Raw genomic sequence first — 56,199 nt, forward strand, 5'->3', positions numbered from 1 at the left:
TGAGCTTTATCAACCAAAGGGTATGGCTGACCTGCAGCAGTCCGGGCGTGGACGACTTGAAGGTGCTTGACGGGTATGCGATCAACTCAGGGGAAGCGGCGGCGGGGCTGGTGAATAAGGATGTGGCCCGCGGTTGGTTATCGACCGTGCAGGACAATGGTTCGATTACGGTTAGTTGTGACGTGACGTTGGATGGCAGTACGGAAAGGGGAGGGCAGGTTTTTCCGTTGACGACTTATTCCGCAAAAAATTTGCCAACCGGAGAAAACTTTGACGAAGTGGCAGAAGTGACAGTTATTCGATATGGAGAATCTTTAGAGATAAAAGGCATGAAAATCAGCGTGATAGGTGGAGCAGCTGATGGCTTACTCGCGATCAGGGATACTGCGTTTTATACCCCGGGCAAAATTGAGAATAAAATTTTATCGAACTCAAACGCTCCTGTAGTTTACAAGCTTGAGTTTAAAGCATCTTATACAAGGGTGTCTTTTTGGTATGTAGCCGCCGACGAGTACAATTCTGCTACCAGCTATGATGAGCACGACCGCCCCCTAGAAACTAAATATATAGCTCCTCCGCGTAGTGTGCAGCAGGTCGTTTTTAGCCGCCCGGGCATACGAAGTATAGTAGTAGCAAATGCAAATAGGGATTCTTTTGAAATGGATACCTTTGAATTCGTGATTTAGTCACTCATTCAGATTAATGATCCACTGAATATTCAAGAACGATCTATTTAATTAACTTTGGGAGAGGGCTTGTTTTCGAGAGGGGCATGTCAATTAGCTTATTTTTAATTGCAAAATTAAAAATGAGTTGGTTGTCTCCCTGCAATCGAGGTCCTTCTCCCAGACTTCGAAAAAGCGGGACAGCTTTACTTAGTCCTAGAGTCGAAAAAAGCACTCGCCATCAGTCTGACGCAAACAGCACTGCGGGTGGTGATTTGCCCCGATAGCGGTGGATCAGTCTAGATGAGCTAACTGACACGCCACCATCGGGGGCAAGCTCCCTCCCACCTTTAACCTGTGCCGCCTGATCGACATGCATTGTTAAAGGCCAGCAATCCCTATCCCTTTAATTTGCAGGACGTTTCCTAGACAATCCCACGGCCTTGCGCCTACTTGTTCCACTGGCTAGCCTTCGCTCCGTCGCTGCCTATCAGCGATCGGGTGTGGAAACCTGGGAATTCAGTGGGCGCCAAGCGCCAGCTCCATCAGACAGTTGTCGGCATGACTTGGCCTTCAGACCGTTTTATGGCGGCTGTACGTGGGCAGGCTTCGGTCTGGCCGGGTCCTACTGTCCGGTTTTCCACCCTGCGTACAGCTGCCACCCTATTGTCGTGTGGAAACGACACCAGGCTGGCTCCTTTTTCAGTAGGAGCTTCACTTATGAACAAAATCGTCCCAGACCCACCCCGTTTCACCCTCGACCGCGACATTCTCGACCGCGCCCTGCGTCATTACCTGCAACCCGACTCACCGCCATCCTTCACCGTGCACCACGACCTCAGCTTCGAAGACGCCCTCGCCCAGCTCTGCGACCTGCTGCGCTGCGCCGCCGCCACCGCATCCGACACCACCCAGGGCTTGAGCGGCGAGCAGCGCCATATGGCCGGTGCCACGCAGCACTTGATCGACATGGCCAGCACCCTGGCCGACCGCGCGCTGGAGTGCCTGCACGCTGGGTGATAGCGCAAATGGGCTGGCTCCCAATAGCGGGTGTCAGCCCATTCACCCTGCGTCTGCGCGCCGCATAGCCAACACTTCCCACCTCCTACCAGCGGTCGGAACTGCGATTTCTAATAGTCAGTAGCTCCCCGCCAAGCTCCCCTCCCATTCGAACGCATTCCAATGCCGATCAGGGGCTGTAGTAGCCGACCGCAACCATGTAATGCCCGCTCTTGCGGATATACGCATGTTTGTTCTCGACCTTGTCGGTGATCGGGTTTTTCCAGCGGTATTTGTATTCGCCCTGGTCCTGCTCCGTCATCAGTTTGAGTATCGGCTCGCCCACCGGTTTGCCGTCGGGGTCCTTGATCTTGCTGAAGTCGGTGTTGATCAACCGCAGCGTGGTGCCATGGGCCACGTAGCGCTGGGTATTGAGGTCCACCACGAACACGTACAGGTCATCCTGCAGAAAGCCGCCCTGCAGTGAGTTGATCGCCTTGAGCGTACCGGCTTCGTCCTTGACCAACGCATTCACCGCTTTGTTGCGCAGCGCCCGGGCCTGTTCCGGGGTGGCCCGTGGCAGGTAGTAACCCACCGCCAGGATGCGCTCGCCCACGCGCTGGTAAAACACATGCTTGTGCTCGACCTTGCCGTCGTTCCAGTTCTGCCAGCGATAGTCGGCCTGCTGCATGCCCTGGCCCTCGGGCACCTTGAGCGCTTGCTCGAATGACTCGCGCAGGTCCGGCCCGAGCACCTCGGATACGTCGCGGCCGATCAACGCGGAGGAGGGGCCGCCACTGGCCAGCAAGACACCCTGGGTGTCGACCACGAACACATAGCGGTCATGGTCGACAAACTCCCCCTGGCGGCTGAAGGCGGCAAAGGCCTTGTCGCCATTGCTCTGGTAATAAACCAGGGCTTTTTCCAGCAGCGCCTTCGCGGCCTGGGCATCGTCATCCTGAGCGGTATCGGCATGCACCTGGCTGAATCCCAACAGCAGCAGCCAGGTCATTCTCAGCAGTCCCTTCATGAACCCATCCTCGTTCTTGTTGATGTGAGCACAGCGTAGACGCCTATGGCTCAGGGCGCCTCCAGCCATTGATTGACGATGCCGTCGTACACGCCGGTGGCCACGCTCAGGTGCAACCACTGGTCCACATAGCTTTTCCACGCCACGTCGTCCCGGGGCAGCAGAAAGGCTTTTTCGCTGTACTGCATTTGCTTGTCCGGGTTGACCGCGCACAGCCCCGGCTTGAGCTTTTGCTGGAAGCGCGCCTCGCTGGCATCGGTGATCATCACGTCGGCCTTGCCCGCCAGCAACTCGTCGAAAATCGTCACGTTGTCGTGCAGGCGAATCTGCGCTTTGCCCAAGTGCGTACGGGCGAACACTTCGTTGGTACCGCCTGCCGGTTCGATCACTCGTACCTGGGGCTGGTTGATCTGTTCGACGCTCTGGTAGCGCTGCACGTCGGCGCAGCGAACCAGCGGGATCTTGCCGTCGACACCAAGGGACTGACTGAAAAAGGCCTTTTTCTGACGCTCCAGCGACACCGAAATGCCCCCCACCGCGATATCGCAGCGCTGGGCCAGGAAGTCCGGCATCAGGGTTTTCCACGTGGTAGGCACCCATTGGATCCTGGCGTTGAGGCTTTTGGCCAGGGACTCGGCCATGGCAATGTCGATGCCTTCATAGCGGCCATCGGCGCGCAGCGAGGTGTAGGGCTTGTAGTCGCCGGTGGTGCACACGCTGAGGGTGCCACGCTGCAACACCTCATCGAGGCGCGACGCACCGGTGTCGGCCAGGGCCGACGTGGCCAGGCTCGCCAGTACACAGAGGGCTAAAGGAGCTTTCATGCGGTCGAGTCCTTGGGGTGAGGGCGGGTGGCCATTATTTCCAGCGCGGGGCAGGGTGGCAAGGCGTGACGATTGTTTAGCCGGGCTGCAACCACACTCCGTCAAGCGTGAATTTAACCGGCGGTCGCCGCGTGTGAGGCTGGCGCGCATCCCACCAGTGTGATTGCCCATGGCCGCTTCCCCCGACGCTCACCTCGCGACACTGCCGTCCGCGCTGGCGTTCTGGGCGCTGTTCCACTGCCGTCACGCGCGTCCGCCGGATACCGCTCTCCTACGTTGATTGACCCATTGGATGACGCACACCTGTGCGCATCTGCCCGGCGGCGCCCGCGCGCCTGCCTGACGTACCCGTATGAGAGCCCCCATGAGTATTTTTGCCAGCCTGCACGAAGCCCAGTCCTTTCTTGAACACAACCCGGACATTGAACTGTTCGAGCTGTTTATCCTCGACAACAACGGCGTGCCACGCGGCAAGCTGCTGCACCGCGATGAACTGCTGGCGGTGTACGCAAGCGGCCGCCCGCTGCCCAGCACCATTCTGGGCCTGACCATCAACGGCGATGACGTGGAAAATTCCGGCCTGGTCTGGGACGTGGGCGATATCGACTGCCGCGCCTACCCGATCAGCGGCAGCTTGCAACGCATGCCGTGGCGGTTGATCCCCACCGCGGCGGTGCAGGTGAGCATGCACCCCCGCGAAGGCCTGCCCGCCACCGTGGCGGACCCGCGCCAGCTGCTGGCCAAGGTGGTGGACGCGCTCAAGGCCGACGGCTATTACCCGGTGATGGCGGCCGAGCTGGAGTTCTACCTGCTTGACCAGACACCCGACAGCCACGGCCGCCCGCAACCGGCGCGCGACCAGGACGGCGGCCGTCCGCGCGCGACCCAAGTCTATGGCCTGCGCGAACTGGAGCAGATCGAACCGTTTCTGGCCGACCTTTACAGTGCCTGCAAGCTGCAAGGCATCCCGGCGCGTACGGCGATTTCCGAGTACGCCCCCGGCCAGGTCGAAATCACCCTGGAGCACCGCGCCGATGCTCTGCAGGCCATGGACGAAGCCGTGCGCTACAAGCGTCTGGTCAAGGGTGTGGCCCACAAACACGGGATGACCGCCTGTTTTATGGCCAAACCGTTCGACGACCTGGCGGGCACCGGCCTGCACATGCATGTCAGCCTGGCGGATGCCGACGGCCACAACCTGTTCGCCAGCGACGCAGCCGATGGCACGCCGCTGCTGCGTCATGCGGTGGGCGGCATGCTCAGTACTTTGCTCGACGCGTTGCTGCTGTTTTGCCCCAACGCCAACTCGTATCGGCGCTTCCAGGCCAACAGCTACGCACCGCTGGCCGCCACCTGGGGGGTCGACAACCGCACCGTCAGCCTGCGCGTGCCGGGCGGGCCGGCGCCTTCGCGGCATATCGAACACCGCATCTGCGGTGCCGACGCCAACCCCTACCTGGCTGCCGCGGCGATCCTGGCCGGCATCCATCGGGGCCTGCGCGAGCAGCGCGACCCCGGCGCTCCGGTGCAAGGCAACGGCTACGCTCAGGCCAAAGAGCTGCTGCCCACCGACTGGCTCACCACCCTGCGCGCGCTGGAAGGCTCCCAATGGGCGCGCGAAGCGTTCGGCGAAGAATTTCTCGGCGTGTACCTGGCGGTCAAACGCGCCGAATACCGCCAGTTCATGGGCGAAGTCGGGGAGCAGGATTGGCGTTGGTACCTGCATCAGGCATGACGGGATTAACGGTAGAAAGTCTTCGACCTTTTTTTCACGTGGCGGCCGTTAAGCTGCCAATCAAGGTCGTTCACTACCGTTTCGCCCAGATGAGCCCATAGATGTCGTCACAACCACCATCCTCCATCGAGATCGAATACGCCGAACGCTGTGGCCGTGAACACGCCAGCGTCTGCGGTGACACGCGCCCGCCAGGGCTGCGTCGGCGCCTGGTGGCGTGGCGCGATGCCTGGCTGGTGCGCCAGGCATTGAAAGTGGCCGGCGAGCCGGGGCTGATCCTCGACCTGGCCTGTGGCTCGGGGCGCTTCTGGCCGGTGCTGGCCGAGCACGTCAACCGCGTGATTCTGGCGTCGGACAACTCCCAGGCCATGCTCGACCATGCCCGCACCCATCACCCGGCATCCTTGCTCAAGCGGGTCAAGACGTTCCAGGGCTCGGCGTTTTCCATCGGCCTGTCGGAAAACGCGGTGGACTGCATCTTCTGTCTGGAATTGTTTCGTCATGTACCCGACAGTGAAGGACGCCTGGCGCTGCTGCGCGAGTTTCATCGGGTCAGTCGCGACACCGTGATTATCTCGGTCAACTCCCGCACCGCGGTTGAGGGCGAGTTTCGCCAGGCGGGTTTCAAGGTGCTGCACCATCAGGAATTCGTACCGGGCTCCGCGGTATGGCGTGTCTATGTTCTGCGTAAGAGATGATAACTCCCGCCTGTCGGACTATTCTTCAATGCCTGTCTGAGTTTTCATGATCGGCTGTGCACTGCGGATGCTCGCAAGGCTCTTTCGCGATATATACTGCGCGCCATTCTTCAAGGGAGAGCCGTGTGGCCATCGATATTCACTGGATCTGCGACAACGATAGCCTCGGCCAGCATTGCGCCGAATGGCAGCAGTTGCCATTCGTCGCCCTCGACACCGAATTCATGCGGGTCGACACCTTCTATCCCATTGCCGGGCTGATCCAGATCGGTGACGGCGTACGCGCTTACCTGATCGATCCCCTGACCATCGACAATTGGCAACCCCTGGCTGCTTTGCTGGAAAACCCGGCGGTGATCAAGGTGGTGCATGCCTGCAGCGAAGACCTCGAAGTGCTGCTGCGCCTGACCGGCAGCCTGCCGGTGCCACTGTTCGACACCCAACTGGCGGCTGCGTACCTGAACCTCGGCTTCTCCATGGGCTACTCGCGCCTGGTCCAGGCCGTACTGGACATCGAGTTGCCCAAGGGCGAAACCCGCTCGGACTGGTTGCAACGCCCGTTGTCCGAGACCCAGATCAGCTACGCCGCCGAAGACGCGGTGCACCTGGCCGAAGTCTACGAACGCCTGCGTCCACGCCTGTCGGACGACAAATTCGCGTGGGTGCTGGAGGATGGCGCCGAACTGGTGGCCAACCTGCGCCGCGAAGTCGACCCCTACGAGGTGTACCGCGACGCCAAGCTGGCGTGGAAACTGTCCCGCGCGCAGTTGGCCGTATTGCGTGAGCTGTGCGCCTGGCGCGAGCAGCAGGCCCGTGCCCGGGACCTGCCGCGCAACCGCATCATCCGCGAACATTCGCTCTGGCCCCTGGCCAAGTCCCAGCCGGATAACCTCGCCGCCCTGGGCAAGATCGAAGACATGCACCCGCGCACCGTGCGCCAGGACGGGCAGTTCCTGCTGGACCTGATCAAGCGTGCTGGCAGTGTGCCCGCGGACCAATGGCCGCCGGCCGTGGCCGAGCCCTTGCCGGTGGATGCCGCCGCGCTGATCAAACAGCTGCGCGCCCTCGGCCAGGCCGAAGCCGAACGCCTGGACATGGCGCCGGAACTGATGCTGCGCAAGAAAACCCTCGAAGCCCTGGTTAAAAGTGGCTACCCCGATGGACCTTACCAATTGCCAGACTCGCTGCGTGGCTGGCGCCGCGAGTTGATGGGCCAGGCGCTGCTCGACAGCCTGGCCACTGCCGGAGAACAGCCTTGAAACGTATTTGCTCCATCTACCGCAGCTTGAAAAAAGACGGCATGTACCTCTATGTGCTCAAGAGCGATGCCCTTGAGCGCGTGCCCGAGCCCTTGATGGTGGCGTTCGGCAAACCGCACCTGGCCTTCGACATGGTCCTGACACCAGAGCGTAAGTTGTCGCGCGAGGACATCGCCGTGGTCCTGGAAAACCTCGATAAACAGGGCTACCACCTGCAAATGCCGCCGGCCGAGGACGAGTACATCGAACACTTGCCCGAAGAGCTGCTGCGTCGCAATGACCCGATGTGATCGGTAGGTGCCCTGTCCGGGGCACATTCTCATTGAAATCGTTTGAGTTGGCGGTGGCCGTAAGGATACGGGCGGCCGTCTGCACTGTTTTTGAAAGGTTTGAACCATGCGTGTTCTGATTGCTGAACAGGATCACCCGCTGTATGCCCGACTGCTCAGCGAAGCAGCGCCGGAGCTGGAAGTGCTGACCAGCGGCGACTCCGCCGAGCTGTCGCGCCTGGCCGCCGACTGCCCGGTGTGGCTGGGCCAGCCGGACCTGCTGGCGACCCTGCTGCGCCAGGGCCACCACCCGCAATGGCTGCAGTCGACCTGGGCCGGCATCACGCCGCTGCTGGCCGACGGCTTGCCACGCGACTATCGCCTGACCCGTGCGGTGGGGATTTTCGGCCAGGTGATGGCCGAGTTTGTGCTGACCTATATGCTCGGCCATGAGCGCGAGGTGCTGGCGCGCCTGGTCAGCCAGGTCGAGCGCAAGTGGGACAACCGCATGGGCCAGAGCCTGGCCGGACGCAAGGTGTTGATCGTCGGCACGGGGGATATCGGCCGGAGCGTCGCCCGATTCCTCGTGCCGTTTGGCGTCAAGCTGTACGGCATCGCCAGCACTGCGCGTGAGCAGGAGCCCTTTATAGAAGTGGCCGGGCCGGACCAACTGGGCCGGTTGGTGGGGGAGGTGGATTATGTGATCAACCTGTTGCCCAACACACCCAACACCCATGACCTGTACGACGCGGCGCTGTTCAAGCAGTTCAAGCCCACCGGCCTGTTCATCAACGTCGGGCGTGGCGTGGCGGTGGTCGATGCGGATCTGGTCGAGGCGTTGAAAGAAGGGCACCTGGCCGGTGCGGTGATCGACGTGTGCCGCCAGGAACCGCTGCCGCAGCGCCATCCGTTCTGGACCGCCTGGGGGTTGTTGTTGACTGGGCACAGCTCTGCGCCGACGTCGCCGCCGATGATGGTGGAGTTGTTTCTGGACAACGTACGCGCATACAAGGCAAAGCAAGCCTTGCGCGGTGAAGTGGATTTCGAGCGCGGTTACTGACCGCCGCACCCGGCCATCGGACGCGTTTTGATCTACGTTCGGTCGTGTACACAAAACCTGACAGTCCGGTTGGAACCGCCCTGGCGGGCCTGCCACCCAGTGATCGCAAAGGCGCAAGGTTGCGTCTTTTAAAGGATATCCACTGGATTAAGGACAGGTACTGTCATGACTACACCCACACCGCCTGCTGTTTATGTGCGCCACAGGGAGTATTTGCACTCCGCTATCGCCTCCGCTGACGAACCGTCTGAAACGCTTGCCACCCCTGTGCCCCGACCTATTTCGGCATTCAAGAACGCCTTGGGCGACCACTGCGACCGGCGAACCCTGAGTCGGCGGCTCCAGACCGTCATTCAGCAACTCCCGGGCCAGCTCGTGCCCGATGACACGTTAACCCCTGCCAAAGCCAGAGAAAGGATGGAGACCGCGCTCGCCTCGCTCTTGAGCAGCACAACGATGTATGTGTGCGAGGACGCCTCCTATCAACCACCCCAGCCGCTGCCGCCCAACCGTCTGGTCAGTCTTGATGCGTACCTTCAAGGCTGTGCGCTGCAGGTGCCCAAAACCCTGGAAGCGCTGGTCGAGCTGAAAAATGCGCTGTCCGCGCAAGCTCAGGCCCATCCGCTGGGGAACCTCGGCGGTGCCCTGTCCTGGCCGCGAGCGATGCCCGGTGAAGACCAGAACACCCTCGTCCACCTGCTGCACAGCAATGAAACCGGCTTACAAAGTCTGCCTTTGCCTGAGGGCGGGAAGGGGGCCTTGGGCTATCTGCTCAGTGGCAGCTCGGTGGTTGAGGCCGACCTCAAACACCCGATGGTCGCGATGGAGAAGCTGCTCGCCTCCCCCAAGGCGCGGGCTTTGGAGCAAGCCCTGCGGGCGCGGCTGGGCGGTATGCCTGCCGTGGGCTGTAACAGCGATTATGTGATGACGGCGATCCAGTTGGGCCTTGATCCGGAGTCTTTGGCGGCCCCCGCTCGCAATCACGTTGCCGGTTTTGACTTGGCGAGCAGCCAGTATTGGGGGCAACCGGCCTCAACGGTGGTTGAGGCGCTAGGCAAACATTTGATCGAGCAAGGCCGTGTCAGCGCGACGACCGCCCATTTAGGAGCCTATCTGCTGCTGGCCAAGGCTGCTCCTCACTACCTGGTCAAAGACATTCCCCAAAGCGTGACCTACGGTAGCGTCCTGTGGGCACAATTGACGATGGCCGTGGCCAGGATCGAGGTGCAGACACCCGGACGCACCCTCGCCATGGGGTACGCCGAGATTCTGCTGGCTGCCGAACAGCTCGATAGCGATGAAACGGTCAGCCAGCCTATCGATTACCAGGCGCTGAGGGATTGGGGCATCGCCAGTGGCTTTCTCGTCGGCGCGGAACAAGTGCCTTCGGCCAGCGATATGGAGCGCGTGCGAACAGCGTATAACCATCACCTGAGTTCGCTCAAAGACGCCAGTACGTTGCTGCAAACTGACATTCCCAGTCGCAAGGCGATGGCACTTACCCAGCTCAAGGCCGCGTTTCCCGACCTGGACAGCCACCTCTTTGAGGTGCGCACGCTCCACAAAGCACGCTTGAAGGAAGGTCGGCCAGGCCTGTATCCCGGCGAGCGCTCAATGCTGGACGTCGTCATGGAAGGCGGCGCGCTGGGGCCTGAAGATCATTGGATAAGCACTGACAAACGGCTACCCGTCCAAAGGTTCTGCGCGCTTTACGAGAAGGGTGGATTGGGGGTTGCCGCGCCCTTCCAGGCTTCATATGACGAGGCCCTGAGCGCACTGGAGGACGGTCAGCAACGCCTGGTTCGGCACCTGATCTCCACGTTGCCTTTGGAGGACCGCAGGAACCTGGAAGAGGGCAAGCTGGAATTCTTCCATACCAACCAATACACAATTGCCGGTGATCTACTCACCCCTCCCGCCCTGCATGTCAGAGGCCACACATTGGAGGTGAAGACCACCACCCGAGATGGCCCAAACCTCTACACCATCGACACGCGCAGAGGTGTCATCGAAAAAGAGAACTTCCTGCTACGCCGACGTACCGAGCCGTATACCACCCGCAAAATGGAACAGCGCGAGGCCAATATCCTCTCGCGAACGGCAGTGTTTGACCCCTATGACGGTAAGCGCGCCGCGCATTATGCGCAGCAACCGCAGGGGACGGGGCAGCCTGATAGTTTTAATTCCCCTCGCAGCCAGTTGATCGCCGATGTTTTCGTCAAATCACTGGACCTGAACAACGCCGATCTACTGCAGGAGGCCAGAGGGGTCACTTCGTATGATCAAGACCGCAGCCGAAACCACGCGATTTCCGAGTTCTTTCTGAACCTCATCCCTTTACGCTCGGCCATCGTCAACTTTCAAAACGGCAGTGTCGGGCAGGGCCTCTTCGACTTGGGCATGGATGTGGTCGGCCTGGTCACCCTGGGTGCCGGCAAGGCTGCGCAAGCGGGCAAGGCATTGGGTAAAACTCTGTCAACGGCGAGCAGGCTGGCCAAGGCCGCGCGGTTCGTCGGCGCGACTGTGGTTGAGGCGTTCAACCCCTTGAGCGGTCTGGGCGATCTGGCATTGGTCGGTGGCCGCTTGGCGTTGAGAGGTGGTCGTACTGTGGTGAATCACCTCAAGGGTGCCACCGGTAGCTATGACCTGCTCAAAATTGCCAGCAAGCAATACGGTGACGTGGCAACGGGCAGCTTCAAAGTGGCTGGTGAACGTGTTGAAGGCGCAGCGACGCTGCACAATGGCAAATGGTATGCCCTGGACGCGCAGGCCATGCGGCCTTATGGCCGTCCGCTCGAAGATTTTGTACCGGCTGCCCGCGCAGTGGAGGGCAAGGTGACCCTGTTGCCGAAGGCGCCGGACGCTGAGCTGAGTAATGCGTTGTTTGGCTCATTCAACGTGCCCGAAGCGAAGATCGCCGGGTGTCCACGCAACAGCCAGGGGGTGTATGTCGCCGCCGATGGCCACGTATCGCATATTCGCCACACCGACAGCACGGGCCGGACAGCTGTTTACGAAGTCCGACAGGTCACGCGCACCGAGGATGGCAGGGTGCAGGCGCGGGTTTATCACAACAATCGACAAACGTCGTTGCTGGTTGAGCATGTCCAGGGTGATCAATGGCAGCGACTGGGAGCCCGTGGGGGGAGTCCGGCTTCAGTGAAAGCGGACCTGGGACGTGAGATTGGGCGAGGTACCGAAGGCGTCGTCTATGAGAGTCTCGATGGGCGTAGTGCCTATAAGGACATGGGGGCTACGAGCTCCGACGTTCTGCCCGACTACACGAGGCATGAAACCCGAGCGCTGAACCAATATTACGGAGAGGGTTTTGCCACGGCGATTCTTGAGGATGGCCGCTCATATATCAAAATGCCGAAACTGGACGGCGTCAGCATGGCGAAAATTGAAAAGCGCAGTTTGCCCCCAGAGGTTCGAACCTTACTTGAGGACGCATTGAACGGGATGGAAGCCAAGGGCGTTTATCACCAGGATCTGCAGTTGAAGAACCTTTTATATTCCTCCAGAGACAACAAAATCTATCCGGTTGATATTCAGTCGCTACCGCCTGAACTGATGGTGCCGGGCGAGGCGCTTTATGAGATGGAAATCGCGGCGTATACGCGCAGCAAGAACGATCTCAAGAGACGCTTGAGTGAGCTGCTTGCCTAGTCGACAGGGGCAGAAAAGCCCGTGCACTTGAATGCGCCGCACATTCAAACGTGTGCCTGCCGGGGAGGGGCAGCGCTGACAAAGTATCACCTGGCCCATCCCCGACACGCTTAGCCTTAATGGCTGAAATCGCCCTCCGATACCAACTCGCTCAACGGTTTGCGCGGGCTGGGCGCTTCACGGCCTTGCAAGTACTCCGGCAAGGTCGCCTTGTCCCCCAGCTTGCCGATCGCCACCGCCGCATGCAGGGCATAGCCTTCTGGGATCTTCAACTCGTTGCGGGTCAGTTCCTGATCGAAGCCGGCCATGCCGTGGGTGTGCCAGCCACTGAGGCTGGCTTGCAGCGCCAGGTGGCCCCAGGCCGATCCGGTGTCGAACGTATGCCACAGTGCCGGGGTTTCTTCGCTGGCGCCGGGGGCGACAAAGTCGGTTTTCGAGGCAATGATCACTAAGGCCGAGGCGTGCTGTGCCCAGCTGCGGTTGAATTCGTTGAGCAGGCCCAGGAAGCGTTCCCAGTCCGGTGTGTCGCGGCGAGCGTAGAGAAAACGCCAGGGTTGCGAGTTGTAGGCCGACGGCGCCCAGCGTGCGGCTTCGAAGAAACTCAGCAGGGTTTCCTTCGAGATGTTTTCGCCGGTGAACGCGCGCGGCGACCAGCGGTCGGTGAACTGGGGATGGATCGGGTAGTCGGCAACGCGGGTCATAGGTGGTTCCTGATCGTCAATTCGATGCTCAAAGCTACTGCGCGCCCGCTAGACTGACAAGTCTTGCAACACCGCCAGTCGTAAGCGCTTGGCCGCGGACGGCCATCGCACTAGACTGGCGGCCCTTTTACCGACCGATACCCACGTAGAGCCATGGCCGCCAAAGTCGAACCTTTCTGGATACGCAAGACCCTCGAACAGCTCGACCAGGAGGAATGGGAGTCGCTGTGCGACGGCTGTGGCTTGTGCTGCCTGCAAAAACTTGAAGACGAAGACGACAACAGCGTTTATTACACGCGCATCGCCTGCAAGTTGCTGGACCTGAAAACCTGCCAGTGCACCGACTACCCCAATCGACGCGCGTCGGTGCCGGACTGCATCCAGCTCACCCCGGGCCAGGCCGACCAATTCAAATGGCTGCCGCCCACCTGCGGTTATCGCCTGGTGAGCGAACGCAAGGATTTGCCGCTGTGGCACCACCTGGTGTGCGGCGACCGCGACGCCGTGCATCACGAACGTATTTCCCAGTCCGGACGCATGCTCAGCGAAGGCAGCGTGCCCGAAGACGACTGGGAGGATTACCTGATCTTCCGCGCTGGCTGAGAGGAATGTGTATGAAGGTTGCAGCCAAGCTGGCGGCGGGCCTGATGGTGCTGGCCATCAGCAGTGCGGCGTGGAGCGCCCGGAAAGTCGACCTGGATTACCACGTCAAACTGTTGCCCCAGACCGAACAGGCCGAAGTCCGCGTGAGCCTGTCCCAAGGTTCGGCGGTGCGTAGCCTGGATTTCGACCTGGGCCACGACGGCACCTACAGCGATTTCAAGGCCGACGGGCAATGGAAAGTCACGGGCCACCGCGGCCTGTGGCAACCGAGCGCCGACAAGGCCAGCCTGACCTACCGGGTCCGCCTCACCCAGGCGCGTAAACCCGGTGTGTATGAAGCGCGCGTGACCCCAGGTTGGGCGATGTTCCGTGGTGAGGACCTGGTGCCCACCGCGCGGCTCGACCAGCAGGATGGCGTCGAGCTGGTCTCGCGCCTGATGTTCGAGTTGCCGGCCGGCTGGAAGAGCATCGAAACCGCCTGGCCGCGCATCGGCAAACACAAGTTCCGTGTCGACAACGTTTCGCGCCTGTTTGACCGTCCCACCGGCTGGATGCTTGCCGGCAACCTCGGCAGTCGCCGCGTGCGCCTGGGTGAAACCGAAGTCACGGTGGCATCGCCCAAAGCGCAGGGCATGCGGCGCATGGATGTGCTGACGTTGCTGACTTTCGTCTGGCCCCAGGTCGAAGCCGCCTTCCCGCGCCATCCGGCCAAGCTGCTGGTGGTTGGAGCCAGCGACCCGATGCGCCGCGGCGCGTTTTCAGCGCGCGATTCGATCTTTCTCAACAGCCGTACGCCGCTGGTCAGTGAAAACGGCGGCAGCCCGTTGATCCGTGAGGTGGTACAGGCGATTGGCCGTTTCAATGACCATGACAGCAGTGACTGGATCAGCGAAGGGATGGGCGAGTTCTACGCCATCGAACTGTTGCGCCGTGCAGGCGGCGTGACCGATGAGCGGTATCAGGCGATACAGGCGCGGTTGGCCAGGGAAAGCAAGGATGTCACTAGCCTGCGCGGCGAACACGTCAGCGGCGCAACGGTGTCACGGGCAGTGCTGGTGCTGCAGGAACTGGATCGGGAGATCCGGGTGAAAACCCATAACAAGCGCTCCCTCGATGATCTCGCGCAGGCGGTGATGCGCGCCGACCGCATCACCACGGCGGAGTTTGTGCAGCTGGCTGAAAACATCATCGGCGAATCGTCGGTAGTCCTCGATTCCAAGCTTCTGCGCTGATCCTCAACCCTGTACAGATCCCTCTGCAGGAGGAGGCTCGCCACCTCCTGCATTCATTTGTAACTCCAGCAGCTCAGCTGTCGGGATCAGCCAGTGGTTTTAACCGCTTTTTCGGCGGCCACTTCCGCACGGGTCTTGAGATTCTTCAACTCTTCCCCGGCACGTTCGATCTTGGTGCGCACGCTGTTCATTTCACGGCGGCCCTGCTCGAGTTTGTCCTTGAGCGAGCTGTGCCCGGTAAAGCCACGGGCCAGCGCCACGCCGCCAATCGCCACCTGAATCAGACCAAAAATGCCACCACGGCGCAGGCCTTTGCCGACCATCATCACGCCGCCGGCCACCGAGCCGATGCGTTCCCAACCGTGCACATTCTGCGTCGGCTGAGTCTGGAACGGCGTGTGTTCGATGACGGGGCGCAAGGTTGTGCTGTCGCTCATGATCTCTCTCCAACAAGGGCAAGTGTCTGCAGATGACTGCCGGCAGGCGCCGGATGTTCCGAAAAAATCAGTACTTGGGGCCCGAACGGGTGTTGTTGCCCTTGGCCAACCGGTCGTAGAGCACCACGTTGACGGTGGCGGCAAGGTTCATGCAACCGGTGGTGGGGATGTACACCACGTCTTCGCACCAGTCGCGGATATCCTTATCCAGCGAGCCATCTTCCGGGCCGAAGATATACAGCGCACGGTCGGGGTGAGTGTACTCGGGCAGCGGGCGGGCGCCGTCCACCAGTTCCACGGCCACCGGGATGCAGCCCAGCGGCAGGATCTTTTTCAGGTCGTCGATGCCGATCAGCGGAATATCGTGATGGACCTTCTTGGTGTCGGTGATGAAATCCCGCGCGCGTTCGTAACGCACCCCGGTGTAAAACACCGACGCCACGCCATAGCAGCCGGCGGCACGCATCACCGAGCCGACGTTTTCGGGGGATTTTGGGTTATACAGACCGATGCAGCTGTAGCGTTTATTGCCCACGGGGAAGGGTGCCTTGAAGAAAAGCGGCGATTATACGGCCTGAAGGGGATATCGTGCTTGGGCCAGCGCTGTCGGGGGGCAAGCCCCAATGCCGGTCAGTTAAGAGACGGAACGGGCAACCAGTAACCTGTGGCGAGCGGGCTTGCCCCGCGTTGGGCTGCGAAGCAGCCCCAAAACATAGTCCCGGAACTGCCTGGCATACTGCGACGCTCCTATTGGGGCTGCTGCGCAGCCCAGCGCGGGGCAAGCCCGCTCACCACCGTTACAGTGTTCCTCCTTAACTGACTGGCATTTGGGCAAGCCCCCTCTCACCTGTCTATTGTGAGCCCCTTCATCTGTGGGAGGCAGGCGCAACGGACGACGACAATCTTCAGTCGTCTTTCTTCATCAACCCCGCCAATGCCGCGAACGGGTTGTGGGTGGCCTTGGCAATCGTCGGGCTGCTGGTGGAGCCTTCGCCGAAGTACTGCTGGTCGGTGTAGCGCGAGTGCTCGTTGTCATGGCAATACAGACACAGCAATTCCCAGTTGGAGCCGTCCTGGGGATTGTCATCATGATTGTGGTTGCGGTGGTGTACCGTCAGTTCACTCAGGCGCTTGCCGGAGAATTCGCGGGCGCAGCGGCCGCACACGTGCGGGTACATCTTCAGCGCTTTGTCGCGGTAGCCCATTTCGCGGTCGCGCTGGGCATCGGCGAGGATGCGGTCCAGCTTGGCGGTGTGGGAGGGCGGGTTGCTCGAGCTCATCATGGCTCCTGGCTATAAGGTGGGTCACGGACAGTGTTGATTCTAGCCGCTCGCGCCGCAAATGACCGCTAGGTTCGATTCACTTTATCGATAAGGAATGGGAAGTCATGCGTTGGCCATCATGGACTGTTGCACTGCTGCTGTGTGTGGTTGCCGCTCAAGCTCAGGCGTTGTCGGCGCCCAAGCCGGGGCAGGTGATCGAAGTGACCCTCGAACAGCTGCACCCGACCCAGGCGGTGGTGGGGTTCGATCAGATCCATTACAGCCTCGGACTGTTTGCCGCCAAGCCCGCCAAGGCCTTCGATGAATACTGCGAAACCAACGGCCAGGGCGAGGCCGCCAACGTGCCGAAAAACGCCGACCTGCGCCAGCCCGCCAGTTTCAGCTGCGCCAGCCCGGTAGGCACCCATGCGTCCGACATGAAAACCGTGGTGGTGGGCCTGGGCGGTCAGTTGTACCTGACCGATGGTCACCACAGCTTCACCACACTGTGGGAAACCCCAGGCGGCGGGCCTCGGTTGAAAATGTGGGTCAAGGTCACCGACGACTTCAGCGACAGCCCGAACCTGGCTGTTTTCTGGCAGCGCATGGAGGCTGCACGCAAGGTCTGGCTCAAGGATAACCAGGGCCAGCCCCTGCGGCCCGAGCAGTTGCCGGCCCACCTGGGCTTCAGATCCCTGCAGGACGACACCTTCCGCAGCCTGGTGTACTTCACTCGCAAGGCGGCCTACGGCAAACCGGACGAGGGTGAAGTGGCGCCGGAATTCCTGGAGTTCTACTGGGGCAACTGGCTGCGCACCCAAGTGGATTTGACGGCGTACAACCTGAACAAGAAGGGCGGCTATCGTGACGCGATTGAAGCGGTCGCCAAACGCATGGTCAGCCTGGCGCCGGGCGCGCAGATAGGCGACAGCGGTTTCACGGCCCGTCAACTGGGCGGCATGCCCCAGTTGGACCGCGATGAGCTGGAGAAAACCTTCGAGAAAAAAGTGCCGTACGTGATCGACTACCGCCACTCCCATCACCGATGTGGGAAGGGCGGTGTGACGATTCCACGTGCCCCCGATAGCCACGACACAGCGTGATTCAGCCCTTAAGCTTTTCCGCTATCCATATGGTGTGCCGGGTGCCCTTGTTGCCATGGGCGAACACCTGCACTTCCTCGGCCTTGAAGCCGGCCTTGCGCAGTTTGTCGCTGAACAGCTTATCCGCGCTGGCCGACCACACGGCCAGCACGCCCTTGGGGCGCAGGGCCTTGGCGCAGGCGGCCAGGCCACCGGCCGAATAAAGCCAACTATTGGCTTTTTGCGTGAGACCTTCGGGGCCGTTGTCGACGTCGAGCATGATCGCGTCAAAGCCCTGGGGCTCGGCCTGCAGCACCTTGGCCACGTCTTCCTGGCGGATCACCGTGCGCGGGTCCAGCAATGGCCGACCGGATTTTTCCCCCAGCGGCCCTCGGTTCCATTCCACGACGCCAGGCACCAACTCCGCCACCACCACTTCGGCGCTCTTGCCCAGGTGCTTGAGGGCCGAGGCCAGTGTGAAGCCCATGCCCAGGCCGCCGATCAAGACCCGCGAGCCCGGCCGGCCGGCGACTTTGCGGCAGGGAATTTCGGCCAGTGCGTCTTCGGAACCGTGCATGCGCGTATTCATCAACTGGCCACCGTCGCCGCCCTGGATCTTGATGACAAAATCCTCGCCATATTCGAACAGGCACAAAGCGCCGCCGTTGTCGGGGATCGGGGTGGTGTCCAGCAGAACGAAACGTTTCATGGAAATCTCATTGGGAAGGGCATTCTTGCGCGGTTGGGAGTAGCCTTAGGACATTCCGGTCAGGCCATGGAGCCATCGATGAAGTGCAGCATTCTAACGGTCATTGTGTTGAGCGCGCTCACATTGGGTGCGGCGCAGGCTCAGGAGTTGCAAACCGTACCGGTCGCCCCCGCGCCCACGCCTGGCGCACCGGGCACCCCAACGCCCACCCTCTACCCTCAGGTCACGCCGCCAGCGGTGCCGAAGACAAACGGCTCGCCGCCCCTGGCGCCCATTGTCTTGCCGACGCCGCCCAAGGATCAGCCGGTGCCCGGCCTGCAGCAGAACGACAGCAAGCCGAAGACACCCGGCGGCTAGAACTGCTGGGCCAGCAGTTGCCCGTCGGCCATGCGCAGGCGCTTGGACAAGGCAATCGCAATGGCGCGGATGATCTTGGCGGCCACCCGCGGCGCTTCGTTGAGCATTTTCTCCAGGGAGTCCTTGCCCAGGTTCAACAGCACGCAGTCGCTGGCGGCCATGCAACTGGCCGAGCGCCGCTCGCCGTCGAGCACCGCCATCTCGCCAAAGGTGCGGCCGCTGCGCAGGGTGGCGATGGTCACGGGTTGACCTTCGTGAGGTGTTTTCTGCACCGCCACCTGGCCGCTGTGGATGATGCACATGAAGGTGCCCGCATCGCCCTCGAGAAAAATCACTTCGCCCTGGGCAATGCTGCTGATGTTGAAGTAGCCGGCGGCGATATGAAAATCTTCCGGCAGCAGCGGATCGAATAATCCGCAGTCCATGAGCATGTCGCGGATTTCATTATTGAGTTGGGTAGGTGGTGGCATAGCTGCAATTTGGTCCATCAAACAGTGGCGGTCCTGTGTTCAGACCGAACCGCCGCACTAAGTTCCTAAATCAGCCCGAGCGCCTTGAATACAAATGCATATTCGAGCGCTACATCACGTAATCCCTGATAGCGGCCGCTCATCCCACCGTGGCCGGCGCCCAGTTCGGTCTTGAGCAGCAGCAGGTTATCGTCGGTCTTGGTGTCCCGCAGCTTGGCCACCCACTTGGCCGCTTCCCAGTACTGCACGCGGCTGTCGTTGTAGCCGGCGATCACCAGCAGGGCAGGGTAAGCCTGGGCCCGTACATTTTCGTACGGCGCGTAGGCCTTGATCCGTGCGTAGACCTCCGGATCTTCGGGGTTACCCCACTCGTCGTACTCAGTGACGGTCAGCGGCAGTTCCGGGTCGAGCATGGTGTTGAGCACATCCACGAACGGCACTTCGGCAATCGCCGCCTGGAACAGCTCGGGGCGCTGGTTGAGAACGGCGCCGATCAACAGGCCGCCGGCACTGCCGCCGCTGATGGCCAGTTGCTTGGAAGTGGTCAGGCCCTGGGCGATCAAGTGTTCGGCGCAGGCGATAAAGTCGCTGAAGGTGTTCTGCTTGTGCTCCTGCTTGCCGTTGCGATACCAGGCTTCGCCCAACTCGCCACCGCCGCGCACATGCGCAATCGCAAACGCAACGCCTCGGTCCAGCAGGCTCAGGCGCGCGTGGGAGAACCACGGGTCCAGGCTCGAACCGTAAGCGCCGTAGCCATACAGATACAACGGCGTCGGCTTGCCCAACTGATCGCGCCTGACCACCAGGCTGATCGGCACTTGAGTGCCATCGGCCGACGTGGCCCACAGGCGCTGGCTCACGTAGTCGTCGGCATTGAATACGCCAAGCACCGGAGTTTCCTTGAGCACCTGCTGCGCACCGCTGGCCAACTCCAGCTGGCGCACCTGGGCCGGACGGTTCAGCGCTTCATAGCGCAGGCGGATCCTGTCGCTGGGAAATTCCAGGCTGTTCTGTACGTAGAGACTGTAGGCGGCGTCGGGCAATTCGACGCGGTAGGCCGCCAGGTCCTGGGGATGCACTTCGATCACCGGCAAGCCGCCGATGCGCAGGCTCAGGGTCATGGCGCTGGCGTTCAGGCTCACGCCGTCGAGCATTACGTCGTCGCGGTGCGGGATCAGGTTGCGCCAGTGGGCTTCGGTGGGTACCTCGCCGGTATCGGCGGCGACGAACAACGCGTAGTTGATGCCATCGCGGTTGCTGCGGATAAACCAGGTCCACTCGCCATCGAGCTGGCCGTGGTCCACATCGTATTCGTGTTCCTCGACCCGTGGCGCCAGGCAGGTGAAGTCCAAGTGCGGCTGGTTGGCGTCCAGCGCCCAGATTTCGCTGGTGGTCTTGCTGCCCAGGGCCAGCAGCAGCTGGCGTTCGGAGCTTGAACGGTAGCAATGCAGGAAGAACCGTCCGTCAGGCTCGTGGAAGACTTCCTGCGCCGCCGTACCATCCAGCCGATAGCGATACAGTTTGTGCGGGCGATGGGTATCGTCCAGCTCGCCGAAGAACAGCGTCAGGCTGTCGTTGGCCCAGGTCATGCTGCCGTCGCAATTATCGAATACCAGTTCGCTGACCTTGTCGGTGGCCAATTCCTTCACGTACAGGGTGTAGATCTCGTCGCCACTGGTATCGAGGCTGTAGGCCAGGCGCTGATGGTCGGGGCTGATGCTGAACGCGCCGAGGGAGAAGAAGCCGCCGTTGGCCAGTTCGTTCGGGTCCAGCAACAATTCCTCGCTGCTTTCATCCACCTGGGTGCTGTCGTCGGCCGGGCGACGGCAGCGGTAGTGACGCGCATATTCGTCACCGGCGGTGGTGCGCGTGTAATACAGGTACGGGCCCCAGGGTGAGGGCAGTGACAGGTCGGTTTCGAGGATGCGCCCCTTGATCTCTTCGAACAGGCTTTCGCGCAGCGCGGCTTGGTCGGCGAGCTGGGCTTCCTGCCAGGCGTTTTCGGCCTTGAGATAATCGAGCACTTCGGCGCTGTCACGTTCTTGCAGCCAGGCGTACGGGTCCTGGCCGGGGGCCTTGCGGGCAATCGGGGCGGCAGTGATGTGGGTCGATGACGGCATGGATCACTCTCTGTCTGGCGGAAGGTGGCCGGCATTGCAGCCGCGACACGCAAAAGCCGTTATCATAGCCGCCTGTTTGCCTACCTTGCCATGGACACCATGACCGAGAACGACTATCTGACCGCTTGGGGCCTGTACGCCTTCGCCGCTTTGGGCTGCCTGTTGGTGTGGTGGCGCATGACGCGCTGGATCTGGCGCTGGCTGCGCGAGCCGCTGCAATTGCTGATGGCGGTGCTGCTGCTGAGCCCCACCATCGTTGACCCGGTCAAGACCCAGTTCGCGCCGGCCGTGGCCATCACCGCGCTGGACCTGGTGCTCAAGGTTGGCAATAACGCCTGGCGGGCCATTTCCGATTTGTTCATGTACACCATGATCGCATTCGGCGTGTACCTGGTCTTCGTGTTGATCCGCTGGCCCATCGAGCGCGCCGCCAAGGCACGCCGTGAACGCAAGGCCGCCACCGACGCCGCCCTGGCCGCCGAAGACCCGGAGGATGACGAACCCTTCCGGCGTCCGGCGCCCGTCAGCGGTATGCGGGTCGAACCGCGCCTTTAACGTTGTAAGCCCTGCAGCGAGAGCCCTGGCATGTGTGAATTATTGGGCATGAGTGCCAACGTCCCCACCGATATCGTGTTCAGCTTTACCGGGCTGATGCAGCGTGGCGGGCGCACCGGGCCCCACCGCGACGGTTGGGGCATCGCGTTCTACGAAGGCCGTGGCCTGCGCCTGTTCCAGGACCCGGCCGCGAGCAGCGAATCGGAAGTTGCGCTGCTGGTGCAGCGTTACCCCATCAAGAGCGAAGTGGTGATCGGTCATATCCGCCAGGCCAACGTGGGCAAGGTGAGCCTGGCCAATACCCACCCGTTCGTGCGCGAGCTGTGGGGGCGCAACTGGTGTTTTGCCCACAACGGCCAACTGGCGGACTTCGCCCCGCGCGCCACGTTCTATCGGCCGGTGGGCGATACCGACAGCGAAGCGGCGTTCTGCGATTTACTCAACCGCGTGCGCGAAGCCTTCCCAGAGCCGGTGGACCTGGAGCAGGTGCTGCCGGACCTGATCGCGGCCTGCACCGAATACCGCAGCAAAGGCGTCTTCAACTGCCTGCTCAGCGATGGCGACTGGCTGTTCTGCTATTGCTCGACCAAACTGGCCCAGATCACCCGACGTGCACCGTTCGGCCCGGCGCGCTTGAAAGATGTCGACGTGATCGTCGACTTTCAGGCCGAAACCACCCCCAACGACGTGGTCACGGTGATTGCCACCGAACCTCTGACCGACAACGAAAACTGGACCCGCTACGAACCGGGTCAATGGAGCCTGTGGCGGCGCGGTGAATGCGTCAGCCAGGGCATTACCGAGTAAGGACATCGACTATGTTGCTCAGCTATCTGCGGTTGGTGCTGTTTGCCATTGGCCTGTTGGTCGGTGTGCAGGTGCCGGGGTTTATCAGCGATTATGCCAAGCGCGTCGAGGCCCACCTGATCGAGGCCCAGACCAGCCTGCGCGGCTTCGAAACCACGGCGCAGCAGTTCTTCAAGGGAGATATGCACGCCCTGGTCGAGCATTACCGCGCCAGCGATGACCCGGTGTTTCAGAGCGATGCCAGCAGCCTGGGCGCCTTGCTTGATCGCCAGGTGGCGCTGGACAAGCAATTCCAGGCCATGCAGGGCCCGTGGTACATCCGCGCGCTGCAAGTGGCGGTGGCCGCCGATCCGGATATCCGCCTGGAAACCTGGAACGGCTACAGCTACCAGATCCTGCTGACTCCCGAAGCCATGGGCTGGGGCCTGGGCGGGGCGATGCTGTTGTCGTTCGGCCTGGAATGCCTGTACCGGTTGATCGACTGGATCGTGCTGGGCGGCAAGCGCCTGCGCCAAAGCCGGCCGATTGAGGAGCGGGACCTCAAGGGCCTTTAACGCCCAACTCGGTCAACTGTGGGAGGGGTGCCCCCTCCCACATTCCTATCCGGTTTATTCAGCTGCCAGCACCATCCGTTCTTCGCCGACTTCCTCGGCATACCGGGCCACCACCTTCTGGCACAACCCCACGATCTCCTCCACCAATTCCACCCCAACACGCCACGACACCACCACCTGCAGGTTCGGCAAACGTTGCTCCATGGGCAGCATCAACAGTTCGCCGCGCGCCAGTTCTTCGCTGACCAGCACCGGCGGCAGGGCGCCGATGCCGAAGCCGTCGCGCAGCAGGCGGGTGATCGCCGACACCGAGTTCACGCAGTTCATGCGCGGCGCGGCGACGCCGTTGGCCTGCATCAGGCGGATAACGTCCTGGTGCGGGTGGGAGTTTTTCGAATAGGTGATGATGCGCTCCTGGGCCAGGTCGGCGAGGGACGCATAGTCGCGGTTGTAGATCGATTGGCTGGCGACGATCCAGGCCATGGGGTGGCTGCCCAGCTCCAGGCTGCGCACAGTTTCCAGGCGCAGCAGGTCAGTTTGCAGAATCAGGTCGAGGAAGCCTTTTTGCAGCTGATCGCTGAGGTTCAGTGCGGTATCGGCGACCAATTCGATTTCCACCAGCGGGAAACGGTCCATCAATTCCGCCACCAGCGGGCTGAGCCAGGTGTGGATCACCGTGTCCATGGCGCCGATCCGAATCCGTCCGACCTTGCTGCTGGTGGTCTCCAGTGACTGCTTCAAACCTTGCAGGGTCACCATCATCTGTTCGGCGTAATCGAGCACCTTGACGCCTTCCGGGGTCAGGCTCACACCCCGCGAATCGCGCAGGAACAGCTTGACCCCCAGTTCGCTTTCCAGCACGGCGATGCGGCTGGAGATCGATGCCTGGGTGGTGAACAGTTTTTCGGCGGTCAGGCGAAAGCTCTTGAGCCTGGCGACCCAGACGAAGGTTTCGAGGAACTTCAAATTCATGGGATCAACTTTTTCTTATGCTTGGATCGGTTTTTATTAGTTGGACGCGGCACGGGGCCAGCGCCAAAAATCGGTTCGTTCCACGATAAGCGGCGTGGGGGTGCCAGGACAAGTTGCGTGTCCTGCGGTAAAAATCCCACACTACAAAATAACAAAGCCTACAGGAGCGACCACCGTGAGCCGCCTGCTACTGAACTGTGATATCGGCGAAAGCTTTGGCAACTGGACCATGGGTCTGGACGCCGAGGTCATGCCGTTCATCGATTGCGCCAACGTGGCCTGCGGCTTCCATGCCGGCGACCCGAGTATCATGCGCAAGACCGTCAGCCTGGCGCTCACGCATGGCGTGCGAATCGGTGCACATCCGGCTTATCAGGATCTGCAGGGGTTCGGTCGTCGTTCGATGGCTTACAGCCCTGAAGAAATCCAGGACCTGTTGCACTACCAGATCGGCGCCCTCGACGGCATCTGCCGGGCCCAGGGCGCGCGCGTCAGCTACGTCAAACCCCACGGCGCGCTGTACAACGACATGATGGCCAAGCCGGCGCAGATGCGCGCAGTCATGCAGGCCATCGCGGCCTACGACGCCGGCCTGCCGCTGATGTTGCTGGCCACTCGCGACAACAGCGCGGCCCAGGCGATGGGTGACGAATACGGCCTGACCCTGTGGTTCGAAGCGTTCGCCGACCGTGCCTACGACAGCCACGGCCACCTGGTCTCGCGCCAACTGCCGGGCGCGGTGCATCACGACGCCGACACCGTGCTCCAGCAAGCCCTGACCATCGCCCGCGGCGAGCCGCTGACCGCCAGCGACGGCAGCGCCCTGGTGTTGCAGGCCAATACGTTGTGCGTACACGGCGACAACGCCAGCTCCATCGCCGCGGTGCAACGCATTCGCCAAGCGTTGAAGTCAGCATGAAGCCATGTATTGAAGTGGTGGCCATCGATTGCCTGATGGTGCGTCTGTTCGAGGTCATCGCCGAAGCCAATATGCCGTGGATGCTCGCCGCTACCCAGCAATTGCGCGGCGCATTCGGCCCGGCCTTGGTGGACCTGGTGCCGTCCTATACAACGCTGATGGTGCATTACGACCTCACCGCGTTGAGCCCGGCCGAGGCGCGACAACGCATCGATCGAGCCCTCGCCGACCTGCAACCCCAGGCCCAGGGCAGCGGCCAGTGCCATGTCCTGCCGGTATGGTACGACCTGCGCGTCGGCCCCGAACTGGGCTTGCTCAGCCAGCGCAGCGGCTTGACGGTGGATGAGGTGATCCGCCGCCACAGCGCCCACGAATACCAGGTGTTCGCCCTTGGGTTTGCTCCCGGATTCGCCTTTATGGGGCTGGTAGATGAAGCCCTGGCCACCCCGCGCCTGAGCACCCCGCGCAAACGCGTGGCGGCCGGCAGCGTGGGCATCGCCGAGCGGCAGACGGCGGCCTACCCGGTGGTGTCGCCGGGTGGCTGGAACCTGATCGGCCGCACCCCGGCCAAACTCTTCGACCGCGAGCGCGACGGTTACAGCCTGATGCAGCCCGGCGATACGGTGCGTTTCCAGGCGGTGGATCACGCCGAATTCATCCGGTTGGGTGGCGATGACGCACCGCTGGAGGCGCATGCATGAGCCGTTTATTGATCGAGGCCAGCACGCCGCTGTGCCTGTTGCAGGACGCCGGGCGTTTTGGTGTGCGCCATCTGGGCGTAACCCAGGGCGGTGCGTTGGATTGGGTGTCGATGGCCTGGGCCAATTGGTTGCTGGGCAATGCGCTGAATGCGCCGGTGGTGGAAATCACCCTCGGCGGCTTTACCGTGAAGGCCGAGGACTATTGCCTGCTGGCGTTGGCCGGTGCCGACCTGGGGGCCTTTATCGACGAGCGCGCGATCAGCCCCGGGCGCAGTTTTGTCCTGCAGAAGGGCCAGCGTCTGCGCTTTACCCAGCCATTCAGCGGTGCGCGGGCGTACCTGGCGGCACCGGGCGGGTTTGATGCGCCGGCGGTGTTGGGCAGTTGCGCCACGGTGGTGCGTGAAGCGCTCGGTGGCGTGGAGGGAAGGGGTAAGGCGCTGGCCGAAGGCGGTCGGTTGGCCTATTCCGGTACGGGCGGTGCCCTGCAGGTGCTGAGTCAGCCCGCCTTGCCGACCGGCGGCTCGCTGGACGTGATTGTCGGCGCGCAGATCGGCCGGTTCAGCGGGCAGAGTCTGTTTGACGCGTTCAACACCGACTGGACGCTCGACAGCCGTGCCGACCGCATGGGCATGCGTCTGCTGGGCACGCCGTTGCAGTATCAGGGGCCGTCGTTGATCTCCGAAGGGATTCCCTTGGGGGCGATCCAGGTTCCGCCGGATGGACAGCCGATCGTGCTGCTCAATGATCGGCAGACCATTGGCGGTTACCCACGGCTGGGTGCGCTTACACCCTTGGCGTTGGCCAGGCTGGCGCAATGTCTACCGGGGGAGACCGTGCGATTGGCGCCGGTGGTGCAGGAAACGGCGCATCGGCAGCACATCGAGTATTTGCGCCGCTTCCAGACGGCGGGAAGGGCTTGCACCCGATAGCGGTGTATCAGTCCATCCGTCGGTGACTGCACCATCGGAATCGGGGGCAAGCCCCCTCCCACATTGGATGTCGGTGTACTTGTAGAGAGTATTTGCACCGCTTCCAATCTGTGGGACCGGGCATTATTTGGAGAGAAAGCGCATGCCTTCTTCCAGCCCGCGCAGTGTCAGGGGATACATCTGGTCCTCCACCAACTCCCGCACAATCCCGGTGGAGGCGGTGTACCCCCAAGTGTCCTTGGGATACGGGTTAATCCAGATCAGCTTCTTGTACTTGGCCATGAAGCGCTGCATCCACACATACCCCGGCTCTTCGTTCCAGTGTTCGACGCTGCCGCCGGCCTGGGTGATTTCATACGGCGCCATCGAGGCATCGCCGATAAAGATCACTTTGTAATCGGCACCGTACTTGTGCAGCAGGTCCTGGGTGGAGGTGCGTTCCGAGGTGCGGCGCTGGTTGTTTTTCCACACCGATTCGTACACGAAGTTATGGAAGTAGAAGTACTCCAGGTGCTTGAACTCGGTCTTGCACGCGGAGAACAGCTCTTCGCAGATCTTCACATGGGCATCCATCGAACCGCCGATATCGAACAGCAGCAGCAACTTGATGGTGTTGCGCCGTTCCGGGCGCATCTGGATATTCAGCAAGCCGGCATCGCGAGCGGTGTGGTCGATGGTGCCGTCGATGTCCAATTCTTCCGCCGCGCCCTGGCGCGCAAATTTGCGCAGGCGACGCAGGGCGATCTTGATATTGCGCGTGCCCAGTTCCACCTGGTCGTCGAGGTTCTTGTACTCGCGCTGGTCCCAGACTTTGACGGCCTTGCCCTGGCGCTTGCCGGCGTCGCCGACGCGGATGCCTTCGGGGTTGAAGCCGCCGGAACCGAACGGGCTGGTGCCGCCGGTGCCGATCCACTTGTTGCCGCCGGCGTGGCGTTCTTTCTGTTCTTCCAGGCGTTTCTTGAATTCCTCGATCAGTTTGTCCAGGCCGCCGAGGGACTGGATCTGCGCGCGTTCTTCGTCGCTGAGGGAACGCTCGAATTCCTTGCGCAGCCAGTCTTCGGGGATCAGCGCCTGCAAGTGATCGTCGAGCTTTTCCAAGCCGTTGAAATAGGCACCGAAGGCGCGGTCGAACTTGTCGAAATGCCGCTCGTCCTTCACCAGGATCGCCCGCGCCAAGTAATAAAACTCGTCCATGTCGGCGAAGGTCACGCGTTGTTTGAGCGCGTTGATCAGGTCGAGCAATTCGCGCACCGACACCGGCACCTTGGCTGCGCGCATTTCATTGAACAGGTTGAGCAACATCAGCGATTACCGCGACGGCTCATGAACGCCAGACGCTCCAGCAACTGCACGTCCTGCTCGTTCTTCACCAGGGCACCGGCCAATGGCGGGATGGCCTTGGTCGGATCGCGCTCGCGCAGCACCGCCTCGCCGATGTTGTCGGCCATCAGCAGCTTGAGCCAGTCCACCAGTTCGGATGTGGAGGGTTTTTTCTTCAGACCAGGGACTTTGCGCACGTCGAAAAACACGTCCAGCGCTTCGCTGACCAGGTCTTTCTTGATGTCGGGGTAGTGCACGTCGACGATTTTCTGCAGGGTGGTGCGATCGGGGAAGGCGATGTAATGGAAAAAGCAGCGGCGCAGGAAGGCGTCCGGCAGCTCTTTTTCATTGTTGGAGGTAATGATGATGATCGGGCGCTTTTTGGCCTTGATGGTCTCGTCGATTTCGTAGACGTAGAACTCCATCTTGTCGAGTTCCTGCAACAGGTCGTTGGGGAACTCGATGTCGGCCTTGTCGATTTCGTCGATCAGCAGAATCACGCGCTCCTCGGACTCGAACGCCTCCCAGAGCTTGCCTTTTTTCAGGTAGTTGCGCACGTCGTGCACCTTGTCCACGCCCAACTGCGAGTCGCGCAGGCGGCTCACCGCGTCGTACTCGTACAGACCTTGGTGGGCCTTGGTGGTGGACTTGATGTGCCAGGTAATCAGCCTGGCACCGAAGGACTCGGCCAGTTGTTCGGCGAGCATGGTCTTGCCGGTGCCGGGCTCGCCCTTGACCAGCAGCGGACGCTCCAGGGTAATGGCAGCGTTGACGGCCAGTTTCAGGTCATCGGTGGCAACGTAAGCCTGGGTGCCTTCGAACTTCATCGGTCATTCCTCGAATTCATCAATGCCCGGACTATACCGCGCGGCCCCGGCGACTGTGAACGCAGACGGGCTATTCAGTCTCTGAATGGCCGGTCACGCCGAGCGCTCAATCGGCACTGGGCTTGGGCTGTTCATAGCGGGCATTGAATGCCTGGATGAACCCGTTGCGCAAAATGGCAATCACCGCCGAAAACGCGCTGACATTTTGCTGGTGCACGCTGCCGCTCAACTCGACGCGGGTGGCGAACTGGTTTTTGCGCTGGTTCTTCAATACCGTTTCGCTGGCGCCCACCACGGCCTCCCAGATCGAACGGAAGATGTTTTTGTCTTTGTTTTCCACGTCCTGCTGCCAGTCGAACACTTCCACATCCCGCAGTAACGGCTTGATGTAGCCGGACAGCTGGCCTTTTTCGGCCTGGGCTTCAATGACCAGGTCGCCGGTGCCTGCCTTGAAATCGAACTTGCCATAGGCCGAGGCGAAATCGTTCATGCGCTTGAGCTGCAAGTCGCGGGCACGGAAGCGGAATTCGAAGTCTTCGAAATCGCTCAAGGGGTCGAAGGTGGCGTTGGCCTCCAGCGGGGCCTGGCCCAGCAGCAGTGCTTTACCTTCAAAGCGCGCATCGCGCCTGCCCTCGGTGTCGACCACGTTGGTCAGGTTGTAGAAGCTGGCGTTGACCCCGGTGGCATTGATGTTCACCGCCGGTTTGGAATTGAAGTTATGGAAGGCGATCTTGCCGTCTTCGATGCGCACTTCGTTGAGCGTGATCGGCAGCAACTTGCCCAGTTGCTCGCGCCAGTCGGTGCCTTTACCGGTCTGGGACGCCTGTTTGTTGGCGCCGCCGTCGACAAAGTTGATTTCCGGCCGCACGAAGTGGCCTTCGGCGACAACGGCATGGTCGTACCACAGCGAATGCCAGCTCACCGCGAACTCGATCAGCGGCGCCTTGACGAACGGCACCGGCACCTTGCCGTCCACCTTGACGATCTGCAGGCCGTTGATGCGGTACGCGCCGCGCCACAGGGCCAGGTCTACGTCGGCGATTTCGCCACGGTATTCGCCCATATTGGCGAGCTTGTCATTCAGGTAGTTGCGTACCAGGTAGGGCAGCGCGATGTTCAGGGCGATCAGCACCACCACCAGCCCGGCGATGGTCCATAGCGGCCAACTGTAGCGACGTTTCATGGGGCAGTTCTCCTTGCTCGTAAGCAGATGGACTCCCGCGCCGGCCTCAACGTTCCTCCGACTGGACGCCCCGGAAGACCAGGCATACCCTTGAAACCTTTCGCAACCGCCCAATAGGACCCGCCATGAGCCGCATTTTTGCAGATAACGCGCACTCCATCGGTAATACGCCCCTGGTTCAGATCAACCGCATCGCCCCGCGCGGCGTGACCATCCTGGCCAAGATCGAAGGGCGTAACCCCGGTTACTCAGTGAAGTGCCGCATCGGTGCAAACATGATCTGGGACGCCGAAAGCAGCGGCAAACTCAAGCCGGGCATGACCATCGTCGAACCCACCTCCGGCAACACCGGCATCGGCCTGGCGTTCGTCGCCGCGGCCCGTGGCTATAAATTGCTGCTGACCATGCCGGCGTCCATGAGCCTGGAACGGCGCAAGGTGCTCAAGGCCCTCGGCGCCGAGCTGGTACTGACCGAGCCGGCCAAAGGCATGAAAGGCGCTATCGAGAAAGCCGGCGAGATCGTCGCCAGCGACCCGGCCCAGTACTTTATGCCGGCCCAGTTCGAAAACCCGGCCAACCCGGCGATCCACGAAAAAACCACCGGCCCGGAAATCTGGAACGACACCGACGGCGCCGTGGATGTGCTGGTGGCGGGCGTGGGCACTGGTGGCACCATCACCGGGGTGTCGCGCTATATCAAAAATATCCAGGGCAAGCCGATTCTGTCGGTGGCCGTCGAGCCCATCGGTTCGCCGGTGATTACCCAGACCCTGGCCGGTCAGGAGGTCAAGCCCAGCCCACACAAGATCCAGGGGATCGGCGCCGGCTTTGTGCCGAAGAACCTCGACCTGTCGATGGTCGACCGCGTGGAACTGGTGAGCGACGAGGAATCCAAGGCCATGGCCCTGCGTTTGATGCAGGAGGAGGGGATCTTGTGCGGGATCTCCTGCGGTGCCGCGATGGCGGTGGCGGTGCGGCTGGCGCAGAAACCGGAGATGCAGGGCAAGACCATCGTGGTGGTGCTGCCGGACTCCGGCGAGCGCTACCTGTCGAGCATGTTATTCAGCGATCTGTTCACTGAGCAGGAAAACCAGGCTTGATGCAGGTCAGCTGGTCGGGGCGGGCCTTCTGCATAATGGCGCAACTGTTTATCATGGCCGGCTGCTACGTCTGGCATCCCGCCCAGGGGGTGCTGTCGGCCAGACGCTTATTTCCAGGAGTTGCCGCATGACCTTTTCTCTGACCGCCAAACTGTCGGTGCTGCTGTTGTTTATCGGCAGCACGCTGTACGTGCACCTGCGCGGCAAGGCCCGTTTGCCGATGTTGCGCCAGTTTGTCAACCATTCGGCGCTGTTCGCCCCGTATAACGCCCTGATGTACCTGTTTTCGGCGGTGCCGTCCAAGCCGTACCTGGACCGCAGCAAGTTCCCGGAACTGGATGTGCTCAAGGACAATTGGGAAGTGATCCGCGAAGAGGCCATGCACCTGTTCGACGAGGGTTACATCCGCGCCGCCGAAAAGAACAACGACGCCGGTTTCGGTTCGTTCTTCAAAAAGGGCTGGAAGCGTTTCTACCTCAAGTGGTACGACAAACCGCTGCCGTCGGCCGAGGCGCTGTGCCCGAAAACCGTGGCGTTGGTGAGCAGCATTCCCAACGTCAAGGGCGCGATGTTCGCGCTGTTGCCGGGCGGCAGCCACCTCAACCCGCACCGCGACCCGTTCGCCGGTTCCCTGCGCTATCACTTGGGCTTGTCCACGCCCAATTCCGACGACTGCCGCATCTTCGTCGACGGCCAGGTGTACGCCTGGCGCGACGGTGAAGACGTGATGTTCGACGAAACCTATGTGCATTGGGTCAAGAACGAGACCGAGCAGACCCGCGTGATCCTGTTCTGCGACATCGAGCGCCCGCTGAGCAACCGCCTCATGACCCGCGTCAACCGTTGGGTCAGTAAGCAGCTGGGCCGCGCCACCGCACCGCAGAACCTCGACGACGAGCGCGTGGGCGGGATTAACCAGGCGTATGCCTGGAGCAAGCGTTTCAGCGATAAGTTCAGTGGCGTGGTCAAACAGTGGAAGCGCAAGCATCCGAAGGCTTACCGCATTGCGCGACCGATACTGGCGGTGGTTGTGCTGGTGCTGCTGTGGAAGTGGCTGTTCGGCTGATCGAACAATCTGTGGGAGGGGGTGCCCCCTCCCACATTAGATCTCCTATGTTCTTAGGAGGCGATCAATTGGCGTAGCACGTAGTGCAGGATGCCGCCCGATTTGAAGTATTCCACTTCATTGAGCGTATCGATCCGGCACAGCACTTCGACCTTCTCCGTACTGCCATCCTCCCGAGTAATCACCAGCGTCAGGTTCATACGCGGCACGATCCCCACGTCGCTCAGCCCCAGGATATCGATCTTCTCCTTACCGGTGAGTTTGAGCGCCTTGCGGTTCTGGTCCAGCTTGAACTGCAACGGCAATACGCCCATGCCCACCAGGTTGGAACGGTGGATACGCTCGAAGCTCTCGGCAATCACCGCTTTGACGCCCAGCAGGTTGGTGCCCTTGGCCGCCCAGTCGCGGCTGGAGCCGGTGCCGTATTCCTGCCCGGCGATCACCACCAGCGGCGTGCCCGCAGCCTGGTATTTCATCGCGGCGTCATAGATCGCCATCTTCTCGCCAGTGGGGATATACAGCGTATTGCCACCTTCCTCGCCGCCGAGCATTTCATTGCGGATACGGATGTTGGCAAAGGTGCCGCGCATCATGACCTCATGGTTGCCCCGGCGTGAGCCGTAGGAGTTGAAGTCACGCGGTTCCACGCCCTGTTCGCGCAGGTAGCGGCCGGCGGGGCTGTCGATCTTGATATTACCGGCCGGGGAGATGTGGTCGGTGGTCACCGAATCGCCCAGCAGCGCAAGCACGTTGGCGCCCGTGATGTCTTTGATCACTGGCAACGGGCCGGCAATGTCATCGAAGAAGGGTGGGTGCTGGATGTAGGTCGAGTCCTTCTGCCACACGTAAGTCGCCGCCTGCGGCACTTCAATGGCCTGCCACTGTTCGTCGCCGGCAAACACCTCGGCGTATTCCTTGTGGAACATGCCCGTGTTGACCTGGGCCACGGCGTCGGCAATTTCCTGGCTGCTGGGCCAGATGTCCTTGAGGTAGACCGGGTTGCCCTGCTGGTCGTTACCCAACGGCTCGCTGCTGATATCGATGCGCACGGTGCCGGCCAGGGCGTAGGCCACCACCAGGGGCGGCGACGCCAGCCAGTTGGTTTTTACCAGGGGGTGCACGCGGCCTTCGAAGTTGCGGTTGCCCGACAACACCGACGCGACGGTGAGGTCGGCTTTCTGGATGGCTTTTTCGATCGGCTCGGGCAACGGCCCGGAGTTGCCGATGCAGGTGGTGCAGCCATACCCCACCAGGTCGAAGCCGAGCTTGTCCAGGTACTGGGTCAGGCCCGCGGCCTTGTAGTAGTCAGTGACCACTTTGGAGCCGGGCGCCAGGGAGCTTTTGACCCAGGGTTTGCGCGTCAGGCCTTTTTCCACGGCCTTTTTCGCGACGAGGCCGGCGGCCATCATCACGCTGGGGTTGGAGGTGTTGGTGCAGGAGGTGATCGCGGCGATCACCACGGCGCCGTTTTTCAGGCGATAGGTCTGACCTTCGAAGTCGTAATCGGCTTCTCCTACGAGATCGGCATTACCCACGGCGACACCGCCGCCGCCTTCGCTTTCCAGGCGGCCTTCTTCTTTATTGGTGGGCTTGAATTGCAGGTCGAGGAAGTCGCTGAACGCCTGCCCGACATTCGGCAGCGCCACCCGGTCCTGCGGGCGTTTCGGCCCGGCCAGGCTGGCCTCGACGCTGCCCATGTCGAGCGCCAGGCTGTCGGTGAACACCGGTTCCTGGCCAGCGTTGCGCCACAGCCCCTGGGCCTTGGTGTACGCCTCGACCAGTTTCACCGTTTCTGTCGGACGGCCGGAGAGGCGCAGGTAGTCCAGGGTCACTTCATCGACCGGGAAAAAGCCGCAAGTGGCGCCGTATTCCGGGGCCATGTTGGCGATGGTGGCACGGTCCGCCAGGGGCAGGTCAGCCAGGCCGTCGCCATAGAACTCGACGAATTTACCCACTACGCCTTTCTTGCGCAGCATCTGGGTCACCGTCAGCACCAGGTCGGTGGCGGTGATGCCTTCCTTGAGCTTGCCGGTGAGCTTGAAGCCGATCACTTCGGGAATCAGCATCGACACCGGCTGGCCGAGCATCGCCGCTTCCGCTTCGATACCGCCCACGCCCCAGCCGAGCACGCCCAGGCCGTTGATCATGGTGGTGTGGGAGTCGGTCCCCACCAGCGTGTCGGGGAAGGCATAGGTGCGGCCGTCTTCGTCCTTGGTCCACACCGTGCGGCCCAGGTATTCGAGGTTGACCTGATGACAGATACCGGTGCCCGGCGGCACCACGCTGAAATTGTCGAACGCGCTCTGGCCCCAGCGCAGGAAGGCGTAGCGTTCGCCGTTGCGCTGCATTTCGATGTCGACGTTCTGCTCGAAGGCATCGGCGTTGCCGAACTTGTCGACCATCACCGAGTGGTCGATCACCAAATCGACGGGGGACAGCGGGTTGATGCGCTGCGGGTCGCCGCCGGCCTTGGCCACGGCGGCGCGCATGGCGGCAAGGTCGACCACGGCGGGTACACCGGTAAAATCCTGCATCAGCACGCGGGCGGGGCGGTACTGGATCTCACGGTCGGACTGGCGCTCTTTGAGCCAGGCGGCGATGGCCTTGAGGTCGGCGCCGGTGACGGTCTTGTTGTCTTCCCAACGCAGCAGGTTTTCCAGCAGCACCTTGAGCGACATCGGCAGCTTGTCCAGGTCGCCCAGGCTCTTGGCGGCTTCGGGCAGGCTGAAGTAGTGATAGGTCTTGCTGTCTATTTCGAGGGTTTTAAGGGTTCTCAGGCTATCAAGCGATGACATGACACGACTCCTTATGGTCCGCACGGCCACGGACCTGACGGGACGAACAGAGCTATCACGTTAGCCCTGTTTTGATTAGCAGGCTAATAACTGGACTCTATGGTTAAGTCCAAGGTTCCGAACTCGGCTATCATGCGCGCGTTTTCATGACAGGCATTGCGATAGCGCAATGTCGGTCGAGTCACCAGGAGAGTTGATGAACACCCTTTTTATGCACTGCCGCCCAGGGTTTGAAGGCGAAGTCTGTTCCGAGATCGCCGAGCTTGCCGCGCGCCTGAACGTATCCGGCTACGCCAAGGCCAAGACCGGCAGCGCCTGCGCCGAATTCGTCTGCACCGAAGAAGACGGCGCCCAGCGCCTGATGCACGGCCAGCGTTTTGCCGAGCTGATCTTCCCGCGGCAATGGGCGCGTGGAGTGTTTATCGACTTGCCGGAAACCGACCGCATCAGCGTGATCCTTGCCCACCTGCGCGAATTCCCGGTGTGCGGCAGCCTGTGGCTGGAAATGGTCGACACCAATGACGGCAAAGAGCTGTCGAACTTCTGCAAGAAATTCGAAGTGCACCTGCGCAAAGCCCTGCTCAATGCCGGCCGGCTGGTGGATGACCCGAGCAAACCGCGCCTGCTGCTGACCTTCAAGAGCGGCCGCGAGGCATTTATGGGCCTGGCCGAATCGAACAATTCGGCGATGTGGCCGATGGGCATCCCGCGTTTGAAGTTCCCACGTGAAGCGCCGAGCCGCTCCACGCTCAAGCTGGAAGAGGCCTGGCACCACTTTATTCCTCGCGACCAATGGGACGAGCGCCTGCATGGCGACATGACCGGCGTCGACCTCGGTGCCGCGCCCGGTGGCTGGACCTGGCAATTGGTCAACCGTGGCATGCTGGTGACCGCCATCGACAACGGCCCGATGGCCGAGAGCCTGATGGACACCGGTCTGGTGCAGCACCTGATGGCCGACGGTTTCACTTTCGTGCCCAAGCAGCCGGTGGACTGGATGGTCTGCGACATCGTCGAGAAACCCGCGCGTAACGCGGCGCTGCTGGAGACCTGGATCGGCGAAGGGTATTGCCGCGAAGCGGTGGTCAACCTCAAGTTGCCGATGAAACAGCGCTATGCCGAGGTCAAGCGCCTGCTGGAGCGCATCGAGGAAGGCTTCAAGGCGCGTGGCATTCGTGTGGAAATCGGCTGCAAGCAGCTGTACCACGACCGTGAAGAAGTGACGTGCCACCTGCGTCGGTTGGAAAGCGTAAAGAAACCCAAGGCCCGCTGACTCACCGCTCAAAATGTGGCAGCGGGCTTGCCCGCGAAAGCGATATAACTGTCGAAATTTATGTTGAATGTGCCCGCGTCTTCGCGAGCAAGCCCGCTCCCATAAAAGATCGGGTTGGTTTTAGGAGTGAAATATGAGTCTTGAATTGCCCGTCGACGCCACCCTCGACGCCACCGGCCTCAACTGCCCGGAACCGGTGATGATGTTGCACCAGCACATCCGTGACCTGCCGGCAGGCGGCTTGCTCAAGGTGATCGCGACCGACCCGTCGACCCGCCGCGATATCCCCAAGTTCTGCGTGTTCCTGGACCACGAACTGGTGGAGCAGCAGGAGCAGGCCGGTACCTATCTGTACTGGATCCGCAAGAAAGCCGATTAGCCCCGTGCCTTGTCGGCCCGAATGCGCCGGCGTGCACTGCGCGCCAGGCGCACCAGCAGCATCCCCGCCGCACAGCTCAAGCCTACGATCAGCCCTTGCCACAAACCGCTCGGGCCGCTGGGTTCGCCGAGCCAATAGGTCAGCCCCAGGGCGTACCCCACCGGCAGCCCCACGCCCCAATAGGCAAATAGCGTCAGTACCATAGTCACCCGCGTGTCCTGGTAGCCGCGCAGCGCACCGGCGGCGGTGACCTGGATCGAGTCCGAGAACTGGAACAGCGCTGAGAATACGATCAGCGTGGACGCCAGGTGAATCACCACCGGGTCCGGGGTGTAGATATTTGCGATCTGTTCGCGCAACAGCAGCATCAGGCTGCAGGACAGGCAGGCGTACGCCAATGCCGTGCCCATGCCGACCCCGGCGGCGAAACGCGCTTCACGCGGCTCGCCACGTCCCAGGGCCTGGCCGACGCGCACGGTAACCGCCATGCTCAGGGAGTAGGGGATCATAAACACCAGGGAACTCACGTTCAGCGCGATCTGATGCCCCGACACCACGGTGGCGCCCAGGCTGCCGAGCAGCAGGGCGATTACCGCGAAGATGCTCGATTCGGCAAAGATCGCCACGCCGATCGGCAGGCCAATGCCCAGCACGCGCTTGATCACTGCCCACTGCGGCCAGTCGAAGCGTTTGAACAGTTCGCTGCTCTGGTAGGCGGCGCCCCAGCGCGTCCAACCGGCCAGGCCGAGCATCATCACCCACATCGCGATGGCCGTGGCCCAGCCGCAGCCCACGCCGCCCATGGCCGGCACGCCAAAATGACCGTAGATGAAGATGTAGTTCAGCGGAATATTCAGCCCCAGGCCGACCAGGCCCATGACCATGCTTGGCCGGGTGCGGCCCAGGCCGTCGCTGAAGCAGCGCAGCACGTAATACAGCGCCACCGCCGGCATGCCCGCCGCGATGCCATGCAGGTAGCCCATGGATGGCGCGATCAGGTCGGGTTCGACCTTCATCGCATGCAGGATCGGTTCGGCGCACAGCAGCAACAATGCGCCGATGGCCCCGACGACCACCGCCAACCACAATGACTGGCGTACCAACGGGCCGATCTCACTGAACCGGCCCGCTCCGTAACGCTGGGCGACCTTCGGCGTGGTGGCCAGCAGCGTGCCGGTCATCAGCAGGTACACCGGGATCCAGATCGAATTGCCCAGGCCCACCGCCGCCAGATCCTGCGGGCTGACGCGTCCGGCCATCACCGCGTCGACAAAGCTCATGGCGGTGGTCGCCAGTTGGCCGATCATGATCGGCAGCGCGAGCGTCAGCAGGTCGCGCACTTCCCGGCTGATGCGGGCGGGGCGGGTGAGGGGAGCGGTGGCAGTGTTCACGTACAGGTGTCCAGTCGAGAGGTGCGCAAGGACCGCGGATTCTACGCCTTGACGCAACGGTCAGGAAAAAACCTGTGTTAGGGATTTGTAAGCGATGCCCGCGATCCCTGTACACTGCCTGTCCGCCAAAGGAGCCCGCCATGCTGATTGTTGCCGACGAAAATATCCCCCTGCTCGACGCATTCTTCCAAGGGTTCGGCGAGATTCGCCGTGTGCCCGGCCGTTCCATCGACCGCGCGACCGTCGAGCAGGCCGATGTGCTGCTGGTACGCTCGGTGACCAACGTCAACCGCGCTTTGCTTCAAGGCACATCGGTGCGGTTTGTCGGCACCTGCACCATCGGCACCGACCATTTGGACCTGGATTACTTCAAGCAGGCCGGTATCCAGTGGGCCAGCGCCCCCGGCTGCAATGCCCGCGGCGTGGTGGACTATGTGCTGGGCAGCCTGCTGACCCTGGCCGAGATCGAAGGTGTGGACCTCACCCGGCGCACCTACGGTGTGGTCGGCGCCGGTGAAGTGGGCGGGCGCCTGGTTCAGGTGCTCAAGGGCCTGGGCTGGAATGTGCTGGTGTGCGATCCGCCGCGCCAGATCGCCGAGGACGGCGACTACGTCAGCCTGGCGCAGATCATCGAGCAGTGCGATGTGATCAGCCTGCACACGCCGCTGATCAAGTCCGGCAACGGCTCTACCTGGCACCTGTTCGACCGTCAGCGTCTCAACCAGCTCAGGCCCGGCGCCTGGCTGATCAACGCCAGCCGTGGCCCGGTGGTGGACAACGCCGCGCTGCGCGAGGTGCTGTTGGCGCGCGAAGACCTGCAAGCCGTGCTGGATGTGTGGGAAGGCGAGCCTGAAGTCGACGTGGCACTCGCCGACCTGTGCGTGCTGGCCACGCCGCATATCGCCGGTTACAGTCTGGACGGCAAACAGCGCGGCACGGCGCAGATCTATCAGGCGTTCTGTGCCCATCTGGGTCAGGCGCCGAGCATTCAGCTGAGCGATCTGCTGCCGCCTCCGTGGCTGGCCGAAGTGCACCTGAACCCAGCCACGGAACCGGCCTGGGCGTTGGCGACCTTATGTCGCAGCGTGTACGACCCGCGCCGTGACGACGCGGATTTTCGCCGTAGCCTGGTCGGCACGGTGCAGGAGCAGCGCCTGGCCTTTGACCGGCTGCGCAAACATTACCCGCAGCGTCGCGAGATCGAGGGGCTCAAGGTGCGGATCAACGGCGAGTCGGCAGAGCTGGCGCGCATTGTCAGTGCTCTGGGCGCCCAACAGCTGTAGGAACGCGGCGCATAAAAAACCCGGCCACCGGGGCCGGGTCTGAAAGAGCGTGGGCGTTTCAGCCTTGCTGGGCAGGCTTGACCAGTCGCTGTTCCAGCTCGCTGCAGGCGCGCTGGATCATTTCTTCGGTAATCTGCACTTCGTCACCCTTGGCGTCGATGTACGAGCAAGGCAACGCCTGTGGCTGGCGGATTACGTCAATCTTGGCATCGCTGCTGTGTTGCAAGGACATGGCCTGTCTCCTCATCAGGTTGTGTACCTACTTTAATTCCCCCGCGTGACCGAGCTATTACAACTCCTTACAAGATCACCGGTTCGAACAACCAGTCCACCAGAAACCGCCAAGGATTTCCAGCCGGGCGTTAGACCGATAGCATCTAGTGGCCAGTATCGGCGGGCATAATTAACCTGACTCATTGTTATTCGCCCAAGTTCCCCCCATGTGGGTGTGTACAGGTTCCTCATCGGTGACGCCCTCCATGCTCTCAGTCCGACAACGCCGCGCGATTCGCCTGGCCAGCCGCTTCATTGCGCCCTACCGCTGGCAGGCCTTCGGTGCCCTGGTGGCGCTGATCGTCACCGCCGGCATTACCCTGTCCATGGGGCAGGGTATCCGTCTCCTGGTGGACCAGGGTTTCATGACCCAGTCACCGCACCTGCTCAACCAGTCCATCGGCCTGTTTATGCTGTTGGTTGTGGGGCTGGCGGTCGGCACCTTCGCGCGGTTTTATCTGGTGTCGTGGATCGGCGAGCGAGTGGTGGCGGACATTCGCCGGCAGGTGTTTAACCATTTGATCTATCTGCACCCCGGTTTCTACGAGAACAACCGCAGCTCGGAAATCCAGTCGCGGCTGACCACGGACACCACCTTGTTGCAGTCAGTGATCGGCTCGTCGCTGTCGTTGTTTCTGCGCAACGCGTTGATGGTCATCGGCGGCATCGTGCTGTTGTTTGTCACCAACCCCAAACTCACCAGCATCGTGGTGGTGGCACTGCCGCTGGTGCTGGCGCCGATCCTGATCTTCGGTCGGCGTGTGCGCAGCCTGTCGCGCCAGAGCCAGGACCGCATCGCCGACGTGGGCAGCTATGTGGCTGAGACCCTCGGCCAGATCAAGACGGTTCAGGCCTACAACCACCAAGTACAGGATGAGCAGCGTTTTGCCGTCACCGTCGAACAGGCGTTCAACACCGCGCGCAAACGCATTGCCCAGCGTGCCTGGCTGATTACCCTGGTGATCATGCTGGTGCTCGGTGCCGTGGGCGTGATGCTGTGGGTCGGTGGCATGGACGTGATCAGCGGGCGCATCTCCGGCGGCGAACTGGCGGCATTCGTGTTCTACAGCCTGATCGTCGGCAGCGCCGTCGGCACCCTGAGTGAAGTGCTCGGCGAGCTGCAGCGCGCCGCCGGTGCGGCGGAACGCATCGGCGAGCTGTTGCAGTCGAACAACGAAATCCAGGCGCCCGCCACGGGCCTCGTAACGCTTCCAGAACGGGTCAGTGGCCGCATGGAGCTGCAGGATCTGCGTTTTGCCTACCCTTCGCGGCCGGACAGCTACGCCATCGATGGCCTGAACCTGACCATCAACCCCGGCGAAACCCTGGCGCTGGTAGGCCCCTCCGGTGCAGGTAAATCGACGCTCTTCGACCTGTTGCTGCGCTTCTACGACCCCCTGCAGGGCCGCATCCTGCTTGAAGGCCAACCGTTGACCAACCTCGACCCAACGGACCTGCGCCGCCACTTCGCCCTGGTATCCCAGAGCCCGGCGCTGTTTTTCGGCAGTGTCGAGGAGAACATCCGCTACGGTAACCCGGATGCCACCCGCGAGCAGGTCGAAGCCGCCGCTCGGATCGCCCACGCCCACGACTTCATCCTGCAAATGCCCGACGGCTACCAGACCCACCTCGGTGATGGCGGCCTGGGCCTCTCCGGCGGCCAGCGTCAACGCCTGGCCATCGCCCGCGCGCTGCTGGTGGACGCGCCGATCCTGCTGCTGGACGAAGCCACCAGCGCACTCGACGCCCAAAGCGAACACCTGATCCAGCAAGCGTTGCCGCAGTTGATGCAGGGCCGTACCACGCTGGTTATCGCGCATCGGTTGGCGACGGTGAAGAACGCTGATCGCATCGCCGTGATGGACCAGGGCAAGCTGGTGGCGGTGGGCACCCATCAGCAGTTGATTGCGAGCAATCCACTGTATGCGCGGTTGGCGGCGTTGCAGTTCAGTGATGGGAAAGAGTCGGCCAGTTAGGCGATTGTTGGCGGTGATCAGCTCCCTGCCACAGGCTGGGGAACGTGTGGAATCGACCCTCCATAAAAAATGCCCGCATTGTCCAATGCGGGCACTTATCTTGGTGCTTCAGCGGGCGACTGCTTCAGCGTTCACTGATCATCAAAATACCGCTCATGCCAATCCACCAACGGCTGCGGCGAGTTGAGCTTCTGCCCGTAGATCACCGAATAAGACAGCACGTTCTGCACGTATTGACGGGTTTCGTCAAACGGGATGCTCTCCACCCATACGTCGAAACTCAGGTGATCGGCCCCGCGCAGCCACTGGCGTACTCGGCCGGGGCCGGCGTTGTAGGCGGCGGAGGCGAGCACGCGGTTGCCATTGAACTGGCTGTGCACTTGGCTCAAGTAAGCGGCGCCCAGTTGGATGTTTTTATCCGGGTCCAGCACTTGGGCCGGTGAGGCCAGCGGGATGCTGAACTTACGCGCGGTGTCCTTGGCGGTGCCGGGCATCAGCTGCATCAGGCCGCTGGCGCCGACGCCGGAGCGGGCGTCGTCCATGAAGGCGCTTTCCTGGCGGGTAATGGCGAACACCCAGCTTGAATGCAGACCCCGTACCTTGGCCTCACGCACCAGGGTGTCGCGGTGAGCCATCGGGAAACGAATGTCCAGGTCGTCCCAGTACTGCGCCTGGCTGATGGTGCGGATGGCCGGGAAGTACCACTTCATGTCGTAGGCCAGCTTGGCCTGGGCGACCATTTCGTCGCGGTTGAAATGACGGCTGACGTGGTACCACTCGCGGCGACCGTCGACCACCTGGCCTCGCGCATAGAATTCCAGGGCGCGGCGTACGCCGGGGGTGTTGCGTACCTTGTTGACCAGCGCTTGGCTCATCAGCAGGGGCTTGTTTTTCAACTGGTAGGGGGCCTTGGAGCGATCGGCGGCAAGGAAGCCGTAGAAATCCCGTTCCTGAGCCAGATTTTTATACAGCACCAGCGCTTGCGGGTTTTTCGGCTCGGCCAGCTCCAGGCTGCGGGCCTGCCAGTAGCGCCAGCGGTTGCTGGTGGCCAGGTCCTGCGGGAGTTTGCGGGTCAGCTGGTAGGCATCTTCCCAGCGAGCCAGACGCAGCAGCAGGCGCAGGCGCCATTCGGAGACGGTGTTGTCGCGCAGCTCCGGGTCGTATTGGGTCATTACTTCAAGCGCGCGAGGGTCGAAGCGTTTGGCCAGGGTCAGCCCGATTTCGCGGGCGATCGCCACTTTTTCGTCACGTGAGAAGTGCATGCTGCTGGCATAGCCATCCAGCAGCGCCATGGCCTTGTCCGGGTCTTGACGGGCCAGGCGACGCAGGCCCAGGCCCACGGCGTCGGACATCGCCTCGGTGGCCGGCAGGAAGCGCGACGGGTCGCTGAGCATGTCCGGCTTTTGGGCCACGTCCACCATCAGACGCCCTTGGGCGCCGAGGGTCGGCAGGGTTTTCACCAGGCTGTTGGCCAGGGCGTAGTTGCGTGCTTCGGCGGCCAGCTTGGCGCGGTCCCAGATTTTCTGTTCGGTAAGTTGGCCGTCGGCGGCCCATTGACCAAAGGTGACATCGCAGGCGGCCGGCTGGGATTTGCCGGTCATCCACAGTTTTTCGGCGGTTTTGTAACCTTCCGCCTTCAAGTTGTGTGTGAGCTGGTACTGGCCGTGCAGGCAGTCCAGTTCAACGAAATTGAGTTTGGGGTCGTAATACTTTTCAAACGTCTGCCAGTCGCCCCGATCGGCCAGCCAGCGCAACCAGCGCAACTTCATCCAGTTGGCCTGGGGCAGGTCGCCGTTCTTGGCCAGGAACTGTTCGATTTCCTCGTTACTGGCGGTCTTCAGGCGTGCGGTCAGCTCGTCGTAGGCCAGATACGGCGTCAACGGGTAATCGGCCAGGGCCTGGCTGTATTGCATGTAGGGGCCGGTATCGCCTTTGGCCAGGGCGCGTTTGGCTTCATCGTAATATTGACGTTGGGTGGTGAGGTCCACGGCCTGGGCGGATTGAACGGCGGTGGCGGAAAGGAGCAGACAAGATAAAAAGTTGAAAAGGCGACTGCGCATGAGACGTCCGTGCAAAGAAATCACGACTAGCACCGGCACCGCCGACACTGATTGCCCCTAGCTTAGCCTTTTGCCAGCGGCCGGTGAAAGCTTTGCCGGGCGCTTCCTGCAAGTTCGCCGGAAATGTCCTACAGAACGTGTCGACAGCGAAAATGCCGGCCGCATCCCACCCTCAACTCAGGTAGAATGCGCGCCCAGTTTTTGGAGAAGCGTATGACCCTGCTCAAATTCAGCGATGTGTCCCTTGCTTTCGGCGCTATGCCGTTGTTGGACAAGGTGTCCTGGCAGATCGCCCGTGGTGAGCGGGTGTGCATCATCGGCCGCAACGGCACCGGCAAATCCAGCATGATGAAGCTGGTCAAGGGCGATCAGAAGCCCGATGACGGCTCCGTGTGGCGCGCGCCGGGCCTCAAGATCGGCGAATTGCCCCAGGAGCTGCCGGTGGCCGACGGACGGACTGTGTTCGACGTGGTTGCCGAAGGCCTGGACGGTGTCGGTGAGTTGCTTGCGCAATACCATCACCTGGCGCAGAACTGCGTCACCGAGGAAGACCTGGACAAGCTGATGCACGTCCAGCAGGACCTTGAAGCCCGTGACGGCTGGCGCCTGCAGCAGTTGGTGGACAGCACCTTGAGCCGCCTGCAACTGCCGGCCGACAAGACCCTCGCCGAATTGTCCGGCGGCTGGCGTCGCCGCGTGCTGCTGGCCCAGGCGCTGGTGTCCGAACCCGATCTGCTGCTGCTCGACGAACCGACCAACCACCTGGACATCGGCGCCATCGCCTGGCTGGAAGAAGCCCTCAAGGATTTCCAGGGTGCGGTGCTGTTCATCACCCACGACCGTTCCTTCCTGCAGAACCTGGCGACGCGCATCCTGGAACTGGATCGCGGCGGCCTGATCGATTGGAACGGCGACTACGCCAGCTTCCTGGTGCACAAGGAAGCCGCGCTGGCAGCTGAAGAAACTGCTAACGCGTTGTTCGACAAGAAGCTGGCCCAGGAAGAAGTCTGGATTCGCCAGGGCATCAAGGCGCGCCGCACCCGTAACGAAGGTCGCGTGCGTGCGCTCAAAGCCTTGCGCGTTGAGCGCAGCGAACGTCGCGAGCGCACCGGCAAGGCTAATATCCAGTTGGATACCGCCGACAAGTCGGGCAAGCAGGTGATGGTGCTGGAGAACGTCAGCTTCCATCACCCGGACGGCCCGTTCCTGATCAAAGACTTCTCCATGGTCCTGCAGCGCGGCGACCGTATTGGCCTGCTCGGCGCCAACGGTACCGGCAAGACCACCTTGCTCAAGCTGATGCTCAATGGTCTTAAACCGACCAGCGGCACGGTGGAAGAGGGCACGCGCATCGACGTGGCCTACTTCGACCAACTGCGCCATCAATTGGACCTGGAAAAAACCGTGATCGATAACGTGGCCGAAGGCCGTGACTTTATCGACATCGACGGTCAGAGCCGCCACGTGCTGAGCTACCTGGGCGACTTCCTGTTCAGCCCGCAGCGCGCACGTACCCCGGTAAAAGCGCTGTCCGGTGGTGAGCGTGCGCGTCTGCTGCTGGCCAAGCTGTTCAGCAAGCCGGCCAACCTGCTGGTGCTCGACGAACCGACCAACGACCTGGACGTGGAAACCCTTGAACTGCTGGAAGAGGTGCTGTTGACCTTCAACGGCACTGTGCTGATGGTCAGCCACGACCGGGCATTCCTCGACAACGTGGTGACCAGCACGCTGGTGTTCGAAGGCGAAGGTAAGGTGCGCGAGTACGTCGGGGGTTACCAGGACTGGCTGCGCCAGGGCGGCTCTGCGCGTCTGCTGGGCGTGACCGAAAGCAAATCCGGCAAGGCCGACCTGACCTCCGCTGTGGTGGCTCCGGTGGAAGCTGCTGCCCCGGTGCAGGAAGCCGCACCGGCCGTCAAGAAGAAACTCAGCTACAAGCTGCAGCGTGAGCTGGAAGCCTTGCCCGGTGATATCGATGCCAAGGAACAGCAGATCGCCGCGGTAGAAGCGCAAATGGCTGACGCGGGTTTTTATCTGCGCCCTGCGGCGGAAACCGCCAAGGTCATCGCTTCGCTGGAGACGTTGAATCAGGAGTTGGAGGCGTTGGTCGAGCGTTGGGCTGAATTGGATGCCTGATTGATCTACAGGCCATAAAAAGCCCGGTGTTCATCTGATGAGCACCGGGCTTTTTCATGTGAAATACGGTTTAAATGGGGGAGGGGGCACGTCGCACCGCCCCGCCCACATTTCGTCTTCAGCGTCCTTAAGTATTTTTAACCAGCTTCACCGCCAACACATCGCACGGCGCGCCGTGCAACACATCATTGGCAGTAGAGCCGAGCAGCAACGCCAGGCCGTGGCGGCCATGGCTGCCGACCACGATCAGGTCACAGCCGTGTTCCTTGGCCAGGTGGTGGATCTCCTGACGCGGTTGGCCGTAAGTGAGGTGGGAGTTTTCCTTGGTCACTTCGGGATATTTGACGATCAGGCGATCGAGACGCTCCTTGGCCTGGTCGAATTGTTGCTGCTGCAGTTGGGAAAGGTCCATGGGAACGTCGCCGCCGAAGGCCATGGCCATGGGTTCGACGATATGCACGAGGGACAGTTTGGCGCCGCTGGCGACTGCGAAAGCTCGTGCGCGCTTGATCACTGGATCGCACTCTTCGGTCAGATCTACAGCGACCAGAATATGTTCGTACGACATGAGGCGTTCCTCCAGGGGGACTGCAATAAATTAAGTATGGCTGGTTTCAAGCGGATGGGGTTGCGTCAGGTCAAATCCGCTCATCAGAAAAATCGGGAGTACAGATATGACGGTCTGGATAGTGGTGTCAATCCTTGTAGTGGTATTGAGCCCCCTGGCATGGCTGCGCCCGTCGCGTCATCAGAGTGGGCGCATGGCCCTGCGCATGGAGGCGCGTCGCATCGGTCTGGCCATGCAACTGGCACCTCAGGAGTGGCCGCACTGGCTCAAGCAGGAGCCGCCAAGCCCGTGCGCGCAATACTGCCGGCCGCGGCGTGGCGCGGCGCCGGCGATCTGGAGTTACTGGCAACTGGAGCCCGGGGTGTGGGTCAACCAATGGCGTGAACCGTGCGTGGATGAGAAGTTGTTGCCGCATTTTTCAACGTTGCCGGCCAATGTCTACAAAGTCCAAGCCGACAAGCAAATGATCGCCTTGTATTGGGGCGAGAAGGGCGACGCGAAGGTTTTGCAGGACATTGATGCGCTGCTTAAAGCGTTGGCCTGATGCCCATGTTGGCATTTTAAGCGGGGAGCTTACTGCGCGACCCTTCGCGCCCTTGCCGACTATTGATTTCGTGAATAATTGAATATTGACGAGGCGCAGGCCTAAGGTTGGGGTTCTGAAATGACTGGAAAGTCGCGTTTTTCCTAGCCTTTGGAGCGATTGACAATTGCCCGGAATTGGATGAAGGTGGCGTACCCAAATCAAACGGGCGTATGAATTGAGCGTTTGTCTGTCAGACCGCTCGTACAGAATCCCGACTATCGCATTGGCGGGTGTGCCTGGCGGATTGGCATGAGCATTGACCTCACCGTCAGTGTCCAACCAGAGGCCAGCGTCCGATGTGTACTGTTCAGCTTCCATATCGTGGAGATCAGTTGATGATTTACGAAGGTAAAGCCATCACGGTTAAGGCTCTTGAAAGTGGCATCGTCGAATTGAAATTCGACCTCAAGGGTGAGTCCGTCAACAAGTTCAACCGTCTAACCCTGAACGAACTGCGTCAGGCCGTAGACACCATCAAAGCAGATGCTTCGGTCAAGGGCGTGATCGTCTCCAGCGGCAAGGACGTGTTCATCGTCGGCGCTGACATCACCGAATTCGTCGACAACTTCAAGCTGCCCGATGCCGAGCTGGTGGCTGGCAACCTCGAAGCCAACAAGATTTTCAGCGATTTCGAAGACCTCAACGTCCCGACGGTTGCCGCGATCAATGGCATCGCCCTCGGTGGTGGCCTGGAGATGTGCCTGGCCGCTGACTTTCGTGTGATGTCGGCGACCGCAAAAATCGGCCTGCCGGAAGTGAAGCTGGGCATCTACCCAGGTTTCGGCGGCACCGTGCGCCTGCCGCGCCTGATCGGTGCGGACAATGCTATCGAGTGGATCGCCGCCGGCAAGGAAAACCGTGCCGAAGACGCACTGAAAGTCGGTGCCGTGGACGCTGTGGTTGCCCCGGACAAACTGGCCGAGGCCGCGCTGAACCTGATCAAAGGCGCCATCAGTGGCGAATTCGACTACAAGGCCAAGCGTCAGCCCAAGCTGGAAAAACTCAAGCTCAACGCCATCGAACAAATGATGTCGTTCGAAACCGCCAAAGGTTTCGTCGCTGGCCAGGCGGGCCCGAACTACCCGGCGCCGGTTGAAGCCATCAAGACCATCCAGAAAGCCGCGAACTTCGGTCGCGACAAAGCCCTGGAAGTGGAAGCGGCGGGCTTCGTCAAACTGGCGAAGACCTCGGCTGCCCAGAGCCTGATCGGCCTGTTCCTGAACGATCAGGAGCTGAAGAAAAAGGCCAAGGCCTACGACGAAATCGCCAGCGACGTGAAGCAGGCTGCCGTACTCGGCGCCGGTATCATGGGCGGCGGTATCGCCTATCAATCGGCGTCCAAAAGCACGCCGATCCTGATGAAAGACATCAACGAACACGGTATCGAGCAGGGCCTGGCGGAAGCCGCCAAACTGCTGGTGGGCCGTGTGGATAAAGGTCGTATGACCGCAGCGAAAATGGCTGAAGTGCTTAATGGCATTCGTCCTACGCTGTCCTACGGTGATTTCGGCCACGTCGACCTGGTGGTCGAGGCGGTCGTCGAAAACCCGAAAGTCAAACAGGCCGTATTGGCTGAAGTGGAAGCGCAGGTCAAGGAAAACACCATCCTGGCCTCCAACACCTCGACCATTTCCATCTCGCTGCTGGCCAAGGCCCTCAAGCGTCCGGAAAACTTCGTCGGCATGCACTTCTTCAACCCGGTGCACATGATGCCGCTGGTGGAAGTGATCCGTGGCGAGAAGTCCAGCGAGCACGCGGTGGCCACCACCGTTGCCTACGCCAAGAAAATGGGCAAGAACCCGATCGTGGTCAACGATTGCCCGGGCTTCCTGGTCAACCGCGTGCTGTTCCCCTACTTCGGCGGTTTCGCCAAGCTGGTCAGCGCCGGCGTGGACTTCGTGCGCATCGATAAAGTCATGGAAAAATTCGGCTGGCCCATGGGCCCGGCGTACCTGATGGACGTGGTTGGCATCGACACCGGCCACCACGGTCGCGACGTGATGGCCGAAGGCTTCCCGGACCGTATGAAAGATGACCGCCGCTCGGCTGTTGACGCGCTGTACGACGCCAAGCGCCTGGGCCAGAAGAACGGCAAGGGCTTCTACGCCTACGAGGCGGACAAGAAGGGCAAGCAGAAGAAAGTCGCCGACCCTTCGGTGCACGAAGTACTCGCCCCGATCGTCTACGAGCAGCGTGAAGTGTCCGACGAGGACATCATCAACTGGATGATGATCGCCCTGTGCCTGGAAACCGTGCGTTGCCTGGAAGATGGCATCGTCGAGACTGCCGCCGAAGCCGATATGGGCCTGGTGTACGGTATTGGTTTCCCTCCATTCCGTGGTGGTGCGCTGCGTTACATCGACTCGATCGGTGTGGCCGAGTTCGTTGCCCTGGCTGATCAATACGCTGAGCTGGGCCCGCTGTACCACCCGACCGCGAAGCTGCGTGAAATGGCCAAGAACGGCCAGAGCTTCTTCGGTTAAGCGCCCAGACGACTAGAGCGAGAATATTTATGAGCTTGAATCCAAGAGACGTCGTGATTGTCGACTTCGGTCGCACGCCGATGGGCCGCTCCAAGGGCGGCATGCACCGCAATACCCGCGCCGAAGACATGTCGGCGCACCTGATCAGCAAAGTGCTGGAACGTAACACCAAGGTCGACCCGAACGAAGTCGAGGATGTGATCTGGGGCTGCGTCAACCAGACCCTGGAGCAGGGCTGGAACATCGCGCGCATGGCGTCGCTGATGACTCAGATCCCCCACACTGCGGCCGGCCAGACCGTCAGCCGCCTGTGCGGCTCGTCGATGAGCGCGCTGCACACCGCCGCCCAGGCGATCATGACCGGTAACGGCGATGTATTCGTGGTCGGTGGCGTGGAGCACATGGGCCACGTCAGCATGATGCACGGCGTCGATCCGAACCCGCATATGTCGCTGTACGCGGCCAAAGCCTCGGGCATGATGGGCCTGACGGCGGAGATGCTCGGCAAAATGCACGGCATTACCCGTGAAGCCCAGGATGCCTTCGGCCTGCGTTCCCATCAACTCGCTCACAAGGCGACCGTGGAAGGCAAGTTCAAGGATGAAATCATCCCGATGAACGGCTACGACGAGAACGGTTTCCTGAAACTGTTCGACTACGACGAGACCATTCGTCCGGATACCACCCTGGAAAGCCTGGCGGCCCTCAAGCCTGCCTTTAATCCGAAGGGCGGTACCGTCACGGCGGGCACGTCGTCGCAAATCACCGATGGTGCCTCGTGCATGATCGTGATGTCGGCGCAGCGTGCCCAGGACCTCGGGATCCAACCGCTGGCGGTGATTCGTTCGATGGCGGTGGCGGGTGTGGACCCGGCGATCATGGGCTATGGTCCAGTACCGGCGACGCAGAAAGCCTTGAAGCGCGCGGGTCTTTCCATCAGCGATATCGACTTCTTCGAGCTCAACGAAGCATTCGCCGCACAGGCTCTGCCGGTGCTGAAAGATTTGAAAGTGCTCGACAAGATGAATGAGAAGGTTAACCTGCACGGCGGTGCGATTGCCCTGGGCCACCCATTCGGTTGCTCCGGTGCGCGAATCTCTGGCACGTTGCTCAATGTAATGAAGCAAAATGGCGGCAATCTCGGGGTAGCCACCATGTGCATTGGTCTTGGCCAAGGCATTTCCACCGTCTTCGAACGCGTCTAAGCGTTGGGTTGACGGAAGCCGGGGCCCAGTGCCCCGGTTTTTGTTTTTTGGAATTTTTAAATTTTTTTTATAAATTTTGTAAGGGGGCCAGAGCATGAAAGTCGAACCAGGGCTCTACCAGCATTATAAAGGTCCGCAGTACCGGGTTTTCAGCGTGGCGCGCCATTCCGAGACCGAAGAGCAAGTCGTGTTTTACCAAGCACTGTATGGCGATTACGGCTTTTGGGTGCGCCCCTTGAGCATGTTCCTGGAAAGCGTCGAGGTTGACGGCGAGCAGGTCCCACGCTTTGCTTTGGTCCAGGCCGAACCCAGTCTTTTTAAAGGGCAATAACCGTAGGCCGCGCAGAATGCTGCGCTTGACCTCACCCGGTTGCCACTATATATAGCGTTGCCGCGTCAGGCGCCAACTGCCTTTCACTTCTCGAATTCAGGAATTTTCCGATCCATGGGCAAATCGCTGGTCATTGTGGAATCCCCGGCTAAGGCCAAGACCATCAACAAGTACTTGGGCAACGAGTACGTGGTGAAGTCGAGTATCGGCCATATCCGAGACCTGCCCACCAGCGGTTCGGCTAGCGCCAGCAAGGAGCCTGCCGCCAAGCGCGGCAAGGCCGCCGCAGGCGAAGGTCCGGTACTCAGCCCCAAGGAGAAAGCGCGCAAGCAGCTGGTCTCGCGCATGGGCGTCGATCCGGATCATGGCTGGAAGGCCAAGTACGAAATCCTTCCGGGCAAGGAAAAGGTGATCGAAGAGCTGCGTCGGCTCGCCAAGGATGCTGACACCATCTATCTCGCGACGGACTTGGACCGCGAAGGGGAAGCCATTGCCTGGCACCTGCGGGAAGCCATCGGCGGTGACGACAGCCGCTACAAGCGCGTGGTGTTCAACGAGATCACCAAGAAAGCCATCCAGGAAGCTTTCTCCAAGCCCGGCGAGCTGGATATCGACCGCGTCAATGCCCAGCAGGCGCGGCGTTTCCTTGACCGCGTGGTGGGTTACATGGTTTCGCCGCTGCTGTGGGCCAAGATCGCCCGTGGCCTGTCCGCCGGCCGTGTGCAGTCTGTAGCCGTGAAACTGGTGGTGGAACGTGAGCGCGAGATCCGTGCATTCATCCCTGAAGAGTACTGGGAAGTCCACGCCGACCTGGGCACCGCCAAGGGCGCCAATGTGCGCTTCGAAGTGGCTCGTGAGAAAGGCGAAGCCTTCAAGCCGCTGAACGAAGCCCAGGCCATGGCCGCGCTGGAAAAGCTCAAGACATCCAGCTACAGCATCGTCAAGCGTGAAGACAAACCTACCAGCAGCAAGCCGTCGGCACCGTTCATCACCTCCACCCTGCAACAGGCCGCGAGCAACCGCCTGGGCTTCGGTGTGAAGAAAACCATGATGATGGCCCAGCGTCTGTACGAAGCCGGTTACATCACTTATATGCGTACCGACTCCACCAACCTGTCGCAGGATGCGGTGGCGATGGCGCGTACCTATATCGAAAGCGAGTTCGGCAAGAAGTACCTGCCGGAAAAGCCTAACGTCTATAGCAGCAAGGAAGGCGCCCAGGAGGCTCACGAAGCGATTCGTCCTTCCGACGCCAACACCGAGCCAAGCAAGCTCAGTGGCATGGAACGCGACGCTGAGCGCCTCTACGAGCTGATCTGGCGCCAGTTCCTGGCTTGCCAGATGCTGCCGGCGCAATACCTGTCCACCACCGTCAGCGTGGGCGCCGGGGATTTCGAGTTGCGCGCCAAGGGCCGTATCCTCAAGTTCGACGGTTACACCCGCGTGATGCCGCAGATCGCCAAGCCTGGCGACGACGATGTGCTGCCGGACATGGCCCAGGGCGACACGTTGAAGCTGATCAAGCTTGACCCGTCCCAGCACTTCACCAAGCCGCCGGCGCGTTATTCGGAAGCCAGCCTGGTCAAAGAGATGGAAAAACGCGGCATCGGTCGTCCGTCGACCTACGCGGCGATCATTTCCACCATCCAGGACCGTGGCTACGTGGCGCTGCATAACCGTCGTTTCTATTCGGAAAAGATGGGTGACATCGTTACCGAGCGTCTCTCCGAGAGCTTCTCCAACCTGATGGACTACGGCTTCACCGCCGGCATGGAAGAGAACCTGGACGATGTGGCGCAGGGCGAGCGCGACTGGAAAAACGTGCTGGACGAGTTCTACGGCGACTTCAAGAAGAAACTCGAAGTGGCCGAGAGCCCTGAAAACGGCATGCGTGCCAACCAGCCGGTGATGACGGACATTCCATGCCAGACATGCGGTCGTCCGATGCAGATTCGCACGGCGTCCACGGGTGTGTTCCTCGGCTGCTCGGGCTATAGCCTGCCGCCGAAAGAACGCTGCAAGGCCACGGTCAACCTGGTGCCGGGCGATGAAATCGCCGCCGACGACGAAGGTGAATCCGAATCGCTGGTCCTGCGCGGCAAGCATCGCTGCCCAATCTGCAGCACGGCGATGGATGCTTACCTGTTGGATGAGAAGCACAAGCTGCATATCTGCGGTAACAACCCGGATTGCAACGGCTACGAGATCGAAGAGGGCACTTACCGCATCAAGGGCTACGAAGGTCCGAGCCTGGAATGCGACAAGTGCGGCAGTGAGATGCAGCTCAAGACCGGCCGTTTCGGCAAGTTCTTCGGCTGTACCAACCCGACGTGCAAAAACACCCGCAAACTGCTGAAAAGCGGCGACGCGGCGCCGCCGAAGATGGACCCGGTGAAAATGCCGGAGCTCAAGTGCGAGAAGGTCAACGACACTTACATCCTGCGTGATGGTGCCTCGGGCTTGTTCCTGGCGGCCAGTCAGTTCCCGAAAAACCGCGAGACCCGCGCGCCGTTGGTGATGGAGATCGTGCCGCACAAGGACGAGATCGATCCGAAGTACCACTTCCTGTGTGAAGCACCGAAGAAGGACCCGGACGGTCGCCCAGCGGTGATTCGCTACAGCCGCAAGACCAAGGAGCAGTACGTGCAATCCGAAGTGGATGGCAAGCCGACCGGCTGGAAAGCCTTCTACGAAGGTGGCAAGTGGAAGGTCGAGGACAAGCGCCAGGGCGCTTGATCTTTCGCATGCACTGAAGATCCAGTGTGGGAGGGGCAAGCCCCTGCCACATTTGGATTTTTTTGGTTTCTGAAAGTAGAGTTCCGACCTGCACAAGCAGCGGTTATTGCACTTGCGGTCGATTCGGCTGATCCGTGACACTGTTCAGCCAGCATCACGCCTAATTCGTTGTGGAGATTGCCGTTATGGCCCACGAACTCTATACCCGTACCAATCAGAAAATTTACTTCGCGGGTTTGTCCCTGGAAGCCCTCGGTCGTGCCGAGGAAGGGAAGGAGATGAACGCCATCGCGCTGGTCCAGGCGGGGCGAGAAGCGGCGTTGTTCCACTTGTACGGCGCCTTGCTGGGGCTGTGCCATGAAATCGCCGGGTTCTACCGCTTACCCCAGGCGGGTTCGCCGCGTGCCGAAATGATCATGAACAGTGAAGTGCTGGCGTCCATGGCCATTCCCGAATTAGCCGAGCTGGTAGAAATGGCTCAGAGTCCCGACAGCTGGGTGGCGCGTTTGCTCAAGGCCCATGCTGATATGTTCCAGCCGCCCCGCGTCCCCCATGTACCTAAAGGCGACGTCACTCAACCGCTGATCGTAGCGGTCGCGCTGGAAGAGGAGGAGCCCAAGCCCCTGAGTCGGGAAGAGCTGGAAGGCTGGCGGCAAGCGCTGAAAAAGATGGCACTGCGCTTTCGTGAAGGGCTCAACGAGTGTTAATAGCGGCTTTTACTTAAAAAGCACCGTTTATCAAGCCGTAAAGAAACCTGTTCAGATCCGCAGCGAGGCCGGGCGGATGACTGATATAATCCCGGCCTTTCGTGGAGAACAGATTTTATGCCGACGTCCTTTCTGGAAATTGTTGAACTGCCTGACGGCCGAATCGAACTGCGCCGGGCTGAGGACGAGGGCTCTCTGGTTATTCTGGATTTTTCCGAGGACGCCAAGGTGTTTCTGCAAGGTCAGCATGTGGAAGTGGCAAAAGCCATGTTGAGCGTCGGTGTGCAGATGGCGGGGCGACTGGCCGAAGGCGAGCCGGAGAAAGAAGACGGACCGCGAGTACTTCACTGATTGTTCAAGCCGTATAGTGTTGTGGTGGGGTATTAAGCAGGCTCACCACTCACATCGTTTCACGCCTACCTTCACCCTCCACCACAACGAGCCTCCTCCTGAGGATGGCCCGCGTGGGGGAATCTTCATCCCAATCGAATATTCAGGCTCTGCGCATCGCCGACGCGCGCGGCGTTGACCAGTTGTTGCCTGGAGGCGGCACTCAATGGGTTTAGCCAGCTGACCACGGTGTGGCTGCGGCCCAGGCGCAATGCCTCGCACGTCAGCTGTTGAGCGCTTTGTGTGCCGCGCGGTTGCAGCAAAAGGATACGTTCGCGGTTGAGGCCGGCTTCCCGCAGCCAGGCCTGGGTAAGGCTGGCGGGCGGGGCGATCAGGGTCAGCCAGCGGGCGTCCTGCTCTTCGCTCAAGTTGCGCAGGATAGGCGCCAACAGGTTCAGGCAGCTCTCGGCAGCACCGCGCAACGACAGCTCACTGAACGCCTCGGGTTCGACGTTCCAGGGCGCCTCGACCGTTTCCTTGAGGATCGGCGCAAGGGGATGGGCCATGAAGGCCTCGAACAGCGACAGTTGGGTGTGTTGTGGGGTGTGTACGAGCTGCATGGTGCCTCCTCTAGCGGCGAATGACGCCGACGCTCAAGCCTTCGATCACCAGGTCCTGATCTTTCAGGTTCACTTCAATCGGGGCGAACTCAGGGTTCTCGGCCAGGAGCCAGACCTTGCTGCCTTCGCGCTTGAAGCGTTTGACGGTGACTTCATCGCCGATACGGGCCACGACGATCTGGCCATTGCGGGCCTCACGGGTGGTGTGCACGGCCAGTAGATCGCCGTCGAAGATGCCGACGTCCTTCATGCTCATGCCATGTACTCGCAACAAATAGTCGGCGCGAGGATGGAAGAAGGTCGGGTTGATATTGCAGGACTCTTCGACGTGTTGCTGCGCCAGGATCGGCGCACCGGCGGCGACGCGCCCGATGATCGGCAATGTCGACTCGTCGGCCTTGGCCTCGAAGCCTGGGATGCGAATGCCTCGCGAAGCACCTGGGGTCATCTCGATCGCGCCTTTGCGTGCGAGGGCCTTTAGGTGTTCTTCGGCGGCGTTGGGGGACTTGAACCCCAGTTCCAGCGCAATTTCCGCTCGCGTCGGCGGGTAGCCGTTGTCATCGAGGCAGCGCTTGATAAAAGCCAGAATCTCAGCTTGGCGTGGCGTCAGTTTTAGCATGTTGATCGCTCTGTCTTTTTATACAGTGACTGGGATTATATACAGTGAACTGCGCTTGGCAATCATCCTTTTTCAGCACTCCGCTGGACGGTCGTGATGCATCCTTCCTACAAGCGCTGGATAGCGCTACCTACAGACCCGTTCGGATGTGATTAAATGGCGCTTGGAGCGATGACTGCCCGGCCGGAAAACGGCCTGCCAGGCTTGACAAGACACAACCTGAAACGTATGTTTCAAACAAGTGTTTGTCAGGCGGAGTAGCCATGGCCCAGTCGGAAACCGTTGAACGCATTCTCGATGCCGCCGAGCAATTGTTCGCGGAAAAAGGATTTGCTGA

The 56,199-nt window shown here is 61.2% G+C and carries 52 protein-coding genes and 1 pseudogene (1 of these 53 only partly in view); 33 read left to right on the forward strand and 20 right to left on the reverse strand.

Going from position 1 to position 56,199, the window contains the following annotated elements; genetic code table 11:
• Together G7025_RS08055 and G7025_RS08060 are read left to right on the forward strand one after the other, a co-directional pair.
• A pseudogene (locus G7025_RS08055) lies at positions 1–686 on the forward strand (hypothetical protein); the annotation flags it as partial.
• Positions 687–1,385: 699 nt separating this feature from the next.
• On the forward strand, positions 1,386–1,685 hold the full coding sequence (locus G7025_RS08060) for a DUF6124 family protein (protein ID WP_181077958.1): 300 nt from the start codon (positions 1,386–1,388) through the stop codon (positions 1,683–1,685).
• 169 nt (positions 1,686–1,854) lie between these two features.
• Here the strand turns inward: G7025_RS08060 and G7025_RS08065 are convergent, their stop codons facing one another.
• A complete protein-coding gene (locus G7025_RS08065; protein WP_181077983.1) occupies positions 1,855–2,694 on the reverse strand; it encodes a cache domain-containing protein in 840 nt (279 codons plus the stop codon).
• Between the two features lie 50 nt (positions 2,695–2,744).
• Positions 2,745–3,518: a transporter substrate-binding domain-containing protein gene (locus tag G7025_RS08070; RefSeq protein ID WP_181077985.1), complete on the reverse strand. Its 774-nt coding sequence runs from the start codon at positions 3,516–3,518 to the stop codon at positions 2,745–2,747.
• 364 nt (positions 3,519–3,882) lie between these two features.
• On the opposite strand from G7025_RS08070, the gene G7025_RS08075 reads away from it, so the two are divergent.
• From G7025_RS08075 to G7025_RS08100, 6 genes are all read left to right on the forward strand, one after another.
• On the forward strand, positions 3,883–5,253 hold the full coding sequence (locus tag G7025_RS08075) for a glutamine synthetase family protein (RefSeq protein ID WP_181077987.1): 1,371 nt from the start codon (positions 3,883–3,885) through the stop codon (positions 5,251–5,253).
• Positions 5,254–5,354: 101 nt separating this feature from the next.
• Positions 5,355–5,951 (forward strand): class I SAM-dependent methyltransferase, encoded by a 597-nt coding sequence (locus G7025_RS08080; protein ID WP_181077989.1) that lies wholly within the window; start codon positions 5,355–5,357, stop codon positions 5,949–5,951.
• A gap of 125 nt (positions 5,952–6,076) precedes the next feature.
• Positions 6,077–7,210 (forward strand): ribonuclease D, encoded by a 1,134-nt coding sequence (rnd, locus tag G7025_RS08085; protein ID WP_181077990.1) that lies wholly within the window; start codon positions 6,077–6,079, stop codon positions 7,208–7,210.
• Complete coding sequence (locus G7025_RS08090) at positions 7,207–7,500, forward strand: YcgL domain-containing protein (RefSeq protein WP_181077992.1); 294 nt, start codon at positions 7,207–7,209, stop codon at positions 7,498–7,500. Before rnd ends, G7025_RS08090 begins: the two co-directional genes overlap by 4 nt.
• A 106-nt stretch (positions 7,501–7,606) precedes the next feature.
• Positions 7,607–8,539, forward strand: coding sequence for a D-2-hydroxyacid dehydrogenase (locus tag G7025_RS08095; protein WP_181077994.1), 933 nt, complete (start codon positions 7,607–7,609; stop codon positions 8,537–8,539).
• A 165-nt stretch (positions 8,540–8,704) separates the two neighbouring features.
• Positions 8,705–12,208, forward strand: coding sequence for an OspG family effector kinase (locus G7025_RS08100; RefSeq protein WP_181077996.1), 3,504 nt, complete (start codon positions 8,705–8,707; stop codon positions 12,206–12,208).
• 116 nt (positions 12,209–12,324) lie between these two features.
• Here G7025_RS08100 and G7025_RS08105 read toward each other — a convergent pair whose 3' ends face one another.
• Entirely contained in the window at positions 12,325–12,909 is a 585-nt protein-coding gene (locus tag G7025_RS08105; protein WP_181077998.1) for a nitroreductase family protein, read from the reverse strand.
• A gap of 153 nt (positions 12,910–13,062) precedes the next feature.
• Between G7025_RS08105 and G7025_RS08110 the strand changes: the two genes are divergently transcribed.
• Positions 13,063–13,512 carry a YcgN family cysteine cluster protein gene (locus G7025_RS08110; RefSeq protein WP_043046481.1) on the forward strand — a complete coding sequence of 150 codons (450 nt, stop codon included), beginning with the start codon at positions 13,063–13,065 and terminating at the stop codon, positions 13,510–13,512.
• 11 nt (positions 13,513–13,523) lie between these two features.
• On the forward strand, positions 13,524–14,744 hold the full coding sequence (locus tag G7025_RS08115; RefSeq protein WP_181078000.1) for a hypothetical protein: 1,221 nt from the start codon (positions 13,524–13,526) through the stop codon (positions 14,742–14,744).
• 86 nt (positions 14,745–14,830) lie between these two features.
• Here G7025_RS08115 and G7025_RS08120 read toward each other — a convergent pair whose 3' ends face one another.
• The 3 genes from G7025_RS08120 to G7025_RS08130 all read right to left on the reverse strand — a co-directional run bounded on the left by G7025_RS08120 (position 14,831) and on the right by G7025_RS08130 (position 16,461).
• A complete protein-coding gene (locus G7025_RS08120) occupies positions 14,831–15,181 on the reverse strand; it encodes a YgaP family membrane protein (RefSeq protein WP_181078002.1) in 351 nt (116 codons plus the stop codon).
• A 67-nt stretch (positions 15,182–15,248) separates the two neighbouring features.
• Positions 15,249–15,716 carry an RNA methyltransferase gene (locus tag G7025_RS08125; protein WP_034096446.1) on the reverse strand — a complete coding sequence of 156 codons (468 nt, stop codon included), beginning with the start codon at positions 15,714–15,716 and terminating at the stop codon, positions 15,249–15,251.
• 370 nt (positions 15,717–16,086) lie between these two features.
• Complete coding sequence (locus G7025_RS08130; protein ID WP_181078004.1) at positions 16,087–16,461, reverse strand: YajD family HNH nuclease; 375 nt, start codon at positions 16,459–16,461, stop codon at positions 16,087–16,089.
• Positions 16,462–16,568: 107 nt separating this feature from the next.
• Here G7025_RS08130 and G7025_RS08135 point away from each other — a divergent pair, with 107 nt between their 5' ends.
• Positions 16,569–17,546 carry a ParB/Srx family N-terminal domain-containing protein gene (locus G7025_RS08135; protein WP_181078005.1) on the forward strand — a complete coding sequence of 326 codons (978 nt, stop codon included), beginning with the start codon at positions 16,569–16,571 and terminating at the stop codon, positions 17,544–17,546.
• Position 17,547: 1 nt separating this feature from the next.
• Here the strand turns inward: G7025_RS08135 and G7025_RS08140 are convergent, their stop codons facing one another.
• Entirely contained in the window at positions 17,548–18,234 is a 687-nt protein-coding gene (locus tag G7025_RS08140; RefSeq protein ID WP_181078007.1) for a spermidine synthase, read from the reverse strand.
• A gap of 78 nt (positions 18,235–18,312) precedes the next feature.
• Here G7025_RS08140 and G7025_RS08145 point away from each other — a divergent pair, with 78 nt between their 5' ends.
• The gene (locus G7025_RS08145; protein WP_181078009.1) at positions 18,313–18,591 is read left to right on the forward strand and encodes a hypothetical protein; all 279 of its coding nucleotides are present in this window, start codon (positions 18,313–18,315) and stop codon (positions 18,589–18,591) included.
• Here the strand turns inward: G7025_RS08145 and G7025_RS08150 are convergent.
• Together G7025_RS08150 and G7025_RS08155 are read right to left on the reverse strand one after the other, a co-directional pair.
• Entirely contained in the window at positions 18,588–19,061 is a 474-nt protein-coding gene (locus G7025_RS08150; RefSeq protein ID WP_181078011.1) for a cyclic nucleotide-binding domain-containing protein, read from the reverse strand. The two genes, G7025_RS08145 and G7025_RS08150, sit on opposite strands and share 4 nt — an antisense overlap.
• A gap of 65 nt (positions 19,062–19,126) precedes the next feature.
• Positions 19,127–21,181, reverse strand: a complete 2,055-nt coding sequence (locus tag G7025_RS08155; RefSeq protein ID WP_181078013.1) for a S9 family peptidase — start codon at positions 21,179–21,181, stop codon at positions 19,127–19,129.
• 24 nt (positions 21,182–21,205) lie between these two features.
• Between G7025_RS08155 and G7025_RS08160 the strand changes: the two genes are divergently transcribed.
• Genes G7025_RS08160 through G7025_RS08170 form a run of 3 tightly spaced genes read left to right on the forward strand, consistent with a single transcriptional unit; the run spans position 21,206 to position 23,097 of the window.
• Positions 21,206–21,736 (forward strand): MFS transporter, encoded by a 531-nt coding sequence (locus G7025_RS08160; RefSeq protein WP_181078015.1) that lies wholly within the window; start codon positions 21,206–21,208, stop codon positions 21,734–21,736.
• A 30-nt stretch (positions 21,737–21,766) separates the two neighbouring features.
• Entirely contained in the window at positions 21,767–22,543 is a 777-nt protein-coding gene (locus G7025_RS08165; protein ID WP_181078017.1) for a class II glutamine amidotransferase, read from the forward strand.
• Positions 22,544–22,554: 11 nt separating this feature from the next.
• Positions 22,555–23,097 carry a DUF2937 family protein gene (locus G7025_RS08170; protein ID WP_181078019.1) on the forward strand — a complete coding sequence of 181 codons (543 nt, stop codon included), beginning with the start codon at positions 22,555–22,557 and terminating at the stop codon, positions 23,095–23,097.
• Positions 23,098–23,151: 54 nt separating this feature from the next.
• Here G7025_RS08170 and G7025_RS08175 read toward each other — a convergent pair whose 3' ends face one another.
• Positions 23,152–24,069, reverse strand: a complete 918-nt coding sequence (locus G7025_RS08175) for a LysR family transcriptional regulator (protein ID WP_181078021.1) — start codon at positions 24,067–24,069, stop codon at positions 23,152–23,154.
• 175 nt (positions 24,070–24,244) lie between these two features.
• Here G7025_RS08175 and G7025_RS08180 point away from each other — a divergent pair, with 175 nt between their 5' ends.
• From G7025_RS08180 to G7025_RS08190, 3 genes are read left to right on the forward strand one after another with little or no spacing between them, the layout of a single operon-like run.
• Positions 24,245–24,988 carry a 5-oxoprolinase subunit PxpA gene (locus G7025_RS08180; RefSeq protein WP_181078023.1) on the forward strand — a complete coding sequence of 248 codons (744 nt, stop codon included), beginning with the start codon at positions 24,245–24,247 and terminating at the stop codon, positions 24,986–24,988.
• Positions 24,985–25,689 carry a 5-oxoprolinase subunit PxpB gene (pxpB, locus tag G7025_RS08185; RefSeq protein WP_181078026.1) on the forward strand — a complete coding sequence of 235 codons (705 nt, stop codon included), beginning with the start codon at positions 24,985–24,987 and terminating at the stop codon, positions 25,687–25,689. Before G7025_RS08180 ends, pxpB begins: the two co-directional genes overlap by 4 nt.
• Positions 25,686–26,618, forward strand: a complete 933-nt coding sequence (locus G7025_RS08190) for a 5-oxoprolinase subunit C family protein (RefSeq protein ID WP_181078027.1) — start codon at positions 25,686–25,688, stop codon at positions 26,616–26,618. Before pxpB ends, G7025_RS08190 begins: the two co-directional genes overlap by 4 nt.
• Positions 26,619–26,741: 123 nt before the next feature.
• Here G7025_RS08190 and G7025_RS08195 read toward each other — a convergent pair whose 3' ends face one another.
• The 3 genes from G7025_RS08195 to G7025_RS08205 all read right to left on the reverse strand — a co-directional run bounded on the left by G7025_RS08195 (position 26,742) and on the right by G7025_RS08205 (position 29,948).
• The gene (locus G7025_RS08195; RefSeq protein WP_181078029.1) at positions 26,742–27,920 is read right to left on the reverse strand and encodes a vWA domain-containing protein; all 1,179 of its coding nucleotides are present in this window, start codon (positions 27,918–27,920) and stop codon (positions 26,742–26,744) included.
• Complete coding sequence (locus tag G7025_RS08200; RefSeq protein ID WP_003189627.1) at positions 27,920–28,765, reverse strand: AAA family ATPase; 846 nt, start codon at positions 28,763–28,765, stop codon at positions 27,920–27,922. Before G7025_RS08200 ends, G7025_RS08195 begins: the two co-directional genes overlap by 1 nt.
• A 106-nt stretch (positions 28,766–28,871) precedes the next feature.
• Complete coding sequence (locus G7025_RS08205; RefSeq protein ID WP_181078031.1) at positions 28,872–29,948, reverse strand: DUF748 domain-containing protein; 1,077 nt, start codon at positions 29,946–29,948, stop codon at positions 28,872–28,874.
• A 125-nt stretch (positions 29,949–30,073) separates the two neighbouring features.
• On the opposite strand from G7025_RS08205, the gene cysK reads away from it, so the two are divergent.
• The gene (cysK, locus tag G7025_RS08210) at positions 30,074–31,048 is read left to right on the forward strand and encodes a cysteine synthase A (RefSeq protein WP_181078033.1); all 975 of its coding nucleotides are present in this window, start codon (positions 30,074–30,076) and stop codon (positions 31,046–31,048) included.
• Between the two features lie 127 nt (positions 31,049–31,175).
• Positions 31,176–32,114, forward strand: a complete 939-nt coding sequence (locus G7025_RS08215; protein WP_181078035.1) for an aspartyl/asparaginyl beta-hydroxylase domain-containing protein — start codon at positions 31,176–31,178, stop codon at positions 32,112–32,114.
• Positions 32,115–32,167: 53 nt separating this feature from the next.
• On the opposite strand, the gene acnA is transcribed toward G7025_RS08215, so the two are convergent.
• Positions 32,168–34,909 carry an aconitate hydratase AcnA gene (gene acnA, locus G7025_RS08220; protein ID WP_181078037.1) on the reverse strand — a complete coding sequence of 914 codons (2,742 nt, stop codon included), beginning with the start codon at positions 34,907–34,909 and terminating at the stop codon, positions 32,168–32,170.
• A gap of 196 nt (positions 34,910–35,105) precedes the next feature.
• On the opposite strand from acnA, the gene rlmM reads away from it, so the two are divergent.
• Positions 35,106–36,182 (forward strand): 23S rRNA (cytidine(2498)-2'-O)-methyltransferase RlmM, encoded by a 1,077-nt coding sequence (rlmM, locus tag G7025_RS08225; RefSeq protein ID WP_181078039.1) that lies wholly within the window; start codon positions 35,106–35,108, stop codon positions 36,180–36,182.
• Between the two features lie 133 nt (positions 36,183–36,315).
• Complete coding sequence (gene tusA / locus G7025_RS08230; protein WP_034096464.1) at positions 36,316–36,561, forward strand: sulfurtransferase TusA; 246 nt, start codon at positions 36,316–36,318, stop codon at positions 36,559–36,561.
• Here the strand turns inward: tusA and G7025_RS08235 are convergent.
• Positions 36,558–37,952 carry an MATE family efflux transporter gene (locus G7025_RS08235; protein ID WP_181078041.1) on the reverse strand — a complete coding sequence of 465 codons (1,395 nt, stop codon included), beginning with the start codon at positions 37,950–37,952 and terminating at the stop codon, positions 36,558–36,560. The two genes, tusA and G7025_RS08235, sit on opposite strands and share 4 nt — an antisense overlap.
• A 140-nt stretch (positions 37,953–38,092) precedes the next feature.
• Here G7025_RS08235 and pdxB point away from each other — a divergent pair, with 140 nt between their 5' ends.
• Positions 38,093–39,235, forward strand: a complete 1,143-nt coding sequence (pdxB, locus tag G7025_RS08240; RefSeq protein WP_181078043.1) for a 4-phosphoerythronate dehydrogenase PdxB — start codon at positions 38,093–38,095, stop codon at positions 39,233–39,235.
• A 58-nt stretch (positions 39,236–39,293) separates the two neighbouring features.
• Here the strand turns inward: pdxB and G7025_RS08245 are convergent, their stop codons facing one another.
• Positions 39,294–39,467, reverse strand: coding sequence for a PA1571 family protein (locus G7025_RS08245; RefSeq protein WP_181078044.1), 174 nt, complete (start codon positions 39,465–39,467; stop codon positions 39,294–39,296).
• A 208-nt stretch (positions 39,468–39,675) separates the two neighbouring features.
• Between G7025_RS08245 and G7025_RS08250 the strand changes: the two genes are divergently transcribed.
• On the forward strand, positions 39,676–41,484 hold the full coding sequence (locus tag G7025_RS08250) for an ABC transporter ATP-binding protein/permease (RefSeq protein WP_181078046.1): 1,809 nt from the start codon (positions 39,676–39,678) through the stop codon (positions 41,482–41,484).
• Between the two features lie 131 nt (positions 41,485–41,615).
• On the opposite strand, the gene G7025_RS08255 is transcribed toward G7025_RS08250, so the two are convergent.
• Positions 41,616–43,544, reverse strand: coding sequence for a transglycosylase SLT domain-containing protein (locus G7025_RS08255; RefSeq protein WP_181078048.1), 1,929 nt, complete (start codon positions 43,542–43,544; stop codon positions 41,616–41,618).
• Positions 43,545–43,757: 213 nt separating this feature from the next.
• Between G7025_RS08255 and G7025_RS08260 the strand changes: the two genes are divergently transcribed.
• Entirely contained in the window at positions 43,758–45,677 is a 1,920-nt protein-coding gene (locus G7025_RS08260) for an ATP-binding cassette domain-containing protein (protein ID WP_181078049.1), read from the forward strand.
• A gap of 127 nt (positions 45,678–45,804) precedes the next feature.
• Here G7025_RS08260 and G7025_RS08265 read toward each other — a convergent pair whose 3' ends face one another.
• Positions 45,805–46,245: a universal stress protein gene (locus G7025_RS08265; RefSeq protein WP_181078051.1), complete on the reverse strand. Its 441-nt coding sequence runs from the start codon at positions 46,243–46,245 to the stop codon at positions 45,805–45,807.
• 106 nt (positions 46,246–46,351) lie between these two features.
• On the opposite strand from G7025_RS08265, the gene G7025_RS08270 reads away from it, so the two are divergent.
• The 7 genes from G7025_RS08270 (at position 46,352) to G7025_RS08300 (ending at position 54,644) form a co-directional block, all read left to right on the forward strand.
• Positions 46,352–46,789: a hypothetical protein gene (locus G7025_RS08270; protein ID WP_181078053.1), complete on the forward strand. Its 438-nt coding sequence runs from the start codon at positions 46,352–46,354 to the stop codon at positions 46,787–46,789.
• A 377-nt stretch (positions 46,790–47,166) separates the two neighbouring features.
• The gene (gene fadB / locus G7025_RS08275; protein ID WP_181078055.1) at positions 47,167–49,314 is read left to right on the forward strand and encodes a fatty acid oxidation complex subunit alpha FadB; all 2,148 of its coding nucleotides are present in this window, start codon (positions 47,167–47,169) and stop codon (positions 49,312–49,314) included.
• Positions 49,315–49,343: 29 nt separating this feature from the next.
• A complete protein-coding gene (gene fadA / locus G7025_RS08280) occupies positions 49,344–50,519 on the forward strand; it encodes an acetyl-CoA C-acyltransferase FadA (protein ID WP_003189650.1) in 1,176 nt (391 codons plus the stop codon).
• Positions 50,520–50,613: 94 nt separating this feature from the next.
• A complete protein-coding gene (locus tag G7025_RS08285; protein WP_181078057.1) occupies positions 50,614–50,850 on the forward strand; it encodes a DUF1653 domain-containing protein in 237 nt (78 codons plus the stop codon).
• 114 nt (positions 50,851–50,964) lie between these two features.
• The gene (gene topA / locus G7025_RS08290; RefSeq protein WP_181078059.1) at positions 50,965–53,586 is read left to right on the forward strand and encodes a type I DNA topoisomerase; all 2,622 of its coding nucleotides are present in this window, start codon (positions 50,965–50,967) and stop codon (positions 53,584–53,586) included.
• Between the two features lie 185 nt (positions 53,587–53,771).
• Positions 53,772–54,293 (forward strand): DUF6586 family protein, encoded by a 522-nt coding sequence (locus G7025_RS08295; protein WP_181078061.1) that lies wholly within the window; start codon positions 53,772–53,774, stop codon positions 54,291–54,293.
• Between the two features lie 117 nt (positions 54,294–54,410).
• Entirely contained in the window at positions 54,411–54,644 is a 234-nt protein-coding gene (locus G7025_RS08300; protein ID WP_010212068.1) for a hypothetical protein, read from the forward strand.
• Positions 54,645–54,769: 125 nt separating this feature from the next.
• On the opposite strand, the gene sulA is transcribed toward G7025_RS08300, so the two are convergent.
• Complete coding sequence (gene sulA, locus G7025_RS08305) at positions 54,770–55,243, reverse strand: SOS-induced cell division inhibitor SulA (RefSeq protein WP_181078063.1); 474 nt, start codon at positions 55,241–55,243, stop codon at positions 54,770–54,772.
• 10 nt (positions 55,244–55,253) lie between these two features.
• A complete protein-coding gene (gene lexA / locus G7025_RS08310; RefSeq protein WP_003172575.1) occupies positions 55,254–55,862 on the reverse strand; it encodes a transcriptional repressor LexA in 609 nt (202 codons plus the stop codon).
• Between the two features lie 263 nt (positions 55,863–56,125).
• On the opposite strand from lexA, the gene G7025_RS08315 reads away from it, so the two are divergent.
• Positions 56,126–56,199: the start of a TetR/AcrR family transcriptional regulator gene (locus G7025_RS08315; protein ID WP_181078064.1), read on the forward strand. It continues 634 nt past the right edge of the window; the window shows 74 of its 708 coding nt (coding positions 1–74); its start codon is at positions 56,126–56,128; its stop codon lies beyond the right edge, outside the window.

It is taken from the genome of Pseudomonas lurida, assembly GCF_013522705.1.
Taxonomy (GTDB): Bacteria; Pseudomonadota; Gammaproteobacteria; order Pseudomonadales; family Pseudomonadaceae; genus Aquipseudomonas; species Aquipseudomonas quebecensis.

What these genes read in the sequence shown, in the direction of transcription:
- G7025_RS08060 (WP_181077958.1), top strand. Translation starts at nt 1,386, where the DNA reads ATGAACAAAATCGTCCCAGACCCACCCCGTTTCACCCTCGACCGCGAC.
- G7025_RS08065 (WP_181077983.1), bottom strand. Translation starts at nt 2,694, where the DNA reads ATGAAGGGACTGCTGAGAATGACCTGGCTGCTGCTGTTGGGATTCAGC.
- G7025_RS08070 (WP_181077985.1), bottom strand. Translation starts at nt 3,518, where the DNA reads ATGAAAGCTCCTTTAGCCCTCTGTGTACTGGCGAGCCTGGCCACGTCG.
- G7025_RS08075 (WP_181077987.1), top strand. Translation starts at nt 3,883, where the DNA reads ATGAGTATTTTTGCCAGCCTGCACGAAGCCCAGTCCTTTCTTGAACAC.
- G7025_RS08080 (WP_181077989.1), top strand. Translation starts at nt 5,355, where the DNA reads ATGTCGTCACAACCACCATCCTCCATCGAGATCGAATACGCCGAACGC.
- G7025_RS08095 (WP_181077994.1), top strand. Translation starts at nt 7,607, where the DNA reads ATGCGTGTTCTGATTGCTGAACAGGATCACCCGCTGTATGCCCGACTG.
- G7025_RS08100 (WP_181077996.1), top strand. Translation starts at nt 8,705, where the DNA reads ATGACTACACCCACACCGCCTGCTGTTTATGTGCGCCACAGGGAGTAT.
- G7025_RS08105 (WP_181077998.1), bottom strand. Translation starts at nt 12,909, where the DNA reads ATGACCCGCGTTGCCGACTACCCGATCCATCCCCAGTTCACCGACCGC.
- G7025_RS08110 (WP_043046481.1), top strand. Translation starts at nt 13,063, where the DNA reads ATGGCCGCCAAAGTCGAACCTTTCTGGATACGCAAGACCCTCGAACAG.
- G7025_RS08115 (WP_181078000.1), top strand. Translation starts at nt 13,524, where the DNA reads ATGAAGGTTGCAGCCAAGCTGGCGGCGGGCCTGATGGTGCTGGCCATC.
- G7025_RS08120 (WP_181078002.1), bottom strand. Translation starts at nt 15,181, where the DNA reads ATGAGCGACAGCACAACCTTGCGCCCCGTCATCGAACACACGCCGTTC.
- G7025_RS08130 (WP_181078004.1), bottom strand. Translation starts at nt 16,461, where the DNA reads ATGAGCTCGAGCAACCCGCCCTCCCACACCGCCAAGCTGGACCGCATC.
- G7025_RS08135 (WP_181078005.1), top strand. Translation starts at nt 16,569, where the DNA reads ATGCGTTGGCCATCATGGACTGTTGCACTGCTGCTGTGTGTGGTTGCC.
- G7025_RS08140 (WP_181078007.1), bottom strand. Translation starts at nt 18,234, where the DNA reads ATGAAACGTTTCGTTCTGCTGGACACCACCCCGATCCCCGACAACGGC.
- G7025_RS08145 (WP_181078009.1), top strand. Translation starts at nt 18,313, where the DNA reads ATGAAGTGCAGCATTCTAACGGTCATTGTGTTGAGCGCGCTCACATTG.
- G7025_RS08150 (WP_181078011.1), bottom strand. Translation starts at nt 19,061, where the DNA reads ATGCCACCACCTACCCAACTCAATAATGAAATCCGCGACATGCTCATG.
- G7025_RS08155 (WP_181078013.1), bottom strand. Translation starts at nt 21,181, where the DNA reads ATGCCGTCATCGACCCACATCACTGCCGCCCCGATTGCCCGCAAGGCC.
- G7025_RS08165 (WP_181078017.1), top strand. Translation starts at nt 21,767, where the DNA reads ATGTGTGAATTATTGGGCATGAGTGCCAACGTCCCCACCGATATCGTG.
- G7025_RS08170 (WP_181078019.1), top strand. Translation starts at nt 22,555, where the DNA reads ATGTTGCTCAGCTATCTGCGGTTGGTGCTGTTTGCCATTGGCCTGTTG.
- G7025_RS08175 (WP_181078021.1), bottom strand. Translation starts at nt 24,069, where the DNA reads ATGAATTTGAAGTTCCTCGAAACCTTCGTCTGGGTCGCCAGGCTCAAG.
- pxpB (WP_181078026.1), top strand. Translation starts at nt 24,985, where the DNA reads ATGAAGCCATGTATTGAAGTGGTGGCCATCGATTGCCTGATGGTGCGT.
- G7025_RS08190 (WP_181078027.1), top strand. Translation starts at nt 25,686, where the DNA reads ATGAGCCGTTTATTGATCGAGGCCAGCACGCCGCTGTGCCTGTTGCAG.
- G7025_RS08195 (WP_181078029.1), bottom strand. Translation starts at nt 27,920, where the DNA reads ATGTTGCTCAACCTGTTCAATGAAATGCGCGCAGCCAAGGTGCCGGTG.
- G7025_RS08200 (WP_003189627.1), bottom strand. Translation starts at nt 28,765, where the DNA reads ATGAAGTTCGAAGGCACCCAGGCTTACGTTGCCACCGATGACCTGAAA.
- G7025_RS08205 (WP_181078031.1), bottom strand. Translation starts at nt 29,948, where the DNA reads ATGAAACGTCGCTACAGTTGGCCGCTATGGACCATCGCCGGGCTGGTG.
- cysK (WP_181078033.1), top strand. Translation starts at nt 30,074, where the DNA reads ATGAGCCGCATTTTTGCAGATAACGCGCACTCCATCGGTAATACGCCC.
- G7025_RS08215 (WP_181078035.1), top strand. Translation starts at nt 31,176, where the DNA reads ATGACCTTTTCTCTGACCGCCAAACTGTCGGTGCTGCTGTTGTTTATC.
- acnA (WP_181078037.1), bottom strand. Translation starts at nt 34,909, where the DNA reads ATGTCATCGCTTGATAGCCTGAGAACCCTTAAAACCCTCGAAATAGAC.
- rlmM (WP_181078039.1), top strand. Translation starts at nt 35,106, where the DNA reads ATGAACACCCTTTTTATGCACTGCCGCCCAGGGTTTGAAGGCGAAGTC.
- tusA (WP_034096464.1), top strand. Translation starts at nt 36,316, where the DNA reads ATGAGTCTTGAATTGCCCGTCGACGCCACCCTCGACGCCACCGGCCTC.
- pdxB (WP_181078043.1), top strand. Translation starts at nt 38,093, where the DNA reads ATGCTGATTGTTGCCGACGAAAATATCCCCCTGCTCGACGCATTCTTC.
- G7025_RS08245 (WP_181078044.1), bottom strand. Translation starts at nt 39,467, where the DNA reads ATGTCCTTGCAACACAGCAGCGATGCCAAGATTGACGTAATCCGCCAG.
- G7025_RS08250 (WP_181078046.1), top strand. Translation starts at nt 39,676, where the DNA reads ATGTGGGTGTGTACAGGTTCCTCATCGGTGACGCCCTCCATGCTCTCA.
- G7025_RS08255 (WP_181078048.1), bottom strand. Translation starts at nt 43,544, where the DNA reads ATGCGCAGTCGCCTTTTCAACTTTTTATCTTGTCTGCTCCTTTCCGCC.
- G7025_RS08260 (WP_181078049.1), top strand. Translation starts at nt 43,758, where the DNA reads ATGACCCTGCTCAAATTCAGCGATGTGTCCCTTGCTTTCGGCGCTATG.
- G7025_RS08265 (WP_181078051.1), bottom strand. Translation starts at nt 46,245, where the DNA reads ATGTCGTACGAACATATTCTGGTCGCTGTAGATCTGACCGAAGAGTGC.
- G7025_RS08270 (WP_181078053.1), top strand. Translation starts at nt 46,352, where the DNA reads ATGACGGTCTGGATAGTGGTGTCAATCCTTGTAGTGGTATTGAGCCCC.
- fadB (WP_181078055.1), top strand. Translation starts at nt 47,167, where the DNA reads ATGATTTACGAAGGTAAAGCCATCACGGTTAAGGCTCTTGAAAGTGGC.
- fadA (WP_003189650.1), top strand. Translation starts at nt 49,344, where the DNA reads ATGAGCTTGAATCCAAGAGACGTCGTGATTGTCGACTTCGGTCGCACG.
- G7025_RS08285 (WP_181078057.1), top strand. Translation starts at nt 50,614, where the DNA reads ATGAAAGTCGAACCAGGGCTCTACCAGCATTATAAAGGTCCGCAGTAC.
- topA (WP_181078059.1), top strand. Translation starts at nt 50,965, where the DNA reads ATGGGCAAATCGCTGGTCATTGTGGAATCCCCGGCTAAGGCCAAGACC.
- G7025_RS08295 (WP_181078061.1), top strand. Translation starts at nt 53,772, where the DNA reads ATGGCCCACGAACTCTATACCCGTACCAATCAGAAAATTTACTTCGCG.
- G7025_RS08300 (WP_010212068.1), top strand. Translation starts at nt 54,411, where the DNA reads ATGCCGACGTCCTTTCTGGAAATTGTTGAACTGCCTGACGGCCGAATC.
- sulA (WP_181078063.1), bottom strand. Translation starts at nt 55,243, where the DNA reads ATGCAGCTCGTACACACCCCACAACACACCCAACTGTCGCTGTTCGAG.
- lexA (WP_003172575.1), bottom strand. Translation starts at nt 55,862, where the DNA reads ATGCTAAAACTGACGCCACGCCAAGCTGAGATTCTGGCTTTTATCAAG.